43 protein-coding genes (1 of these 43 running past the window's edge) are annotated in these 57,671 nt (G+C 50.8%); 7 read left to right on the top strand and 36 right to left on the bottom strand.

Annotated elements, in window-relative coordinates; translation table 11 throughout:
- From AC1DF0_RS20605 to AC1DF0_RS20670, 14 genes are all read right to left on the bottom strand, one after another.
- On the bottom strand, window positions 1-217 hold a 217-nt coding region (locus tag AC1DF0_RS20605; protein ID WP_477575140.1), incomplete at its 3' end, for an SDR family NAD(P)-dependent oxidoreductase.
- Window positions 218-350: 133 nt separating this feature from the next.
- Complete coding sequence (locus AC1DF0_RS20610) at window positions 351-776, bottom strand: MarR family winged helix-turn-helix transcriptional regulator (RefSeq protein ID WP_477575141.1); 426 nt, start codon at window positions 774-776, stop codon at window positions 351-353.
- Between the two features lie 135 nt (window positions 777-911).
- Window positions 912-3,251, bottom strand: a complete 2,340-nt coding sequence (locus AC1DF0_RS20615; protein ID WP_477575142.1) for an nSTAND3 domain-containing NTPase — start codon at window positions 3,249-3,251, stop codon at window positions 912-914.
- Window positions 3,252-4,175: 924 nt separating this feature from the next.
- Window positions 4,176-6,665, bottom strand: coding sequence for a TIR domain-containing protein (locus AC1DF0_RS20620; RefSeq protein ID WP_477575143.1), 2,490 nt, complete (start codon window positions 6,663-6,665; stop codon window positions 4,176-4,178).
- 445 nt (window positions 6,666-7,110) lie between these two features.
- Complete coding sequence (locus tag AC1DF0_RS20625) at window positions 7,111-7,947, bottom strand: sulfurtransferase (protein WP_477575144.1); 837 nt, start codon at window positions 7,945-7,947, stop codon at window positions 7,111-7,113.
- Between the two features lie 165 nt (window positions 7,948-8,112).
- Window positions 8,113-9,864, bottom strand: a complete 1,752-nt coding sequence (gene atzF / locus AC1DF0_RS20630; RefSeq protein ID WP_477575145.1) for an allophanate hydrolase — start codon at window positions 9,862-9,864, stop codon at window positions 8,113-8,115.
- 17 nt (window positions 9,865-9,881) lie between these two features.
- Window positions 9,882-11,489 (bottom strand): PucR family transcriptional regulator, encoded by a 1,608-nt coding sequence (locus AC1DF0_RS20635; protein WP_477575146.1) that lies wholly within the window; start codon window positions 11,487-11,489, stop codon window positions 9,882-9,884.
- Window positions 11,490-11,506: 17 nt separating this feature from the next.
- Entirely contained in the window at window positions 11,507-11,938 is a 432-nt protein-coding gene (locus tag AC1DF0_RS20640; protein ID WP_477575147.1) for a cupin domain-containing protein, read from the bottom strand.
- A 48-nt stretch (window positions 11,939-11,986) separates the two neighbouring features.
- Window positions 11,987-13,060, bottom strand: coding sequence for a cyanuric acid amidohydrolase (gene atzD / locus AC1DF0_RS20645; protein ID WP_477575148.1), 1,074 nt, complete (start codon window positions 13,058-13,060; stop codon window positions 11,987-11,989).
- The gene (locus tag AC1DF0_RS20650) at window positions 13,057-13,809 is read right to left on the bottom strand and encodes an ABC transporter permease (protein ID WP_477575149.1); all 753 of its coding nucleotides are present in this window, start codon (window positions 13,807-13,809) and stop codon (window positions 13,057-13,059) included. The genes atzD and AC1DF0_RS20650 overlap by 4 nt, the downstream gene beginning before the upstream one ends.
- Window positions 13,806-14,630, bottom strand: coding sequence for an ABC transporter ATP-binding protein (locus tag AC1DF0_RS20655; protein WP_442048183.1), 825 nt, complete (start codon window positions 14,628-14,630; stop codon window positions 13,806-13,808). Before AC1DF0_RS20655 ends, AC1DF0_RS20650 begins: the two co-directional genes overlap by 4 nt.
- Before the next feature lie 12 nt (window positions 14,631-14,642).
- Window positions 14,643-15,653, bottom strand: a complete 1,011-nt coding sequence (locus AC1DF0_RS20660; protein WP_477575150.1) for an ABC transporter substrate-binding protein — start codon at window positions 15,651-15,653, stop codon at window positions 14,643-14,645.
- Between the two features lie 47 nt (window positions 15,654-15,700).
- Entirely contained in the window at window positions 15,701-16,384 is a 684-nt protein-coding gene (gene biuH / locus AC1DF0_RS20665) for a biuret amidohydrolase (protein WP_477575151.1), read from the bottom strand.
- 304 nt (window positions 16,385-16,688) lie between these two features.
- On the bottom strand, window positions 16,689-18,260 hold the full coding sequence (locus tag AC1DF0_RS20670; RefSeq protein ID WP_477575152.1) for an ABC-F family ATP-binding cassette domain-containing protein: 1,572 nt from the start codon (window positions 18,258-18,260) through the stop codon (window positions 16,689-16,691).
- A 169-nt stretch (window positions 18,261-18,429) separates the two neighbouring features.
- Between AC1DF0_RS20670 and AC1DF0_RS20675 the strand changes: the two genes are divergently transcribed.
- The 3 genes from AC1DF0_RS20675 to AC1DF0_RS20685 are packed head-to-tail and all read left to right on the top strand — an operon-like array spanning window position 18,430 to window position 19,816.
- Window positions 18,430-18,876 carry a hypothetical protein gene (locus AC1DF0_RS20675; RefSeq protein ID WP_477575153.1) on the top strand — a complete coding sequence of 149 codons (447 nt, stop codon included), beginning with the start codon at window positions 18,430-18,432 and terminating at the stop codon, window positions 18,874-18,876.
- A 2-nt stretch (window positions 18,877-18,878) separates the two neighbouring features.
- Complete coding sequence (locus AC1DF0_RS20680) at window positions 18,879-19,109, top strand: helix-turn-helix transcriptional regulator (RefSeq protein WP_477575154.1); 231 nt, start codon at window positions 18,879-18,881, stop codon at window positions 19,107-19,109.
- A gap of 11 nt (window positions 19,110-19,120) precedes the next feature.
- On the top strand, window positions 19,121-19,816 hold the full coding sequence (locus AC1DF0_RS20685) for a DUF4386 domain-containing protein (protein WP_477575155.1): 696 nt from the start codon (window positions 19,121-19,123) through the stop codon (window positions 19,814-19,816).
- Between the two features lie 62 nt (window positions 19,817-19,878).
- Here the strand turns inward: AC1DF0_RS20685 and AC1DF0_RS20690 are convergent, their stop codons facing one another.
- Both AC1DF0_RS20690 and AC1DF0_RS20695 read right to left on the bottom strand, forming a co-directional pair.
- Window positions 19,879-20,619, bottom strand: a complete 741-nt coding sequence (locus AC1DF0_RS20690; protein ID WP_477575156.1) for a DUF975 family protein — start codon at window positions 20,617-20,619, stop codon at window positions 19,879-19,881.
- A 172-nt stretch (window positions 20,620-20,791) separates the two neighbouring features.
- Window positions 20,792-21,517 carry a hypothetical protein gene (locus tag AC1DF0_RS20695; protein ID WP_442048175.1) on the bottom strand — a complete coding sequence of 242 codons (726 nt, stop codon included), beginning with the start codon at window positions 21,515-21,517 and terminating at the stop codon, window positions 20,792-20,794.
- Between the two features lie 179 nt (window positions 21,518-21,696).
- Between AC1DF0_RS20695 and AC1DF0_RS20700 the strand changes: the two genes are divergently transcribed.
- Complete coding sequence (locus AC1DF0_RS20700; protein WP_442048174.1) at window positions 21,697-22,809, top strand: metallophosphoesterase; 1,113 nt, start codon at window positions 21,697-21,699, stop codon at window positions 22,807-22,809.
- A 254-nt stretch (window positions 22,810-23,063) separates the two neighbouring features.
- On the opposite strand, the gene AC1DF0_RS20705 is transcribed toward AC1DF0_RS20700, so the two are convergent.
- The 4 genes from AC1DF0_RS20705 to AC1DF0_RS20720 form a co-directional block, all read right to left on the bottom strand.
- A complete protein-coding gene (locus tag AC1DF0_RS20705) occupies window positions 23,064-24,323 on the bottom strand; it encodes a molybdopterin-dependent oxidoreductase (protein WP_477575157.1) in 1,260 nt (419 codons plus the stop codon).
- A gap of 160 nt (window positions 24,324-24,483) precedes the next feature.
- Window positions 24,484-27,525: a beta-galactosidase, LacZ type gene (gene lacZ, locus AC1DF0_RS20710; RefSeq protein WP_477575158.1), complete on the bottom strand. Its 3,042-nt coding sequence runs from the start codon at window positions 27,523-27,525 to the stop codon at window positions 24,484-24,486.
- A gap of 15 nt (window positions 27,526-27,540) precedes the next feature.
- A complete protein-coding gene (locus AC1DF0_RS20715) occupies window positions 27,541-29,427 on the bottom strand; it encodes a DUF2264 domain-containing protein (RefSeq protein ID WP_477575159.1) in 1,887 nt (628 codons plus the stop codon).
- Window positions 29,428-29,460: 33 nt separating this feature from the next.
- A complete protein-coding gene (locus tag AC1DF0_RS20720) occupies window positions 29,461-30,588 on the bottom strand; it encodes a glycoside hydrolase family 88 protein (protein WP_477575160.1) in 1,128 nt (375 codons plus the stop codon).
- A 341-nt stretch (window positions 30,589-30,929) separates the two neighbouring features.
- On the opposite strand from AC1DF0_RS20720, the gene AC1DF0_RS20725 reads away from it, so the two are divergent.
- The gene (locus tag AC1DF0_RS20725; protein WP_477575161.1) at window positions 30,930-33,170 is read left to right on the top strand and encodes a helix-turn-helix transcriptional regulator; all 2,241 of its coding nucleotides are present in this window, start codon (window positions 30,930-30,932) and stop codon (window positions 33,168-33,170) included.
- Window positions 33,171-33,254: 84 nt separating this feature from the next.
- Here AC1DF0_RS20725 and AC1DF0_RS20730 read toward each other — a convergent pair whose 3' ends face one another.
- From AC1DF0_RS20730 to AC1DF0_RS20795, 14 genes are all read right to left on the bottom strand, one after another.
- Window positions 33,255-35,078 (bottom strand): AbfB domain-containing protein, encoded by a 1,824-nt coding sequence (locus AC1DF0_RS20730; RefSeq protein WP_477575314.1) that lies wholly within the window; start codon window positions 35,076-35,078, stop codon window positions 33,255-33,257.
- 333 nt (window positions 35,079-35,411) lie between these two features.
- A complete protein-coding gene (locus AC1DF0_RS20735) occupies window positions 35,412-37,010 on the bottom strand; it encodes an extracellular solute-binding protein (RefSeq protein ID WP_477575162.1) in 1,599 nt (532 codons plus the stop codon).
- Between the two features lie 65 nt (window positions 37,011-37,075).
- Window positions 37,076-37,969 carry an ABC transporter permease subunit gene (locus tag AC1DF0_RS20740; protein WP_475822165.1) on the bottom strand — a complete coding sequence of 298 codons (894 nt, stop codon included), beginning with the start codon at window positions 37,967-37,969 and terminating at the stop codon, window positions 37,076-37,078.
- A gap of 12 nt (window positions 37,970-37,981) precedes the next feature.
- Window positions 37,982-38,905 carry an ABC transporter permease gene (locus AC1DF0_RS20745; protein WP_442048166.1) on the bottom strand — a complete coding sequence of 308 codons (924 nt, stop codon included), beginning with the start codon at window positions 38,903-38,905 and terminating at the stop codon, window positions 37,982-37,984.
- A gap of 371 nt (window positions 38,906-39,276) precedes the next feature.
- Window positions 39,277-41,361, bottom strand: coding sequence for a hypothetical protein (locus AC1DF0_RS20750; protein WP_477575163.1), 2,085 nt, complete (start codon window positions 41,359-41,361; stop codon window positions 39,277-39,279).
- Between the two features lie 680 nt (window positions 41,362-42,041).
- Window positions 42,042-42,794, bottom strand: a complete 753-nt coding sequence (gene map / locus AC1DF0_RS20755; RefSeq protein WP_477575164.1) for a type I methionyl aminopeptidase — start codon at window positions 42,792-42,794, stop codon at window positions 42,042-42,044.
- 312 nt (window positions 42,795-43,106) lie between these two features.
- Window positions 43,107-43,295, bottom strand: a complete 189-nt coding sequence (locus AC1DF0_RS20760; RefSeq protein WP_307206031.1) for a hypothetical protein — start codon at window positions 43,293-43,295, stop codon at window positions 43,107-43,109.
- A 179-nt stretch (window positions 43,296-43,474) separates the two neighbouring features.
- Window positions 43,475-43,693 (bottom strand): hypothetical protein, encoded by a 219-nt coding sequence (locus AC1DF0_RS20765; protein WP_477575165.1) that lies wholly within the window; start codon window positions 43,691-43,693, stop codon window positions 43,475-43,477.
- A 135-nt stretch (window positions 43,694-43,828) separates the two neighbouring features.
- Window positions 43,829-44,257 carry a PaaI family thioesterase gene (locus AC1DF0_RS20770; protein ID WP_442048162.1) on the bottom strand — a complete coding sequence of 143 codons (429 nt, stop codon included), beginning with the start codon at window positions 44,255-44,257 and terminating at the stop codon, window positions 43,829-43,831.
- Window positions 44,258-44,269: 12 nt separating this feature from the next.
- A complete protein-coding gene (locus AC1DF0_RS20775; protein WP_477575166.1) occupies window positions 44,270-46,099 on the bottom strand; it encodes a long-chain-fatty-acid--CoA ligase in 1,830 nt (609 codons plus the stop codon).
- A gap of 15 nt (window positions 46,100-46,114) precedes the next feature.
- Window positions 46,115-47,917 carry an acyl-CoA dehydrogenase family protein gene (locus AC1DF0_RS20780; RefSeq protein WP_477575167.1) on the bottom strand — a complete coding sequence of 601 codons (1,803 nt, stop codon included), beginning with the start codon at window positions 47,915-47,917 and terminating at the stop codon, window positions 46,115-46,117.
- A 31-nt stretch (window positions 47,918-47,948) separates the two neighbouring features.
- A complete protein-coding gene (locus tag AC1DF0_RS20785; RefSeq protein WP_477575168.1) occupies window positions 47,949-49,172 on the bottom strand; it encodes an acetyl-CoA C-acyltransferase in 1,224 nt (407 codons plus the stop codon).
- 30 nt (window positions 49,173-49,202) lie between these two features.
- Window positions 49,203-51,632, bottom strand: coding sequence for a 3-hydroxyacyl-CoA dehydrogenase/enoyl-CoA hydratase family protein (locus tag AC1DF0_RS20790; RefSeq protein WP_477575169.1), 2,430 nt, complete (start codon window positions 51,630-51,632; stop codon window positions 49,203-49,205).
- A gap of 354 nt (window positions 51,633-51,986) precedes the next feature.
- Window positions 51,987-54,239: a heterodisulfide reductase-related iron-sulfur binding cluster gene (locus AC1DF0_RS20795; protein ID WP_477575170.1), complete on the bottom strand. Its 2,253-nt coding sequence runs from the start codon at window positions 54,237-54,239 to the stop codon at window positions 51,987-51,989.
- Window positions 54,240-54,542: 303 nt separating this feature from the next.
- Here AC1DF0_RS20795 and AC1DF0_RS20800 point away from each other — a divergent pair, with 303 nt between their 5' ends.
- The gene (locus AC1DF0_RS20800; protein ID WP_477575171.1) at window positions 54,543-55,364 is read left to right on the top strand and encodes an electron transfer flavoprotein subunit beta/FixA family protein; all 822 of its coding nucleotides are present in this window, start codon (window positions 54,543-54,545) and stop codon (window positions 55,362-55,364) included.
- 27 nt (window positions 55,365-55,391) lie between these two features.
- On the top strand, window positions 55,392-56,390 hold the full coding sequence (locus AC1DF0_RS20805) for an electron transfer flavoprotein subunit alpha/FixB family protein (protein ID WP_477575172.1): 999 nt from the start codon (window positions 55,392-55,394) through the stop codon (window positions 56,388-56,390).
- Window positions 56,391-56,890: 500 nt separating this feature from the next.
- Here the strand turns inward: AC1DF0_RS20805 and AC1DF0_RS20810 are convergent, their stop codons facing one another.
- Together AC1DF0_RS20810 and AC1DF0_RS20815 are read right to left on the bottom strand one after the other, a co-directional pair.
- Window positions 56,891-57,562 carry an SOS response-associated peptidase gene (locus AC1DF0_RS20810; RefSeq protein ID WP_477575173.1) on the bottom strand — a complete coding sequence of 224 codons (672 nt, stop codon included), beginning with the start codon at window positions 57,560-57,562 and terminating at the stop codon, window positions 56,891-56,893.
- A 76-nt stretch (window positions 57,563-57,638) separates the two neighbouring features.
- Window positions 57,639-57,671: the end of an AraC family transcriptional regulator gene (locus AC1DF0_RS20815; protein WP_337104075.1), read on the bottom strand. The gene runs 819 nt beyond the window's last position; the window shows 33 of its 852 coding nt (coding positions 820-852); the start codon falls outside the window, past its right edge; its stop codon occupies window positions 57,639-57,641.

Below are 57,671 nucleotides of genomic sequence, written 5' to 3' on the forward strand. Positions count from 1 at the left end.
ACGCATTAATCGGCCCTTCGAGCTGTTCCGCTAATCGACGTACATCCGACATCTTGGACAGATCTGCATAGAGGTAGCCCRCCCCCAGCTCGGCGGCAATCTTCTCGCCTTGGGTTCGATTACGACCGACGATCGTTACCTCCCAACCGCGTTCCGCGGCAAATCGCGCCGTCCCGTAACCGATTCCGCTTGTTCCTCCTGTAACTACGATTCGCATAATAGAATAGCCCCCTTATTAATTAGGATCCTAGCTATATGGCATTTCCATTTTCATTAATAGATGCACCATTGCATTCACCTCCTCTCCGATTGCTAGGACGCTAGCTATTAGTGAAGGCTGAAAGCCCCTACTAATTATATTCCGTATCCCCTAGATTCTTGGCCACTCGTTGCAGCCACTGTCCCAGCAAATCTCTCTCGGCTTGCGTGAACCCTTTAAGCATCTCGTTCTCGAATTGCAGAATAAGATCGACCAGCTTACCGAACACCTCGTTGCCCTGCTCCGTGAGCGTCACTACGTTAGCCCTTCCGTCCGTATGGCTAGGCCTACGGGAGATGTATCCCCGAGCTTCCAGCTTATCTAATATTCCGGTCAATGTCGCGGAGGTAATCCCGCTATGATACTGGAGCCTTTGCTGCTCCAACCCCCCGGATTGAGCCAAGTAGCCCAGGATCTCGAATTGCGAAGTCGTCAGATTGAATGTGCTTAACCGTACGTCCAGCTCTTTGCGCATAATAATATAGGTTCTTTTCAAGTAAAGGATGGATTGAGACATGCGGTATGGCTCCATTCTAAGATCGTGTTAATATAATTAGCATCCTAATTATATATCAGAAATTCCCAGAATGTCAACTGAGTGCGCTTCAAGACAAGGAACTTCGTTCACTGCCTTCTTCAATATAAATTTAACTTATCGTTCGAATATAGATTCGATTTCGGAAATATATGACGCACCTAATCTTCCGTTATCAAATTCATCATAATCTACTTCCTTAATATATGAATCAATTGCACTTTCAATTTCACGAACGCTAAGATTATATGATTTAGGCAGAGATATGATACTATTTATATCCTCGTTCAGATTTGATACTTTCTCTAGTATCTCTTTATCTATCTCATCACTAATCATTTCCTCTAACGCTGACGTTATAGCATCAATATCAATATCTACTTCTTCACTGCCACTATAATAATAAACTTTAGTGTTCTCTTTAAGTAATTCATGAATATCATTATTATCGTAGTAATCCGAAACATTTATGTTCTCCGAATAATATAGAATCTCATCATTCATCATTTTTTTACACAATAACTTAAACCATACATACTCCTTTCCATTTATCTCATAACATTCTGTTAATCGGTTAATTGTTTCAATTAATTCGTCTAAATTTAAGTTGCTAAATAAATTATATATATGAAATTCATCCTCAATAAATTCATTTATAGAATAGAATTCATACATATCTTTATCAAGTAAGAGTGTAAATACTTCAATATGAGATAACCAATCACTTTTGGAATAAGTATAACAATAAGAATGATCCAAATAATCGAATATAACTTCTCTATATTTATAGTTTTTTATATTGTATTTGCAAATATGTGATGAAATGAAATAATTCCTTTCCGAATCGCTATCAAAATCAATTTCATTTATCTTTTCGCTAATAATATATTCAAAATAAACATTTGAAAGCTCCTCCTTTGAATAGCTGCGTTCAAACTGATTGAACATACATATTGAGTTACGAACTTCATTGAGTTCTAATTTATTTAAAGTTAAAGCATTTTTCAAATAATCATTTACAGAAGGGTTTATCACTCCAATACTCATTTTACTTTTATTATCAATAACATTAATAAGAGACTCATTTAACCGCGATAAAACTAATTCAAAATTATTCAAAGTGAAGTCAATATTACTTATTCTTGTCAAACGACGGTCAAAACAATTTTTAAGCACTGAATATTCAACATTAGTGTCAGTTAAGGAATATAAAGTACTTAAAAATGCTCTATCAACTTCTTGCAATCTTCGCTCAAACTCATTCTTCCATATATCATTCGGATTGTCTAAGCTATCGTGTATATAATCAAAATACTTAGATGGAATTATTTTTAGATAGTTAAATGAAAAAGTAACATGTTCAATAACACGAGGGGTATAATTTTTATGTTGAACAATTTTAAGATAATTTTTATTTTCTTTAATACTATTAATATATTGTGATGGAACACGTTTATAAATTAAATGATTATAAAAAATTTTCGCTTTCTCTAATGAAGTTATACTATCCATATTAATTATGGAATGTCTTATTTTGTTTTCTTTAAAGAATATATTAAATTCCCCCGAACGCTCCTTCGCTTCGTTAAAAATTGTGATCCTTGAATTCAAAATAAGTTTTTTGTTGTTAGATAATTTTACATATTTAATCAATGAGAGCAATTCATTTTCTTGAGTACTCTTCATATGAAAATAATGTTGTCCTAAACAATCGTCTAACAGTACAATTTCTTTGCATTCCTTGTCATTTGATAATGATTTCTTAATATCGGAAATGTCTCCATTAGTTGTATATCTAACTCTATATCCCTGTGAAGCATAATATAAAACTAACATTTTTGATGTAGTTGTTTTTCCAACCCCTGGTCCCCCTGTTATCATTAATAACCCCGTCTTATCCAGATGTTCAATACATTGATTGTATATATTTGTTTGAACAAAGAACTTACAACCTTCGTCTATATCACTAAGAAGTGCCTCACAGTCTATAAATATTTCTTGGTTGTATATCTCATTTAGAATATTCGAAGCGTATAGCCACAATTTATAATGCTTTCTTACTACATCACCATTTTCTGGTTTTTGTAAAAATTCATCAATTTCCTTTAATGTAATAATATTCTCATCACTTTTCATATAATCTGAAAACATTTCATAGACATCGCTAATATTTCMATCAGTAAGTTGCATCCCACAACAGATATAATACTGTGTAGGATTCCATTTATGAACATTATCAATTTCTTTTTTCAAGGTAGTACGCAGATTAGCAAACTTGCTTCCAATATAGTGCTTTACCTGTATAATAATGCTGTGCGTATTTACATTATCCGTTAAATCAATTCCACCATCTCTACCCTTAGCGAATACCCTTAGACTTGTGGATAGTTTTTTTTGCATAACATCCTTACATAACTCTTCAAATTCAACATCATTTAAATTAGCATAATTAAACATTTTATCATCCCTTTTCAATTGAGTTTTAAAATATATCTTCTTAAAGGTTAAATTTCCTATTAGGTAATTTCATATACCACTTTTATTAAAAACCTCAAATATACAACTGGATAATATTACAACTCCTATATTGACTATAACATGTCATTAGACCTATTCAAACAAATAACAAAGTTTCTTTGACATTCATTAGTTGATTTTCTGTTGAATAGGTTGCTAATTGGAAAAGTTGTTAACTTCGTGATTACATGATTACGGTGAATATTGAAGTAAAACATAATAGACATAGATTAATCGAGGTCTGACAGTCACTCGATTAAGGAGGACTATCGGCATTTGTTTAGCCTACACGGAGAGCTATACGTCTTATCGTCAATACAAGCCCACGTCCTTCATGAAGCCTTCTGAGTATTCTCACGAAACGAGCGTTGACTCATTGTTGACTTGGAACATAAAAAATACATCGCCCAGAGCATCCAGCCCACATGACGATGTATTCAACTTTACATACTGTTATATGCCTCTCAGCCCTTACTCTTCACCCGTTGCAACCGGATTCTTGCTATACGATATCCAATCGCTTCAGCTATCGTTTATGCTTTGAAAGTGTTTTCATCACGGGAATTCTGGGCTTGTACTGAGCAATGAGATCTCTTGGTTTCATTGTATGGTTGCCTACGATGATCGAGGGTGCTGTTCCCGCCGCGCAGCCAAGAGTCTCAGCTTTAGCGCACGCCAACGTCATTGGTTCGGAGGGTCAGTTGCACTGCACGCCGCTGGCATTCAGCCCAATGCCAAGATTCCTCTGGTTGGTGGCACTATGGTTGGCACCCTTGCCGACAGGGATCTAGTAGCACTATAGCTATAAAAATAAGCACACGGAGCAGCCCCCACACTTCTCCAACTTCCGCCAACGCCTAATTCTTATTGTTGAAGTAATTTTTCTAGCTTTTGTAGCACTCTATTCTTTGCATTTTCAGGGTAATTTCGTAATTGTGCTACCATTGAGAATGCTTGGACGGCATCTCCAATAGTGGCTAGGTATATAGCTTTATTTTTAAGAAACAGGTTATGAAACTTTGATCGTTTCGTCACCCTTTTTTCTATTTCCTCAATAGTTGATCTCATTTCTTCTCTCAAATCTAATCTCTGAGTAATCCGAAATTTGCTAAACAGTGGATACAAATTATCGTGATATTTATCAATTGCACGATCAAGCACCGGAATAGCACTTTCTGGATCCCCTTCAAAAACAGCCATAAACTCCGCTTGCATTTCCATATACATAACATCTGCTTTTTCTGATTTAATCTTCTTTAGATTTCCAAGAAGTTCTTGTAACTTTTGGACTTTTTCTTCATATGGAAGCAATTCAGTTTCATTAGTATTAGACAGACATTGAAAGAATGCTTGAATGTGATATGGATTGTTAGTATCATTTTCATAATTCTGCTTTGCGAGTTCGTATGCTGTATCAAAATCCTCAATATTCAAATAAACGATAACTAGTTCTCGTTTTGCTCTTGAGAAATTTGGTTTTTGCTCTAACGCAGTTTTCAGCCTATCTAAAGCGCCAATTGTATTACCATTTATTCTATAGTAAAAACCCATAAGGAAATTATGTTCGTGCCCTTTAATTTTTTGAACCTCATCTAAAAATCGAGGATTTCGGGTCCTTGCTAATGATGAGCATAAATAATATTGAATTTCAAACTTAATGCGCTGATCCATAAAACTGGACTTACGTAAGACTATATCAGCTAAATTTATTACCTCGTCATATCGCTCTCCTCTATCGTAGAGTTCCTTCATCGTTTTTAGATAATTAGAGGGGATTAAGAACCGTTCGTCAATTGGCTGTTTTTGCATAAGTGCTTCTTTAATTGAAAATAAGAGATCAGATATATCTTTTTCCTCTGATTCATATGTTTCTAAAAAATTGTTTAAGTGGTTTTGCAATCCTCTCCTAAACTCTTCAGGTAACGTAGGTTTTAAACGTGTTACATAATCTCTTATTGCATCGTTAACTCGAATGTATTCGTTGTTAGCACCTGAAGTTCCACAAATAGCCTTCGAAATAAACTTTTCTAGCAGATGGAAATAATCCTCATTTTCATTGAGAATATCAAATAAAACTTCATAACTCACAAATTCAAAGCGCGATAGTAAATAGAGGAGATCAAGCGCCTTCTCGTCATCTGCATATTCCCCAAGTAAAATTTGCACTTTTTCTGTTGTATAGTCAACAATTAATTCTGTATGGTTCCGAGTGTAAAGAAGTCCTCTTTCTTTAATCAAATCAACTGTAAAAAACACTTGTTCAGGATATCCATTTAAAATATCTGTAAAATTATTTAGATCCGATCTTTCCAGTTCGAGTTCTTCTAAAAGGGAATAACGTTTTAATAGGCCTCCTCTTTCAGAAGGTGATAATTCAGGCATATCAATTACATATACTGTTCCCATTCTGTTTATTGTTGGGTTATGTAGTCTGAAGGATGCCGTTACACAAAAACATATTCGACCCAATGGTTGTAATCTCTGAATCAAAGACAAAAACCATTCATTTATTTCCCTGTCGGGAGTGACAATGCATCCTCTATCTCTAATTAATATTATTTCTTTGGCTTCTTGAATCTCTTCAACCAACTTTGTTGCTAAGTCAATTTTTTCTTCAATGGTCATACTAATCAAATTTTCCATTGAATATTCTGAAGTAAATCCAAGATCATATATCTTCTTAATGAAATCTTCAATACTCTGATGTGAATCAAGTAAAATTACAGGAAGTTTGTGTGAGTGCTTTACTACATTCGTTTTTTTCAAACAGTTCTCTAAAAATGATTTACGTCCAATAGTAGGTATCCCAGAAGCGATCAAACAAGTAGGAACCATAAGATCGATAGAGTCCAAACGTGTTTCAATTACAGACATTAATTCATTACGACCGACAAAAAAACGTTCTCTGCTCTCTATCCTTGGGTTAAAACTCCAGATTAATTCTCTGAGTTTTTGGATAATTCGTCTAGTAGCAACCGACGGTCTTTTTACAGGTTTCAAATTATAATCACTTGATAACCAATCCGGAACTCTAACATCATCATATTTTAAATTCTCTTCAATAACCATCGGAAAAATTCTTTTTATATGTCCGGTTTTTTCCAACTCAAAAGCTCTGTTTAATTCTATCTTTACCCAATCAGACTGTAAGGAGTTATTCGACAGAAATATGACAAAAATATCGGTACTATCTAATCCACTCATAATTTCGTCAATCGACTTTATACCTTCTTCGAAAGTCAAATTATCGTATATTACTCTATGCTCACCTATTTCTTTTACCAATTGGCGAGCAACGATTTCTACATAATGGTTTTTATCTTTACTACTATGTGACAGAAATACTTTCCTCATTTTATGTCGCCTCCCACTTTCTCTATGAATCTGAAAAAACACTATTATTTCAATAGTAAGATATTTCCTTCCAAAAACCAACCAAAAAGTATTGCCTAAATGAAAAATTGAGTGGTGATCAGAGCACTGTCGTGTTGAATGACATAACGCATACGCAGATTGTTGATTTTAATACGGATGGCTTCCCTGCTCTAGACCGGTCAGTTTATCATTAGACTGAACACAACAGCTACAGGAACAATTTTCATAAGCTTCCTGGTTTCATTTTGCCGTACATAAAATAGGGAAGTGCAATCTAGAGCATTTAGTTAGTAATTTGAGCATGCTTGTTGACTCGATGTTGACTACAGACCACACAAAAAAAAAAAAAAAAAACAGAACATTGTGGTTTTATTCCACCATGCTCTGTATTGAATCTCACAAACTACTAAGCGCTTGACAGCCCCTATTCCTCGCCCACCGCAACCAGATTCCCCTCATAACTAATCCAATCACTCCAGCTCCCCGCGTACAGCCGCACCTTATTAAAGCCCGCTTCTTGCAGGGCGATAACATTAGGTGTCGCGGTAACGCCCGAGCCGCAGTAGACGATAAGCTCGCGGTCGGTGTCCAAATCGGCGAAGCGCTCGGCTTGCGCCGCAGAGTCCTTCCAGTTGCCTGACTCAGCAAGGCCGTCCTTCCAGAAGCGGTTAATCGCTCCGGGAATGTGACCGGCGACACGGTCGATCGGCTCGACTTCGCCGCGGTAGCGCGGAGCTTCCCGCGAGTCGATGAGCGTCACTTCTTCGCTGCCGAGCAAATCCTTCACTTCATCCATCTCAACCAGCATACTGTGCTGTACCGTTGCGATATAAGTCGCAGGCTGCGCCTCTGTCCGTTCAGACGATACCGGCAGATCCTGCTTCACCCAAGCCGAGAAGCCCTTGTCCAGCACGTAGACCTGCTCATGACCGAGATACTTCAGAAGCCACCATAAGCGGGAAGCCATTGCTCCGCCTTGATCGTCATAAGCGACCACAACCGAATCGTTGCTTATTCCAGCCTTGCCGAACGTGACCGTCATTGCGAATATATCCGGCAGCGGATGGCGTCCCCCAACCTCTTCAACCTCTCCGGACAGATCCTTCTCCAGATCCATATAGACAGCTCCCGGAATATGCGACTCCTCGTAAGCTTTGCTCCCTGCCGTGGGATCGTCCAATCGGAAGCGGCAATCCGCGATAACAAGATTCGTGTCCCCCATCTTCTCTTGCAGCCATTCCAACGATACGATATTATTCATTTGCTTCTCCTCTTTCGTTCAAAATTTCACCTATATCTATAGTATAGTTTACGGATTCAATCTTCAATGGAACGATTCCTCTTCCTATCATCCCACATCTTGGATTGAACGACAAAAAGCCCAAAGCGTCAACGCGCTTCAGGCTTGATGTTTTCAAGGCCCAGCTTACACAATATGCCGCCAACCGCCGTAAGCCGAGATGTCTTCGGCATCCTGCTCGGCATAGCCTTCGCAAATAAAACCGGGAATTAACGTCCCATCCGCAAGCTCGACTTTCCCGATGCCGAGCGGCGCAGGTATGAGCGCCGCGAATGTCCCGAAGGCTGCGGCCGGCATTTCCCATACTTCTAGTTGGAAAGCATGTCCGCCCTCMTGCCGTTTAATCAAGCCGGGCTTAGGCGGCGCGGTCGCCAATTTCACCATTGCATATTTGGCAGCCGTTGCCGCTTCGCGTACGAACTGGGCGCCATGCTCTTGCATCTGCTTCTCCAACGGAAATCCCCGCATATGCAAGCCGCATACCGCAACGGGAATCATACCCTGCTTCGGACTGCTCACGGGCGCTATCCGTCCATGAATAATCATCTCCGCCGTACCGGAAACAAGAGCTTCCTCCTCGGCCAGCGCGAACAGCGTAATCCCGAACGGCAGCGCCGGAGCAGCTTCTCCCGCAGGGATGGCTACGGCGCATAGATCGAGCAAATTGCAATGGTTCGTATATCGCCCCATATTCGAGTTCGTGCCGATCGGGTCTAACCTCACCTGGTCGCGCAAATACGTACCGCCGCATGTCGGCATAATCATCACGGCGTTGTCCAACAGCTTCCTTGCAGCGAGCTTATACTGCTGCAGCTCATGCATCGCTTTAAATACGGAAGCAGCAGTCTGCTTCTCGGAAGCCCCAGAGCGCAGGATTTGCTCCGTCGTTCCGAACACCGCTTCCGGATTAGCCTCCACAAACTCGCTCAAGCTTGCCCAACGCTCCGCCACCCACGGCCCGTCGTACAGCAACGCCGCCGTCCGGCCGAATAATTCATAATCGATATAGGCAATTGGCAGATCAAGCTTTGTAATGCGATCGACCGCCGCATCCCATGCATCGCTATATTCAGCCGCATAAGGTCCGAAGAACTGCGGCGGGTCGACCGGCAAATAGACCTTTTGCGGCAGTCTGGACGCCGATCGCTCCAGGCTGCGAGACCAATGATCGGATGCATCCAAGCCTCGTGCATAAGCATCAACCTTAAGCGCATCCTCCAACGAATGAGCAAACACATTCACGCAATCGAGGCTGGCGCAGGCCGGGACGACGCCCTTGGTCGGCCAAGCCCCCAGGCTCGGCTTATAGCCGACCAGATTGTTCAGTGCGGCGGGTACGCGTCCGGATCCCGCCGTATCCGTGCCGAAAGAAAAAGCGGCATGGCCGCGTGCGACCGCAACAGCCGAGCCTGAGCTCGAACCTCCGCTAATCAGCTCGGCACGCAAAGCGTTATGCGTTTCTCCGTATGGACTTCGAACGCCTACAAGACCTGTCGCGAATTGGTCCAAATTGGTTTTGCCCAGCGGAATCGCCCCTGCGTCGATCATTCGCCGTACGACTGTCGCGTGCTCGGTCGGCTCATAGGAATAGGCAGGGCAGGCCGCAGTCGTTGCGACTTGAGCCACATCAATGTTATCCTTAATCGCAAACGGTATGCCCCATAAAGGCAGACCTCGTAATTCCGTTTCTTCCAAACGTGCTAGATACGGCTCCAACGCTTCGATAGTAGGAGGCGTGATCCAAATATTCATAGCCGAATCTGCTTGGACACGGCTTATTATCTCTTGGATGACATCCCTAGGCGTAACCGCTTTACTCGCATATAGCTCCTGAAGCACACCGATCGTCAGCTCGAATGGAATAGTCGGCTTGCTCATCATCTCACCCTCCCCCGTCATTTGGGTCTCATCTCGTTAAGCTTGACGGCCAAATACAACTGAAATAGATCATCGCCGTCATCGATGTTAATGCCCAATATTTCGCATACCCGATCGACTCTATAAGAAACGGTATTATAATGCGTAATAAGCTCCGCGGCCGTCTTCTTCAGATTGCGGTTATATTTGAAATACACCTTGATCGTTTCGTAAAATTGCGAATTATGCTTCTGATCGTATTCGAGCAACGGCACGACATACTGATCGCGGAAGCTCATGACCTCCTCCGTGTCCGGGAGATGATATAGCAGCTGATAAACGCCAAGCCCTTTGTAATCAATATAAGGCTCGTCATATTTGCAAATAGCGCTAATATGGTTAATTTTCTTGGCATCATCGTAGCTTTCCCATACCCGGTCCGGACGATTGACCGTCTTGCCGACGCAGAGCGAGAAGCCCTGCGAGCCGAATTGGGAGCGCAGCTCTTCCGCAATTCGGTCAAGCGTCGTTCGCTGCGGGGTTTGCGGAGAACCTGGAATGAGGATGACTAGCTCCCCTTCCAACAGAGTAGCCTGCAAGCCCTCGCACGGCGACTTGGTTCGAAGACGTCTGACGGCCTGCAGCAGCTGCTTAGCGGGAGGCTTCCCGACTATCCAGCGTACAAGCCCCACGTACATATTCTGATAATCGTCCAGCGAACTGCCCGACGCTTCCGCCCTTATTCTTAAATCCTCCATGGTCACGATTCTTCCCGAAATCCAATCTTGGAGAAACTGATCGATATATTTCAATTCAACCTCTCGTCTAGCGTTTGCGTTGATCATCTCCAGCCCGACGAGAATGCCCACGCGGTCGATCGTCAACTGATCGACCACGGAATGCTCCTGATTCCACTCTAATAGAATCAACAAACATTTCTCATGCCGCTTATCGTTGACTTCGGATACATATACGCGAATGCGGCGATCGCCTATCGTAATGAAGCTGACTCCGAGATTGGATTCAAGCCGCAGTCGAGACCACAACGCGGTATCCTTAGCCTGCTCCAATCGCTCTGCTTGAGGAGACAGAAACAGCTGATCCGAATCGTCGAGAAGAACAATCGGATTATTAAGCATGCCGTCCAGCGTCTGCATAAACTCCTCGATTCCTTTACCATAGAGAAGCTGTTGGGACAGCTTCTGGAATCGGCTTTGCAGGAGCGACAGCTCCCTCGCCTCCGTAACGAGCACCCGCTCCATAATGTCCCGAACAACATCCGAGAACACTGTCGAAGCCGGAAGTTCGAACACGGGAAAGTCGAGCTGGTTGGCGAGCTCAAGCGCCCGCGGCGGTATTTGCTCGATGAACCGTTTGGTTTTGATGCCGAGAGCCGCAACGCCTTTCTCGGCCAGCTGCGGAATGATGTCGGCGATTACCTCCGGCTGATCGCGGAAGGGGAATCCGCTCGTAATAAGAAATTCCCCTGGTCGAACCCAATCAATAACATCCGGCACTTCCATGACGTTCACCCGATTAATGCTCCGATGCATGCCTCCGGTTCCGGCCAATACAACCGCTTCCTTGAAACCGGGCATTAACAAAATGTCCCCGCATGTAATACCCGCCTGATTGTTATTCGCCATGGCTGTCCCCCGCAATCTTATTTCTTAATGGAATAGATGTCTTCCACGAGAGTCGTGTTAAAGAAAGAGTTAGCCGGCACATCCTGCTCAACAGGCAGGAACACGCTGATCTGCTCCGTCGGCTGATCATCGTCATTCGCTACGGAATGAACGACTCCCGCAGGGACGTGGAACGTATCTCCGGCTTTGTAGCTTTTCCATTCGCCATTGCATAGGAGCTTAACTTTACCCACTGTAATATATATAATTTCAGCGACATCGTGGTAATGCGGCAGCACTTGCCCGCCGACGCCGATTTTCTCCCATAGAATCGAGCTTGAACGAATGCCAAGCTTATCGGCCTGAGCAGCAGATACGATTTCGCGGTGATAAAGATGGATATGATCCGGCATAAGCCCCCACGCCATCTCTTCTCCTACCATTACCTCTGTCTTGTTTGCATTGATCATATCGTTAGTCTCCTGTTCTCAGTTCTTTATTTGATTTATAAAAAAAGGTTAAGCCTTGCGACGAAAGACGACCGCCACCGGTCCGCCGCCTGCCGGTCCTTGGTGCTCTGCGCCGCCGGATACATAGATCATCGGATCGCCGCACACGGAAGCAAGAACGCCTCCAACGACCGCGCGGGCATGGCGCGTGTGGTTAATATCCGAATCATCGAGCATCGTATGCCTTTGTCCCCGCACATACCCCGTCGGATCGGCTTCGGCCTTCGCAAGCACTTGCACCATCTCCGCATTCGGGTATTTGTCCAATATCCGCTTTAATGCCGCGGCGTCTATCGCATCCTTCATGACATCATGGTCGATAAAATACGGCCCTTCCGCAAAGACGGAATTGCCGAACACAATAACCTCGCAGTACTGCAGCTCGCTCCCCGCAGACGTAGAAGCGACATCGCTGTATAGCTCCCAAGAATGGCAAATGTCCGATTCCTGCAGCTGCTCACGGTCGATTTCCCCCAGTGCCACTGCGGCCCCGAGAGCCGAGGCGCCTCTGGAGAAGCCCATTGATTTGTACGTATCTTCCGTGACGAGGCCCATGCCTCTAAGATGCGCATCCTGAATCTGCTCCGCTGTCAGCAGCGGACACTTAATTTGCACGAAATGAACGTCGGCAGGACTGCCGATGCCTGCCTCGCCGATTGCGCGGCGGACAGCTTCCGCGACTTGATCAACCTGGGCCATACGTCCGAGCTCTTCGGGCTTGAAGTCGGGTGTTCTCGCAACGCCGATCGCAAGCGATTTCTGCTCCTGTTGAACCGAATCCTTATCGACCGTTCCGCTGCGGCTGATGACCGAGAAATGAGGACTCAATATGCCCTCGGTTCCCCCTGACATGACGAATGAGATGGACTTCGCCTTCTCGCCGCTATAGGCAGCGAACAGATTCTTCAAGGCAAGAACGGCAAAACCGCGGGTAAAGTCGTTCACGCAGCCGTTTCCTTCTGTCTTGCCGAGCACGGCGACGACATCATCCGGATTTATCGTTGAATCTTCAAAGCGCTGTTTCAGTGTATGGGTATCGTTAGGTGAACGAGCTGGAACTTTAACAACCGAGCATTTCATCATATTTCATCCGTCCTTTGCCAAAATACGACTTTCTTCTCTAGCCAGCTGATGCCCCAGAAGAGCACCAACCCGCATAACGCCGAAGCAATAATAGCCGAGAACATAATCGGCGTATCCATATGATAGGAAGATACGAGCACGACATAGCCAAGCCCCTTGTTCGCCCCGACGAATTCGCCGACGATAGCGCCGACAATGGCGAGCGACGTCGATATTTTCAAAGCCGAGAACACGTAAGGCAAGCTCGTCGGAAGACGAAGCTTCCAGAATATTTCCAGCTTCGTGCCTTTGTACGTCGAGAACAGCTCCCACGCTTCATGCTCGATGGCCTTTAAGCCTTTAACGCTGTTAACGAGAATCGGGAAGAAGCAAATGAGCATGGACGCGACGATTTTGGAGGAATAGCCGGTACCCATCCATACCACTAGCAACGGCGCCAGAGCAACGAGCGGGGTCGTCTTGAGCGCAATCGCCAGCGGGAATATACCTTTCTCAATCGGTTTGGAGTGTACGAAAATAACGGCTGTTATCATCCCCAAAATGTTGGCAAGCACAAAGCCGATCAAAGCCTCCATTAGCGTAACGAACATATGAGACGCCAAGGAGCCGTCGATTACCGTCAGAACAGCCGATGGCGCAGGAAGCAAATAAACCGGAATATCGAACAGACGCACGGCTAATTCCCATATCAAAACGAAGCCTAATGCAAAAGCGACAGGGTACATGATCTCTTTTGTTTTTTTCATCATAGATGCTTGACCCTCTTTCTTAATTCGCTGACCGTATGATGATACTCAGGAAGCTCTTCCATGCCTACCTCTCTATGCGAAGGCAGCGGAACAGGTATAATCGCATCGACTCCGGCAGGCCTAGGCGACATCATAACCACGCGATTGGACATAATCACGGACTCTTGAATGGAATGGGTAACCATGACGACCGTGCTGAGGCTCGTATCCGGGCTTTCCCACAAGCGGAGCAGCTCGAAATTCAGCTTCTCCCTCGTAAATTCGTCAAGCGCTCCGAACGGCTCATCCATCAGCAGCACCGTCGGGTCGGCGGCAAGCGCCCGCGCGATCGCGATTCGCTGCTGCATCCCGCCGCTTAGCTGATGCGGGAAGTGATTAATAAAGTCTTGCAAGCCGACTAATCGCAGCGCGCCCTCCGCCTTTTCCCTCGCGACGCTCTTGGAGAAACGCTTCTCTCCGATCGTGAGCGGCAAGACGATGTTCTGGATCGCCGTCAACCATGGCATGAGGACCGGCTTCTGGAATACCATCCCGATTGATTGATCGCCCGATGCAAAGCTGACCTCCCCTCCAGCGTTCGGCTGGAGGAGATTCAGCATGAGCCGCAATAGCGTTGATTTTCCGCAGCCGCTCGGACCAAGTATGGAAACAAACTCATTTTTATAAATGTCCAAGGATACATTGTTCAGCACCTGAACATCGCCAAACGAAAGGGAACAATTTTTCAATGTAACCGCGACTTCGTTCCTCGAAGAAGCTGATGTTTTCCCGTCATTCAGGTGCGCTGCACGATTCCCCAATTCACTTAATGTCGCTTGCATTCAAATCACTCCCTATTCGATAAATTCATTCGTGAACGCTTCTTCCAGGTTCTGTTCTTCCTTCAAAAACTTCAAGTCGATCAGGCTCTTCTGCAGCTCGCTCCAAGCTTCCGTATCCATCTTGCCAAGCGGCAGATTGTCCGGCTCAAGCAACTCTACGCTAGCCTTCATCATGCCTATTTCATGTTCGAGATTCAGCTTGCTGCCGTACTTCAACCCGAATTCCGCAGCCTCTTCCGGATTAGCAATCGCGTACTCCCAGCCCTTCATCGAGGCTTGGACAAAGCTCTTCACCATCTCTGGATCTTTCTTAATGATAGACTCGGTCGTAAACAGCGTATCCGCATAAAAATTAATGTCGTAATCGCCAGGTTGGATCACATTTACTTCATGCCCTTGCTCTTGAACGGCAAGCATCTCGTTAATCACATAACCCGGCCATGCTGCCACTTGGCCGCTAAGAAGCGGACTCATATCGTATTTCACCGGCATTTCTTCGATCTTCGAAGCTTCGATGCCGGCACTGTTCACCATAGCGCGGTAAGTCAATTCCTCATTGCCGCCTAATTTCACGCCGACCTTCTTGCCGATAAGATCCTCCATTTTCGTTATGCCGGAATCCTTCAAGGCAAACAAGACGAAAGGCGTCTTGCGATATACGGCCGACAGTGCTTGAACCGGCACGCCTTTTTCCCGCGCCATCAAGATTTGATCGGCACCGGTAACGCCGAAGTGCTCGCTTCCCGAAGCGATCATCTGCACGGAAGGGAAATCCGCTCCGCCTGGTCTGATCTCCACATCCAGGCCCGCTTCCTTATAGAAGCCTTTCTCCACCGCAGCATAATACCCGGCGAATTGCGCTTGATGTATCCACTTCAGCCTCAGCACGACCTTTCTCAGCTCACCCGTCTCTTCGTTCGACGCTCCTGACGAAGCAGGTGCTTGATTAGATCCGCATGCCGTCGCAACGAGCATGATAGCCGCCAATACGATAAACAATGATTTCTTTGAATTTCTCCACATAATAGTTCCCTCCATTTATCTCTTCTCTATGTTTTGGTTTTGTCAGATTAATAGTTTTGCAGTGCCTTCAACACATGTTCGGAGCTGCTTACGCTTCCGAATACGCCGCCCTGCATCGTTACCATGTTCAGCGCAACTTGATGGTTGGCCGGGTCTGTCGCCCCCGTGCAATCCTCCAGAATCAAGCATTCATAACCTCTGTCGTTTGCCTCCCTCATCGTCGTATGAACGCACACATCGGTTGTGATGCCGGTCAATATTAGATGCGTAATGCCTTTGTTTCTCAATACTAGCTCCAGGTCCGTTGCATAAAAGCTTCCCTTCCCCGGCTTATCGATGATCCATTCACCTTCGATCGGGCGGAGGTCCTCGATGATTTCCCAGCCGGGCTCTCCCCTAACCAAGATGCGTCCGGCAGGACCGTGCGAGCCGATCTCCGCGCCGATCTGTTTGCTCCTCCACCTTTTGTTGGGAGGCAGATCGGATAGATCCGGCTTATGGCCCTCTCTCGTGTGAATAACCGTCATGCCTTCTATTTGCCGAACCCTGTTCAACAACTTCTTAATAGGCTCGATAGGCTTTGCCGTCAGCGACAAGTCATACCCCATTTGCTCCACATATCCGCCTTTGCCGCAAAAATCAATTTGCATATCAATAATGACCAGCGCCGTTTTTGAAGGATCAACGCTTCCATCATAGGGCCACGCATAAGGGTTAGCTGTTATCTGCATTGTTGATTCAACTCCTTCCAAACCTCACATGTTTGTCGTATTCCACAAGATGAATGCTTTCTTTTTCATTTATGTGTCACATTATATCACATGTAATTCGGTTTTTGTTTGTTAATTTCACAAATATGTAGGATGCTTGATTGTGATTTTATACAAAAGAACAATTACGTGTCATGTTTTATTACATATTGACGATTTTTCACAACAAAAAAACGCCGCTTTCCCCATAGGGAAATGCGACGCTTTTATCAGACAGCAAGCAGCAGAGTCTTGCTTGCGAGTATCTTGGTTCACAAACACGAATCTACAAATTTTGTTCCGTTACACCCAACTCAGGGTCAAAGCTCAGCATCTTTGTCCCTATCTTATCGATGAAGAACCGATCATGGCTAACCGTAATGACGGCGCCGGGAAAATGGATCAACGCCTGCTCCATCACCTGAATGCTCGTTAGATCCAAGTGGTTGGTCGGCTCATCCAAAACAATGACTGCGGCGCCAGAGAGCAGGCATTTCGCAAGCGCAACCCTTGCCTTTTGACCGCCGGAAAGATTGCCGATGAATTTGCTTAGATCCATCTCCGAGAATTGCAGCATGGATAAGAACTTATTCACCTTTTTGCGAGGCGCGTCCAGTCCCAAGCCGTACGTATTAACCGCGTGGCTAACGGTATCCTTCGGATCAAGCTCGTCCCACATCCGGTTGAAGTAGGCATAACCTACGCCCTTCTCCCAAGTCACTTCGCCGGACTCCGGTTTTTCCTGCCCGGTAAGCACCTTAATGAGCGTCGATTTCCCGCTTCCGTTAGGCCCAACGATCACTAAGCGGTCTTCCTTCTGAATATCGAAGCTGATATTCTCGAAGATCGTCCGACCGTCGTAGGTCTGTCCGATGCTCTTCACTTCGCACAGCTTATCCGGAAAACGCAGCTTTTCGTAAATATCCGTAATCAGCACGTTAACGGGATGAGGCTCGATCCGCTTCTTGTTGTCTGCCAGTTGCCTTGAAAGCCGGTCCTTCGACGCCTTCTTGCTCGCGCGGCTATCGATCGCTTCAGACTCCATGAGCAGAAGCTCCTCCTCCCACTCGAACTGGCGGTCCAGCTCCTTCTTGCGCATCTTCTTTTTGCGGACATAATCCGTATAATTGCCTTCGTATTCCTGAAAATGATAGTTCTCGATCTCGATCGTGCGCGTAACCACTTTATCTATAAATTGACGGTCATGCGACACTAGAATCATTGCTCCATTGAACCGATACAGCCACTGCTCCAGCCACGTTATCCCTTCGATATCCAGGTAGTTCGTCGGCTCGTCGAGCAAGACGACATCCGGCAGCTCGATTAACATCTTGGCTAGCGCCGCGCGGTTCCGCCAGCCTCCCGACAATTCATCAATAGGCTGATTGCGGGATATATCGTTGAACCCCAGCTTCGTAAGCACCGTGTTAATCTCGACGGAAACGTTCCAGCCGTCCAAATGGTCCATTTGTTCAAAAAGCTCCGCTTGTCTCGCCAGCAGCCGCTCCAGCTCGCCATCATCGGTGACGATTCCCAGCTTTTCTCCCACTTCCTGCAGCTCACGCTCGATAAGAGCGACCTGCTCGAAGCACAGCTCCAGCTCTTGTTGAACCGACAAACTGCCGGTCATTTCCGAGAATTGAGAGAAGTAACCGATCTTCACCTTCGGATCTATATCCACTTTGCCAGACGTTGGCTCTTCTTTGCCCATGATCAGCTTGAACACCGTCGACTTGCCCGCACCGTTCCTCCCGATAAGGCCGATACGCTCTCCTTGGCTCACGCGAAAATAAATATCGCGAATGATCAGGGAGTCTTCATACTTCTTAGTCACATTCTCCAAACGAATTACGCTCATCGCTATCACCCTTCTAATTCCGTCGGTCTACCGTGATTATACCACTACCGCCTAATTCGGGAATATTTCCACCCCCTATGTAAAGTTTACTTGACACGATGAATGGTAACATATACATTATGTATATCAAGCTTAACTTGGAAAATAAATCCTATAGGAGGTTTAAGGCATGACTTATCAAGAAAAAAAGAGCATTGTATCGATCATCAGCGCCATCCTCATTTTCGTTTCTTTCAGCGTATTCAAGTATGCGCGGTATCCGGAGGAAGGACTGGCGTCCACGGAAATGCTTCGTTATTGGGGCTCTTTCGTCCTCGTCCTGACTTTGGTTTCAATCCTCGCGCATATCGTGATCAGCATCGTATTCAACATCGTGTTTCGGATTACAACCGGGGAGAAGGAGCCGACGTTCGCGGATGAACTGGATAAACAGATCGAATTGAAGGCACACCGAAACGGCTTCTTCGTATTCATAATCGGCTTCCTTCTCGCCATGGCATCGCTGGCTATCGAGCAGCCTGTACAAATGATGTTCGTCATCATGATCGTCTCGGGTTTCATTTCCGATGTTGCCAGCAACGTGACGAAGCTGTATCACTACCGGAGAGGAGTGTAAGAATGGGCAAAAATCTTGTCGGCAATCACATCCGCAAATTACGCTTCAACCATGACGAAATGACGCAGCAGCAATTGGCTGACAAGGTCGGCGTAACCAGACAAACGATCGTAGCGTTGGAAAAGGGCAACTACTCGCCCTCGCTCGAGCTGGCTTTTCGCATCGCTATTGCCTTCGGCTTGCCTTTGGAAGAGGTATTTTTCTACGGGGAACACGCGAGTAAAGAACAATAGGAGGTTATCTTATGAAATCATCCAATACAGCTGGTAAAATGGTGGGCATACTGTTTATTCTTGCGGCAGCTTCATCGATTATAGGGCTTATCCTGTACGATCCGATCCTCAATGAACCCGATTATTTGGTTAACGGCGCTGCTCATGCCAATCGGATCGTACTCGGGGCACTCATGGAATTAATTCTTGTCGTATCGGCGATCGGCACATCCATTATGATGTTCCCCTATTTGCGCAGGTACAATGAAAGCCTTGCTCTCGGCCATGTATGCTTCCGTTTCATGGAAGCCGTTATCATTACCATCGGCATCGTCAGCATGCTGGCCCTGTTAACCTTGAGCCAGGAGTATGTAGCGGCAGGCGCTCCGGACGCAGGCTCGTACCATGCTTCGGGCACTGTACTGCATGCCGTTCACGACTGGACATTCATGCTGGGACCTAACTTCATGCTAGGGATTAGCACGATGATGTACAGTTATATCTTCTATCGAACCAAGCTCGTACCGCGTTTTATCTCCATCTTAGGCATGACAGGGGCGACTCTCGTATTCATTGCGGCGTTGTTCGAAATGTTCGGCGTATTTGCTCAGCTTTCCGTTTGGGGCGCGCTCTTATCGCTTCCTGTAGCAGCGAACGAGATGATTTTAGCGATATGGCTTATCGTGAAAGGGTTTAATGGGTCTATACGTTCTCGACAGGTGCATTAAAACCATAACAAACAGAGCAGCGGACGTCATATTTCCGCTACTCTGTTTAACACCATTCCTATTTAGATAACTGGCGTCTGATTCAGCCGCAGCTCTTCTTCCGATGTTAGTCCGTTCTTCAGCGCCTGTTGACGCAAGGCCAGATAAAGTTCCGCCTTTGTGGCGTATATATATGGCATTACGAATAGAACACCAACGAATAATACGACTATACCGAGAAGAATCCATCCAAGAAAGCTTAGATCAAGCACGAAGATACGGAATTTATGTCCCCGTGTCATTTCCTTGCTTAATTCCACTGCGCGCCGATACCCAATGTTCGGGTTGTCCGCCAAAATGTAAGGCACCATGCTGTATGCGTACGATTTCACGATTCCCGGGATAATAAGGAGCAGAAACCATAGGAAGTTCAGGAACGTTCTCCACAGCATCGCTTTCACGACATCCCAATACCTGTGTTTGTTGAACGCGTAGCCGATATGGTTGAGATTCACCTCATGCTCCGCCGCTTGCTTGAAGTAGCGCATCGAACCGACCTCAAGAGGAAAACAGAGAAAAATACGAAACGCTAAAGCGAACACGAAGACAATAATAAAGATGATGATCGCGATCGCAATGAAAGGACCGATAACCTCCCAGTCTACATCCATGCCGGAGGAAGGGGATGATCCAAGGTTAAAGGTTGACGGACTGCCGCCGCCTCCAGTGACAAATGCAAGAATAATACTTACGAGAAACGCCTTCCAATACGATGTGCGCAGCACCTCTTTGGCTCTCTGCTTCAGCTCTTTCCGTTCCCACATCGCTGAATCTCTCCCTTCATCCCTTATTTCACACCTTACAATATGTACCATGTTAAATATAGTATGACAAGCCTTGAAATATGCATATAACAGCAGCATGAATCGTAAAAAGGCCGTAAGTCTCCCCGCTAAAGAGGCATCCGGCCTAAATGACGATCATCGCATTTGAAAACTAAATAGTACCATTCGTATTTACAACCGTAGCTGTAACAGCCCGGGCATTTATCGATCCCCCGGCGTCTCCTGCAGCTGTAGCCAGCCCTTTAACAGTAAATGAATAATTGTACGTACCCGGTCCCGGATTGTCGACCCAAGTAAGACTAGGTGTCACGGTAATTTGCTCGAACGGAGGCTGATTCGGCCCCGGCACAACGGCTTCATTATTAACAGCGATAATATCATTCGGATTTCTTGATAGGAAGCTATTGACCAAATAACTTAGACTATTAGTAAATTCCACATTTGCAAAAGCATCTAATTTCACGATTTGATTTGCTCCAAGAACAATTGGCGACAGGGTTAACGTGGTCGTTGCCTCGTTTTCCGTCAAAGGAACAGGCTCACTGCTTCCGGCAAATCGTACATCCAAAATGCCAGGGGGACCCGCTTGGCCCTGTATTCCCTCTATTCCCTGTTGCCCCTGTGGACCAGTAGCTCCAGTTGCCCCTTGTGGCCCAACTGCTCCTTGGGATTCTACCGCTCTAGCTGGTTCAGCAATATTCGCAGCTTGAATGGCTTGCGCGAATGCGGGCGTTGATACAAGACCCGGCAGCACGGAACGGACAACTTTATCGAATGCGGGAGTTGCAATTAAATTTCTAGCTGTTATAGGCAACTCAAGTCTGCTGACTCGTTCAACAACTGTAAGTCTTCTTCTTCTGACCACCAAAACATTCATTCCCTCCTGCCATTGCGTTGGATATATAACTATCCGGTTAACAGTGTATTTTCGGGGGATAGGTCATGGCACGACGTTTGTACCTGATTCATTCGTCTATTTTCGGCTGCAAGTTCTCCTGACCACTGATCGGTCAATCGGATGTATAATAGAAGGCAACATGATTAAGGAGGACCAACATGTTTATTATCATCGGGCTTGTGTTTATCGTTGTGTACGCCCTCATCGTATTCTATATCGGTTGGAGCGGTTGGACGTGGATAAAGCCGGCGGTATCGCGCAGGTTCCGGCTATTTTATATCATTACGCTAGTCTTTCTGGCAAGCTCTCTCTTTCTCTCCAGAATTGTCGCGGGGTCGACCATCCTCAGCGTCATCGGCAGCTATTGGCTGGCCCTATTCAGTTTATTGATCATGCTGCTCCCGCTCGTTCACCTTACGGTCTGGTTAACGAAGCTGACACGGCTGCCGCGCCATGCCATCCAGAAGTGGTCGGGAATCGTCACTTTGCTCCTGTTGGTGGCTCTGCTCGGTTATGGAAGCTTTAATGCCTTTAGTCCGACAGTGCGGTCCTATGACATACATATCGACAAGAAAGGCACAGCGAATGGTGAGCTTCATATCGTTATGGCGTCCGATATGCATTTTGGCTATTTGTCGGGGAAAGGCCATGCACAGCGAATGGTTGAGGAAATTAACGCGTTGAAACCGGACATCGTATTGTTGCCCGGCGACATTGTGGATGACGATATTTTACCTTATAAAGAAAATGGCATTGGCGATATTTTATCGGAGATCGAGGCGCCTCTTGGCGTATTCGCTTCTTTGGGCAATCATGACCGGTTCAAAGGCGAGACGGAGGAGCTAGTCGCGCTTATAGAGGAAAGCGGCATCCAGGTGCTTTATGACGAGACAACCCAGGTTGGAGACTGGCTCACGCTGGTCGGGCGGAAGGATTACAGTGATACGGAGAGAGCGGAGCTTGATCGTTTAATGGAAGACATCGACCGCTCCGGGCCGGTCATTATGCTTGAGCATCAACCGGTCGAACTGGGTATCGCGGAGGAGCAAGGCATCGATTTGATGTTATCCGGCCATACCCATCATGGACAAATCGCACCCGGCAATTTAATAACCGACAGGTTGTTTGAAAACGATTGGGGTTACTTGCAGAAAGGATCGCTGCATTCCATCGTATCTTCCGGTTACGGCTTCTGGGGCCCTCCGATCCGTATCGGCTCGCGGGCGGAAATCGTGTCCATTCATGTCCGTTTCTCCAATTCGGAAAGTTAACGCCTAGTCCTGGGCTTTTGAGTGGATTTTGTGCAGTCAAATGGCTGAAAACGATACGATATCAGAGTTTGATTGGACTTTGTACAAGCAAACGGACGGAGGAACCCTGCTGAGGGCTCAAATGCCGGTTTTGACTGTATGTTTTCCACTCAAAAGTCGCTTAACAGGCGGTTGGGACCGATTAGACTGTATGAAATACAGGCAAAACGCCATATCAGCTGGAGAGGCCCGAAGAAGGGGCATGCTGAACTACACTACACCCAAGCATCGTTGGAATAACCGCGTTGCTCCCAATATCCGACATGCTCGCCGTCAATCAGCTCGATCCGGTTCAGCCATTTGACCGACTTGTAGGCGTACATCTTCGGCACGATCAGCCTTACGGGACCGCCAAGATCGCTTGGGATTGGCTTACCGTCATGCATAACGGTGACGAGCACATCGTCCAAATCCGCTTGTTCAAGCGTCAATGTATCCGTGTATACGCCGTCACCGGAATAGAACTTCACGGTACGGGCGGATGCCTTCACCCCTGCCTGCTTCAGCAGATCCTTCAGCTTAATGCCCTCCCACGTATTCTTATACACCGACCAGCCTGTTACACAGTGGAAATCGCTCACCTGCACCTCGCGCTTCAGCGCGACGAACTGCTTCCAGTCCCACTTGAAACTGTGGTCGACGAGTCCGTCTATCGTGAACGACCAGTTCTCGTTCGTGAACGTCGGGATCGGCGTGACGGTGTACACGCGGAATTGCCCTTGGGCTCCTCCGCCGAGCGGAGGCGACGATGCCGGAAGCGGCTGCGGCACGGGAACGAGGCTGTTGCCATCGTTCTCGATCAGCTTCTCAAGCGACTCGCTGCCGCCAACGCCGAAGTTGCCGAGCGAATCGCCGACCCACTTCAGGAAGGAAGGTCCAATCGTGACCGCAAGTCCTGCACCAATTGCGCCGCGTATGAACGAGCGGCGCGTATACACCGGCTGTGGCGCTGCGGGATGCAGCGCTCCTACAGCCGCCGCAGCCTCCTTCTCATCACCTCGCTTAATCGTCCGGCGGTTCGGCTCCTTGAGCCATTTGACCCGAGTGAGCGAGTGATAAATGATATACGGCAGGCCGACCCACGTAAGCAGATCATGCACGACCAACGCGACATTAGAGACGCGCGGCCCGACTGCCCGGAACTGCCATAGCAGTACTCCCGACAAAAACCAGCCCAGCAGCAGAGCCAGTACAACGATTACATTTGCCCGCTKGGCAGGCTTATCCTTAAGCTGCTTCCAGTGCTTACCCGCAAGCAGCAGATAATAGATTACCGGCAGAATCGAGGCGATACCGACAACGATATGCAGCCACTTGATCCATACGCGTCCTTCGCCGAGAATGCCGCGCCAGAAGCCGCCCACTAGAATAAGCCCCGTAAGCGCCAGAATGACGACGATCCATCCGTTCCACGAATGCAGCGACACGAGCTTTTTGCCAAATCCTTTGCGCAGGCTTGCAAGCATTTTCCCCATACGGCTGCCGCTCCCTCATTTCCGATTTATATCCTTCTTCTATTATAGCGCCTCGATAGAACATATTCGATATGCTATAACATGACGGATTACGAAAACGAAAGGACCTCATCCGCCACGGTTAGGTGGTGAATGAGGTCCTTCATGCCGAGTAAGGCACTTACTTCCCGGCAGCACCCAAAGTAAACTCGAACGCTATTTCCTTATCTGCCGGGATCAAGTACTCGTCATGCACAGGCGCTCCCCAGCTGTCATCGCCGCCGACGCCCATTTGCTTGCCAGCAATGGTCACGACCGTATAATGGATGTTCGGCAGCTCCCATGCATGGGCTGCATTCTCCAGCTCGAAGGCGGTGTATGGTGACAACGTGCATTCCACAGGCGCTTGCGGATCGGCGCTCATCTTCAGGCCCGCTCCGGCAGCATCGGTAATCAATAATCTTCTCACACCCGTCCGATTTCCCGACTCCTGTGGCACTAGGTAGCTGGAGGGCAGTTCGTCAACACGTCGCTCGAATACGCCAAGACGCGCACCGAAAGCGCGGTCGACATAGTTCTCTTCCGGCCCCATCGCATACCACTGCGAACGATCATAATCAGCCGGGATCTTGAACGTTAACGCAAAGATCGGCAAGTTCGGCAAGCCTTCGGCACCGCTATACCGCGAGCGAACACGAAGACGTCCGTCTGCGAATACGGTGTAGGCTACGTTCACGCGCACATCCGGGCTAACACTGAACGAGTACTCATAAGCAACTGTTGCCGATCCGGCGTCCTCGGTTAGCTCGACGCTCTCGCAACGGCGTGCCAGGCTTGCCGCATACCAAGCCCCTGCTTGGAAGCCTTGGTTGTAGCCCTTGTCGTTATCCGTCGTCGCCCGCCAGAACAACGGCATTGGCGGAGCGGCAATCATCTCGCCTCCGTCGCCATACCGCAACGATACGATCGAGCCCGCTTGCTTCGAGAACAGCATGGCGAAGCCTTCCCCGGTTACGCCGATATTAACGTCTCCCTCGATAACCGTCAGTTCCACGGACGTCTGCCCTACATCGACAGCTTGTGGCTCTACAATATAAATGTGTTGCCCGAACGCGACTTCATGTCCCGCTTCTGCCCAAAGCTCGTCCTCTTTCAATACTAACGAAACGTGCAAGCAGTATTCGCCTGCCTCACTATCGCTTCCTTCCGGCAATATGAAAGGAATAACATCGGTTTGCTGCGCCGCTACAAGGACGTCGCTTTGACCGACAAACACTTCCGTACCGTCCCTATACAAGCGGTATTGGAGGCTCAATCCCTCCGTGCTCTCAAAGAGGTTCTCGTTCTTAACGGCAACCGAGTCGAGCGACACTTCCAGCTTTATATTCTGATACAGGAACTTAACCTCCTGCATCTTCGGCGTCTCCTTCCGATCGGCGAACACGATGCCGTTGCCACAGAAGCTATTGTCGGTTGGACGGTCGTCGAAGTCTCCGCCGTACGCCAAGTACTCCTGACCGTACCGATTGCTCTTCACGAGCGACTGATCGATATAATCCCAGATGAAGCCGCCTTGATACATCGGGTATTTGCTCTCCAGCTCCGTATATTTGTGCAGTCCGCCAACGGAGTTGCCCATTGCGTGCATATACTCGCAGCTGATGTAAGGCTTTGCCGGATCGCTCTGCAAATAAGCTTCGATATCCGCAGGCTTCGCGTACATGCGGCTTTCCATATCGCTCGTGTCGTCGAACGCCCTATTGTGGAACACGCCCTCGTAATGCACCAATCGGCTCGGATCCGCCTCGCGGAAATAGTTCGATACATTCAGGATAACTTCGCCCGCATATGATTCGTTGCCGCATGACCAGATAAGAATGGACGGATGGTTTTTGTCCCTCTCCAGCATCGATATCGCGCGGTCCATGACGATGGGCTGCCATTCGGGCTTATCGCCCGGCACATTCCACGAAGGCTCTACGGCCCCCATCTTCTGCCAGGAACCATGCGATTCCAGGTTCATCTCATCGATGACGTACACGCCGTATTCGTCGCACAGCTCGTACCATAACGACTGGTTCGGATAGTGGGATGTACGCACCGAGTTAATGTTGTTGCGCTTGAGCGTCGCAATGTCCCATAGCATATCCTCCTTCGTCACAACCCTGCCGCTGCGGCAATTGAACTCATGGCGGTTAACGCCCTTAAATACGATCCGCTCACCGTTTAAGCACATTAACCGATTAATCATCTCGAACCTGCGGAAGCCGGCCTTCTGCACAATCGCCTCTACCAATTCCCCTTCGGCATTCCATACCGAAATACAGACCCGATATAAATAGGGCTTCTCCGCGCTCCAGAGCTGCACCTCTCCTGCAGCAGCGGTCAATGTCAGCGGACCGTCCCCGAATTGTCCTGTCACAGCAGCCACCGTAAGGCCCTCCGCATCCTTCAGCTCCACTCGTGCCTGAGCAGCCGGATGAATATTGTCCATCAACTGCAAATCCACTGTTAAAGTACCCTGCGAATAGGAATCGTCCAGCTCCGCCCGAACGCGCACATCCTGCACATGCAGCTCAGGAATCGTATACAGGTACACATCGCGGAAAATACCCGAGAACCGCCAGAAATCCTGATCTTCCAGCCAGCTTCCCGTGCTCCGCTGATACACCTCTACGGCGAGCTTGTTCTCTCCCTCACGCACGTATGGCGTCAGTTCGAACTCCGACGGCGTGAAGCTGTCCTCCGCATAACCGACGAACTCGCCGTTTAACCAAACGTAGAAGGCTGACTCGACACCCTGGAACGAAATATATACAGGCTGGCCCGCCATATTAGCAGGCAGCTCGAACGTCTTCACATAGCTGCCGACAGGGTTCTCCTTCGGAAGCTCGGGAGGACGCACGCCATCCAGCCCGTCCCACGGGTACATCGTATTGACGTATTGCGGCGAGGCGAAGCCTTGCAGCTGAATATGACCCGGAACCTGAATGTCCGACCATCCCGAGTGATCATAATTTACGTCATAAAATAAAGCTTCTCTCGCTTCCGCTCTGCCCGAATAGCTGAACTTCCAGCTTCCGTTCAGCTCATGTCTAAGCGCCATCGGCGCTCCCGCCTCCGCTTCCTCCATCGTGCGATAGTAACGATGATCCGAGTGGGCATCGAGACGGTTCACCCGAAATACGCTCACGTCGCTAAGCCAACCGCTTGTTGGTTTCATTTCTGCTCCCATTGCTTATGCTTCAATCCTCTCTATGCCAACATTCGTTAGTTTATAAATGCTCTCCCCGCCTATATACACGTTGAAGCTATCGTTCTCGCAGACCACTCGAGGCCCAATCTCCCACTGCTCTGCGCAATCACCTAGCTCGCTTCCCGGATTGCCATATACGCCAGTCGCTACCCAATGGACGCCCGGCTGCAAGCTGGCCGTCACCGTCGGAATGACCGTCCGCGCGTACAGCACATTCGTATTCGCGTTCGGATGAACAAGCTCAGCTTGCCCGCTGCCAAAGAGCAGTCGGATGCCGCTTGCACCTAGAGCGGATACGGCCAGCGCTCCTCCCTGCTCCTTGCCCTGTTGCAGCGTTCTCTTCCCTTGACGATCTTCAACGCCGAGCGCGAACCCGCCGTCGGCGGCATCGAGATATCTGCTGGACGCGATGCGGTGAATGCGCACATGCCATGGCGCGCCGACGATGAGCCATGTCTGCACCTCGACATCAAGCCACGGCTTCCATACGGTATGGATAACGCCATCCTCGATCGTCGACCGCTCCGCCTTTCGCTTGACCCGATAGATCCGGTCGCCTTCGCTAAGCGCGAGCATCGAATCGTATGCGCCTTGCGCAAGTCCCCATTCCGCTCGCGGCACGCTGAAGCCGAATCGATTGGAATAAGCGAACTTCTCATATTTGGCAGCGGTATGCGTATGCTCGTTCGTCGAGGGATGTCCTGCATTGAAAGCGACAATATGGTTGCTTGCTTCCTGCCTCTGAATGATTAGATGAGGCGACGGCTGCAAGAAGCGCTCGTCCAGTTCGGGCAGCGGCAGTTCCTCTGCCTGCCAGAACGGATGCTGCTCCGGCAGCGCCAACGGCAGGAACGTCTTGAACGCCCAATACGGTGATCCCGGTGCATTGTAGTTCTCCGCCATGACGAGATTCGGATACGCGTATCCGATCGACAGTCTTCCGTCCGCTTCGAAGATCGGCTGCGCGAACCACCAACGCAAATGCCGCAACACAATTCCCTTCATGACGCCATAGGGAACCACCTCCACGCCCGCATAAGCAAGCGCGCTCCAGAAGGCTGCCTGCGAGAACCGATACGTCAAGCTTCGACCGTAAGGCAGCGCGGAGCCGTCGCCTGCGAACCAGTAAATGAAGTCCTTCGCGAACAGCGACGCCCTTTCCTTATAAAGCGCTGCCCGCTTCGGATCCTCCTCCCCCATCCACTCCGCATAGATCAAGCCGTAATAATGAATCGCGAACGGCCCGTAGTAGTCGCAATGTCCGCCGATGCCGTCCGAATACCAGCCGTCCGATAGATAGAACTCGTCGATCCGATCCAAATTCGCGTTCATTTGCTCTCGGTCGTGCGGAAGGCCAAGCTTCTTGAAGCCGAGATTGACCATTACCAGAAAGAAAAGCCAGTTGCAGTCGTAGACCGGACGTTCGTTGATTTGGTTGAACCAGTCGAAGAAGCGCCCCTTCTCCACATCGCACAGAGGATGAAACACCTGCTCGGGCGCCAGCGCCATCGCAAGGCCGAAGGACGCCATCTCTACCAGCTTCTGATCGTAATCGTTCACGACTCCCCAATATTCTTCGTGCTCCGGATTCGTTCCGTTTCGGATTCCTTCCCTATAGATGTCCCATAGCGCTGAATCGCCGCCTCCGGCTGCCAACGGCGCAAGTCCCCATAACACGCGCGAGAAACCTTCCATCTCCGCGGTTTCACTCGTACAGCCCGATCCTGTCTCACCCAGCTTTAGATGCGCCTTCCCATCACTATAATAAGGAACCAGCGGCTCGCATAACTGGCGAAGCGCATCCTGCATATCCTCTTTTGTCGCGAGCGGGTTCGACTTGATCGGCAATGGCTTCCCATTATTCGTCATGATCCTGTCTCTCCTCTCTCTAACCACTCGTTCTTACCAGAACAGCTCTTCATGCCCGTTCAATTGCGCAATGCCTTCGGCGAAGAAATAGTCGCCGTAAATAAGCGGCACATCAATATTTCTGCCTTCCGGATAATGACTCGTGCCATGCAGGATCAGCCCTTCCTCATCGTTGCGGTCCCATGCACCGTAATTCGTATACAGCGAATGCAGCATACGCTCTCCGGCATCATAGTAGAGCGAGCTCTCTTCTTGGCGCACCAGCCTTGCGAGCAGCAGAAGCCCCGAAGCGGCGCAAGCTCCCGCAGAAGAGTCGCGATACTTGACGACTTCCGGCGGCAGTCTGAAATCCCAATGCGGCACATGGTCCTCCGGCAGATTGGCGATGAAGAAATGAGCCACGCGCTTAGCAGCATCCAAGAAGCGCTCTTCACCCGTATAACGGAAAGCCAGACTCATGCCGTATAGCGCCCATGCTGCCCCTCGCGACCAAGCAGAGTCGGGCGAGTAGCCCTGTCCTCCATGAATACGCTGACGCTCTCCGCTCTCCGGATCGAACTCAACGATATGATTGACCGAGCCGTCCTGCCGGATGAAATGCTGCAGCACCGTATCCGCATGCGCCAGCGCCATATGCTTATACCGGGGATCTCCCGTAATGTCCGTCGCCCATAGAAGCAGCGGCAGATTCATCATGCAGTCGATAATCGCCCAACCTTCGTTGCGGTCGCCGGGCTTCCATGGATTCCAGGCACGTATGAACTTCCCTTGCATGTTAAAGCGTCCGCTTAGCAGATTAGCAGCCAGCAAACCTCTCCGCCGGCCCTGTTCATCCCCGAGCAGCTTATACCTCGCCACGCTTGTCAGCGTCCACATGAATCCGATATCGTGATCCAGCCGCTCATAGTCGAGAATGACTTGATCCAGCTGATTCTCGCAGGATTCGGCCAGCTGCCGCAGACGCTCCTCTTTTGTATCTCGATACACGAGCCAAAGCAGACCTGGCCAGAAGCCTGCCGTCCACCATGAAGCCGGCTCGAGCTTGTACTTCCCCTCGACGCTTGCATGAGGAAATCCGTCACCTATACGCAAGCTGGTGCTTGCAACCTTTTTCGCAATCTGCGACCACGCATCCGCATGCCAATTCGAAAGAGTTTCCATTGCTTTTCCCCACTCCAATCTTTTTCTATTGCATCCTCTCTCCAACCAGTTTATAATCGAAAACTTCACTGGACTATAGCAACATGCTGTACTTAGTGAACAAAGGTGCGGTTTTCATGTGAACGGTTGTGTGCATCGTTCATTATTCGACAAACACCCGCACAGCGCGGCTCTTTTCACAGAAATGTTCACATAAAGCAACTTTGTTCACTGCCGAAAGTGGAATTTATGCATAAAGTAGGGAACGCTCTACTACCGTATACACTGTGCACAAGCTATAATTGAGCAGAAATGTACACACGCAGCAATGAAACATTATAGAGATTAAGGGGGAGTATTCATTGCGTTTGAACAGGATCAGAAGAAACGGCAAACTATACGTCAGACTACTGCTCGGTATTACCCTCAGCATCGTAATGGTGCTGCTGATCAGCTCGTCCGTGTATTACTTTTCATTCACCCGCATCCTTCAGGATAAAGCGTATGAGTCGGATCTCAGTAATCTAAGGGAGACTGGACAAGCCGTAGCCAAAACGACAGAAAGCGCACAATCGGTTGCTTTCCAAATTTATCGGAACAGCGCGATTGCCAAAGTGCTCTATTATCAAAATCCGAGCGCTTTTGACGAGCAGGCCGTCATGATCGATATCAGCAACTACTTAGCCACCATGCCTTATATCCAGTCTATATATGTATATAATCCGACTGAGGATCTCTTCTATATATCAGCGCAAACCGGTCAGAGCGGTATTCTTGAACAAAGCGAAGTCAATGATGCAGGCATTATGGACATTCTCGACCACTATCAGGAGTATAAGCCGTTCACGCCGATTCCAAGGATTATCAAGGCAGTCAAATCGAATGAGGAGGATATAGGTGTATACACGTATCTCTGCTACGATGCCATCAGCTCCAACAAACAAATGAATTCCGCCGTAGTCGTCAACATCTCGGCTTCTTGGATCACTGGCGAGCTGGCGAGAAAAACGACTGACGGCTCTGCACGCACGCTGCTATTGGATGACCGGAATATCGTGCGTTCCGTGGGCGATCTTAAGCCTTTGCAGCTAAGCGAGCAAGACTTCGAGCTTATACAAGCAGCGCAAGAGGAGCCGAATAACGGGTACACGATCGCCTCGTTCGAAGGCGTCAAATCGTTAATCTCACGCACCTCTTCTCCGCAATACGACTGGCACTACGTCCGCATTTCTCCATACGGAGAGATCGTCAAGGAAATGAAGTCGGTGAGGGTTACAACGCTGCTTATCGCCTCCTCCGTACTGCTCGCGGGCCTGTTCCTTTCCTGGCTGCTCTCCCGCTATTTGTACGTGCCGATTAACAAGATCGAGAGCCGCATGGCGGATCTCGAGTCCGAACGAAGAAACAGCAGCTATACGATACGCCAGAACATTCTGCACAAGCTTGTTCAGATTCAAGAGTTCGATCCGCAGGTGCAGCTGGACAAGCTGCGACGGGCAGATATCTCATTCGATTTCACAAAGCCTTATCTGCTCATTTATCTGCGCATCGATCAGTTCGAGAAATTGAAGAAATATAATTCCAAAGATATGCTCACTTACAAATTTGCGATCATGAATATCGCGACTGAAGTCTGCTCCAAGAACTTCCGCGTCGATTCTATCGAGCTAGAGGATGACAGTATCCTTATGCTGCTCAATGTAGTAGATCCAGCGTTAGCGGAATCAGAGCCGCTTCGTGCAATGCTCAGTGAAGTGCAGGCAGCGTGCCTCGAGTACATTCATATCGGCATCTCTGTTGCAGTAACGCCTATTACAGACGACCCGCACCAACTTCATGCCATGTATAAGCAAGCCAAAGAAGCCTCCTTCCACCGCTTCTTCCAAGGCAGAAGCGCGGTGATCGAGACAGAGTCGCTTCAATTCTCTGAGGGCGTCGATTACTCCTTCCCGGTAGGCAAGGAGAAACGTATGATCGATGCGCTGATCGCAGGCAAGACCGACGAGGCCAAATCGATGTTCACGGAAATCATCGGCGAGACCGCGCCGTATCCGATCCGCGTCGTCCATTCGGCGGCTACGCATATGACCGTCGCGCTAGGCAACATGCTTAAGGAAATCGAGCGAAACGGCTCGCTGCAGCTAGGCTTTAACGCGGAGCTCGCCGTGCCGAAGATCGATGACTTCGAAACACTGGAAGAAATGACGGAAGCGTACTTCACGTTTTTCGACTTAATGAAATCCAAGCTCGTCGAGAAACGCAGCGGCAAGCAAGAGGATCTCATACGGAAGATTACGCATCTTATTGAAACCCATTTCACTGATCCGAACCTTAGCTTGAACTACGTCGCGGACGAGCTGAACATGTCTTCCTATCACATCAGCCGCGTCTATCGTCAGCAGACGCTCACCACCATCGTCGACATGATTAATCATGTCCGTATGGAGAAAGCCAAGGAACTGCTAACAACGACGGAATGCTCCGTATCCGACATCGCCGAGAAGACCGGCTATACGAGCAGCTCGTACTTCCATCGCATGTTCAAGAAAATATACGGCGTCACGCCGTCCGAATTCCGTAATGCTCACCCTAAGAAGAAATAGGAATCGACTGTGCCCGTAAAAAATGCGGCAGCCAAGTCGGAATACATCCGCGAGGCTGCCGCATTTCATTTGTACATCTAACGATTATTGCTGGCTAAACGTAGCGTCGCTCTTCTCGGTAGCCGTCGAGATTGGGTCAATTCTTAGGTTATAGCTGGAATGCCTAATATACCGGGTAGGATAGTTGTAGGATTGGAACGAAAACTTACTGCTGTCCGCAAGCCCAGCCACTTTATAGAACGTAGCGTCGGCAGCGAATGCACCTCCCGTGTTCGTCTGTGCAACGAGCACGTAGTTGTAGTGTCTCAAGAAAATGCCAGGATTGCTTTTCAATTGGAACGAAACGCCCGACGGGTCTGCCAAGCCGGGAACCATGATCCACTCGGAATTCGCAAGCGTCGGATTTTCTACAATCTTAGCGTTACCAGCGTCATTGGAAATATATCTCGTCGGGAAGTTATGCGACGTCCATCTCGTCGTCACCGCTGTAGTCGCTGGCGTTCCATAGATCTTGGCTTCCCAAAGTCTTGGCGTATACCAGTTGCCAGGGTTATTCCACAGATCGGCATTCACCATATTAACCCGTACATACCGCGCCGTTGCATAGAGCGAGTCCGAAGTAAACCCGTAAGTCGTATTGCTCGTACGATCCAGCGCTACCGTCCAATTCATATTGTCGAGACTCGTCTCGATCTTGTATTGGTAGAAGCCTTCGGAGCCGTTCATCATCCACCAGGAGAGATCAACCGTTTTGATCGTATAGTTCGCTCCAAGGTCTACCTGCCACCAATTCGGCCATGTTACGCTTGTCGCGACCCATTCCGTCTGGTAATTGCCGTCATTCGCGTAGCTTGCCGGATTGGTCCCTAATGCGGACTGAGCCGTTGCCGTCTTGCCTTGGGAGATGAGCGTGCCGTTCGATACGCCGGATACGGCTCCCGTAGCGGCATCTATGCTGACTTTCTCGTAGTAATCCATCGACGCTGTCGTACCGCTTAACGTCAAAGGAAGCCATACATATCTGGAATCGCCCAAAGCGCCAGAGTTCCAGCGGTCACCTACATAGATATAGTTCGTCGCGCTGCTGCCCTGCACCGTCAAGATGAAGGAAGCCTGCGTATAGAAAGTGGACGAGTTGCCGATCGGCTGCAGCGCCGACCAAGGTCCGTTCAAACTAGTGGCTGTCGAATATTTCGCTTGGTTCGGATACCAACCCGAAGCGCCTGAAGTAATCAAATAATAGATGGAGCCTTTCTTCACGATTGCCGGAGCTTCCCGGTGGTCGCCTTCGTAAATCATGTTCATCTCGGAATCAATGGCTAAGTAATCGGACGTCAGCTTGTATATTCTGAGATTGTAGTTGTTGTCGGAGGAGGAGATGAGGTACGCCGTACCGTCCGTATCCTTGAAGAGTGTCATGTCTCGGGACTGCATGCCGTTCGGCTGGAAGCTGCCATGGTAAGTGAACGGTCCAGTCGGTGAGGAGGACGACGCAACGGCTACCCGCGCAAGGGAATAGTCCGTTCCGTTCTCGTAATGTCCCCACAGGACGTATTTGCCCGTCGTAGCGTTATAGATGACTTTAGGACGCTCGATCTTGGAGCTGGCAAGCTCCGGGGCGGACGTCGTCGTGAGAGCATTGCTTTGGAACGTCCAATTCTTCAGGTCGGTCGAGGAATAGATCGACACTGCCTTAAGATTGGCACTGTTATGGATCTTGTCCTCGCCATACCAATAATACGTAGATCCGACCTGAAGAATCGAACCGGCATGCGCCTGCAGCGAAGCGCCGCTCGTGTCCTTCCACGGCGTTCCGTTCGTGATCGTTTGGGCGGCAGCCTCAGTGGAGGATGCGCCAAAGTTAAAGATACTAGCAGCAAAAGCGAGAGTCAGCAATAATTTGAACATCTTACTCACAACAAATCATCTCCTCTTGGTTTGTAACTGACTAAGCATCACTAGCCGAAGACTTATGTAAGCGTCTTCAATTGTAACAGAACTCCTTCCTCCCTTATTCTTGCAAGCGATTCGTTACATCTATATTGCTACCATAACCATATAAACAATGACAGTGAACAATCCGAGTAAGCATGAACTAATCTCATTTTGCCCAGATGAACAAATCTCGTACATTGTAAAAAGCGCAACGGCGCGTTATTTCGCTGTTGTTCACATATAGAATAAGAGCTGCCCCTAGGTTCATAACCTTATGGGACAGCCCTTATTCTTAGTTAAATGCTATTATTGAATACCTGCTTCAGTGAGATACGCCAGCCATTGTTTCTTGTAGCCCTCTTGAATTTTCTCAAGTCCAGCTTGCTTCGCTTTCTCCATGAATGTGTTCAATCCTGCTTCCACGTCTGCCACTTGTCCAGCCATCAATGGGAACAGATATTGTTTCTCTACTTGCTCAAGCGCCGATCTCTCTGCTTGATATTCCGTGTAGTCTTCTGCAAAGCCCGTGTAGATGTCTGGTACTTGAATAGCGTCCAACTCGTCAAAAATCTTTTTCACGCCGTCATAGCTTGGCTCGAACAGCATGAATTCCGGATTACGCCATGCCCAGCCTTGCATGCCTTCACGAGGGAAGCCGTTCGTGTTCGCGTCGCCAACCATTTTGTAGTGACCGTCTTCTACCGTGTAGTTCACGCCTTCGAAGCCGTATTGCGCAAGCAGGTTATAACGTTTGTCCGTTACAAGCTTCTCGTAGAATGCAAGCGCGCGCTCTGCGTTGTCGCTGCTCTTCGGAATAGCGAAACCGTTGTGGATCGGGTGAACCGGCGTTGCATAGCCATTCGTACGGCCGTAAGGCGTGTAGCCCAGCTCCCAATCCGGGTGAAGCGACTTCATTTGTTCTTGCGTGCTGTTGTAACGAGTCGGGTTATCGCCTAGCATAGCGGCAGCCGTTCCGTTTTTCAGCTTATCTTGGGACGTTTCTTTTTCGTTCAGCTCGTTTTTGGAGAAGTAACCTTTGTCTGCCCAGCTTTTGAAACGTTTCAGGTCTTCCAGGTGCTCAGGCGAGCCCCAGTACGAAGTGACTTCGCTCGGTTTTTGGTAAGTAGCGAATACGCCGTAAGGCAATGCTCCAACAATTTTGCGTTGGAAATCCAGATAGGCATCGGACAAAGCTTGATCAATTGCTCCGCCAATCGTTACCGGTTGAATCGAAGGCTCATTTTGCTTAATGCCATCCAAGTATGCTTCGAATGTAGCCATATCTATAGGAGTCGGCAGATCGTATTTCTTACGCAGATCCTCACGCCATACGAAGCCGTTCGTTACATACTCTTTGTACGTTGCAGGAACGGTGAAGATTTTGCCATCGATACGAACGGCATCCCACATATCCTTCGGCACGAAGGAGTTAAGCGTTGGAGCTGCTGTTGGAAGCAACGGTTCAATATCCAGGAATGCGCCTTTTTTCGCGTACTGCTGATATTGCGTCCAGTCCGCTGTGAAGATCAAGTCAACGTCTTGACCCGTGGAGAGGAGCAGCTTGTACTTTTGATCCCAGTCCGTCCAAGTCGTGAAGTTGAATTTAACCGTCGCGTTCAAATCTTCAAGTGCCATTTTATTAATCTCTGCTTCGACCTTAGGCAAGTCCTTAGGCGCGTTGCCGAGCATGTAGAACTGCAGTTCTACCTTCTTGGAAGTGTCGATGCCCGCTTTTTCGCCGCCGTCTGCCGGTGCGTCTGTTGCCGCCGTATTGTTCGTTCCTGTATTGCCAGTGTCGTTACTCTTGTTGTTGCCGTCGCCATTGCTGCTGCAAGCGGCCATTGTAGATAGGAGCAATACAGATGAAAGCATAATACCTGCCGCTTTTTTTGTTTTTCCTAACATGTGAATCCTCCCTTTGAATGTGTAATATCTATGTTAGCCGAAATCTGGTTGCMCAAACAACGGTTCTAACCTTTGACCGCGCCAATCGTTAAGCCTTTGACAAAATAACGCTGAATGAATGGATACAGCAGTAGGATCGGTCCTGTAACGACGATGGCCATGCCCATCTTCATCGATTCGGTTGGAACGCCCTCCGACAACACGATGCCTGCGCCCGCTCCAATGTTGCTCAGGAATGCGGAAGTATTAATGATGTTATATAAGTAGAATTGGAGCTGGTATTTCGTTGCGTCGTTAATGTACATCGCCGACGAGAACCAGTCGTTCCAATAGTGAAGCGCTAGAAACAAGCCTACAGTTGCCAGTCCGGGAATTGCGAGCGGCAATACGATCCGGTAATAGATCAAGAAGTCATTCGCCCCATCGATCTTGGCTGATTCCACAACCTCATCCGGTACGGCGGAGCTGATGAAGCTCCTCATTAGGATGATAAGGAACGGCGTCATTAACGACGGCCAAATGAGCGCGTACATCGTATTCGCGAAATCCAAGTAGTTGGTGATCAACATATAATAAGGAACAAGTCCGCCGCCGAACAATGTCGTGAAGTAGATCAGGAACGAGAACAGGTTGCGGTATTTGAAATCTTTGCGCTGTAGGACATAACCCGCCATTGTCATAAGCAGCAAGCCAAGCACCGTACCTACGATCGTTACGAAGGTCGTTACGCCGTAAGCTCGGAACAGCTCGTCCGGCACCTGGAAGATGACTTTATAGCCCTCGAGCGAGAATTCCGACGGGAAGATCGTGTAACCATTTTGCAGAATAGATGCATTGCTTGAAAGAGATGCCGACAGAATTAGGATGAACGGCAGTATGCATAAGATGCTGCCCACTAGAACGACTGTATAGGCGATTAACCGAAACCACTTTGTGGCGCTATCTTCTCTAATTTTCATATAAGCTCCCTCCTAGAACAGTGCGTAATCTTTGTTGATTTTACGGATGATGGTGTTAACGACCATAATGAGCGTGAATCCGAAGATCGATTGGTACACGCCGGCAGCTGTCGCCATCCCCATATCGAACGTTACACGCAAGGAGCGGTATACATAGGTATCCAGAATATCCGTCGTGCTGAACAGCAGGCCGTTGTTGCCGACCATTTGGTAGAAGAGGTCGAATTGACCTTTCATGATGCTTCCTAGCGAGAACAGCAGCAGAATCGCGAACGTGTTCTTCAGCATTGGAACGGTAATATGCCAAGCGCGTTGGAAGATGTTCGCTCCGTCGATCTTCGCGGCTTCATAATATTCTTCGCTAATTCCCGTAATGGAAGCCAAGTAGATAACCATGCTATAACCGAAGTTCTTCCATAAGAAGAACATGATAATCAAGAAAATCCACAGCTTCGGTTTGCTGTATACGTCTACCGGCTCTGCTCCAAACTGCTGGAGCACCGTGTTAATAACCCCTTGCTCGTAGTTGAACAAGTTGAATACGATAACGCTTAGAATAACGAAAGATACGAAGTAAGGAAGGAACAGTGCGGATTGCGTAATCTTCTTGAACCATTTCCCTTTGACCTCGCTAAGCAGTACCGCAACCGTTATCGATAAAAAGTTTACTAATAAGATGAAAGCGACGTTGTATCCGACCGTATTGAGCGTAAGCTCGGTTAGCTTGCCTGATTTCCATAGAAACTCGAAGTTTTTCAGCCCGACGAATTCCATTTGGAAAAGGCTCGTATTGAAGTCGAATTGTACGAACGCGTAGTAGATCCCGATCATTGGTAGATAGTTATTGATGAGAAAGTACAATAACACCGGCAATAACATAAGAAACAATATCCGGTTCGTGTATAGCTCCCGCAAAACTCCTTTTTTCTTTAACATGCTTGTTAACTCCCTCCTACTGGTTCTGAAGCTTGTGACTGTACTTGCGTGTTCAACTGCGTGTTCACCTTACGTGCTTATGTGGCGCTGACTGTGCATCTTGTCGACGCCTTGGCCCTGAGACCTACTATAGTTGACCGACAATGTTCTACATAGTGAAAATCCGCTTCACTGCTGAACATTTCACAGTTTTGGACAGTGAACGAATCTGACATTTCTGCACAATAGCAGCTTTGTGCAATACAAAACGGCTGTTCACTCACTTTTGTGCAGCATGAAGAAAGCCCTGTGAACGTAATGTTCACAGGGCTTTCTTCATCTTTCAATTGCTTAGTTCTAACCTCAATGATGAAAATTCCTGTTCTCTCCTCTCAAGGAGAGCTTAACCCCTTAAGGTGAACATTTTCCAATCCGGCATGCGTCGTCCTCATGATGTTGACCATTTCCGTATACGGCTGATCCTGCTGATTGACTAGGCCCACGTTGTAGCTTTCTCCGTCCGTACGCCCGGTAACCGGCTGGTCATAGTAGGAATACCAGCCCGAGCCGACAAACAATGGATGCGCAGCCTGGCTTTCCGTAAAAGCTTGGTATGCCAATCCTCTTTCCCTTATGCTTGTTGTCATCGTAGCCAAGCTGAAATAGGAAAGTCCGCGTTCGGACGAGCCGAAAGTATGCTCCAGATTCAATAGGGGCTTACCGTAACCTTCATATCTGGTAATCCAGCTTCCGTCTCTTGAATAACTGTCAACGGAAAAGGCGTCTACATAATCCATGGCCGCATGATCCCATTCCAGGCTGGTACGCCAAGTAGGAACGATGGACGTGCCTAGGAACAGATGGTTCGGATCGTATTTTTTAATAATGTCTTTGATCATGGAATGGTACGTTCTGGACGCCAGCCTGATATATTCCGATACGTCGGCCGCGGGAACTTTGGCGATATCGACCGGGATATCCTTTAAAGCGTCGAATGATGCAGCGTTCGTGCCCAGCTTCTGATTTACCAAGGTTAAGCTGCCATTGTATCTTTGCGCAAGTAAATCAACGAATGCGCTTTTCGCCGGAGAGGACGATGAGTAGGACAGAACCTCTTTTACGATATCGGTAGTCCAGCCCGCTTCGTTATCGTAGGTATAGCCGATCAACCATTTGCTGTTTCTCGCATTTTGAAGCTGCGCCTTCAGCGCGTTCTCGATGATGGGTCCGCTCTGCGGATCAAATACGTCGTACGTCCATAGGATCCTTCTCAAATTCGAGGGGTCCTGCAGCGATTGAATGAACGGGAACGTCACGTTTTTCGGTTTGGTCCACTTGCTGAACGTGTTAAACCCCCACTGGATCAAACGCTTCTTCGTGATATCCTCCCATTTCGACTCAAAGTCGCTTCCGTATTTTTTCATGACATTGGCGACGACGAAACTGACGTATTCGCCGCCCGCATCTTTGGTGTAGGCAGGTGCGTAGGCGGTACGATCGGGCAATTGCTCGAAAATCTGCTTGAGGGTGCCGTCCGGTTTCAGGATCGGCGTCTTATACCCGGCCTCCCACAAACTTGTTGCATCCACTCCTTTAACAATAAAGGGATATCCGTCCGGCGTAATAAACCACCATTTTCCGTTGATGGCCTGAAGCCTGAAGTATCCGGTGCTTGCTTGCTTTCCTAAGCTTTTAAGGCCACCATATTGATCATATTTCGTGGTATCCAGAGAAATATTCGCCAAGTCAGCGGCCTCATTGGCATATTCCGTCCGCAACTGCGTTTCGGTTGCGACCTTTCCCGGCCAGGCTTCATTCATCCATTGACCGAACCTGTCCGCCAGCAGGGCCTCTTTCTTCAGTTCGGCTTGCAATCCCTCCTGAATAAGAGCAGGAGCCGGATTTTGCCCCTCAACGCCCGAACCTCTATAAATCTCGACTTCCGTCAGCGGAATATGTTGATAAGCTTGGGTACGCCTAATGTTCAGCACGATGAACCTGGCCGTCACGTTCGACATCGGGACGGTGACCGAATAGTTCAAGTCGGTTCCCGTTCTAACGTGTCTGGTTGCAATGTAATACCCGGTCGCCGACTCGGGACGGTACTTTACGGTAATGTCCTTAAATCCCCAATATTTGTTGGGTGAATTCAACACGATACGAATCTGGCTCAAAGGGTAGTCCTTCAACAAATCAATAACTACATTTACGGTTGAATGCGAGGTTGCGCTACCCATCCAGCCAGCGTAAGCCGGGGTTCCGTCGAACAAGACGCCGTCCGCCGCGGATATAACCCCGGACCCATTCCAGTCGGGAGAGTTCCCTCCGTTCGGAGCAGGGCTATGAAAATAGTTACCTGTCTTAAGCATATTTCCTTCCCCCTCAATTTTACCGATTGGGGCAAAGATGACTGTGGCGACAAATGCCAGCAAGAACGTAAATATACCGCTGCGATTATGCTTAGATCTTCTTTTCATATTATGTTGAGCCTCCGGTTGGTGTCATACTCAAGTTATCGTAATCACCAACGGATATTATTATAGTTATGATTTCTCATTTTTTCGGCTCGCTTGGCACAGGTGTTTCATGTCGTAGCAGCTATAACGATAATCTCCGATAACTTCAATGTAAAAAAGAAAGCCACATGGAGTTGTTACACTCGCATGTGGCTATCTATCCGGGTTGTACCCGCCTTTTCTCGGTAGCAAATCCTCAAAATCGCCAGAAGCTACCGCTTTATATCCAACAGCCGCCTCCTACCTCTAACCTCTAGCTACTATTCCTCCAGCTCCTTCCTATCTTCCCTCGCCAGCTAGCGCGTTTGACGCACGATTGATGTAAACGACGAGAATGCCGTGTAAGTAACGGACATTTTCGACCGTTAGCGGCTCCATTTTGAGGTTTGCGAAACGTAACGGACATTTAAAGCAGTCAGCGGGGTAATTGGAGCTGTATTGTTCCGATTTCGCCAGCTAGTAGCCGAAAATGTCCGTTAAATCGCGAACCCCCGAAAAAAACTGCTCTAATCGTCGAAAATGTCCATTAGACGAGGGAGAAGAGTTACCTCTTAGACGAGATAAGGTGTGACGGAGGGGGATCTGGCGTAAGGCGGGTCTGCGTCAAGGCTCGTGAGGCGCAACTGGGTTTGATTAGTCATTTATTCCCAACGCGTCAGTACGACTGGTCCTTCTTTCGTTATGGCCACCGTATGCTCGAATTGTGCTGACCACGCTCCGTCCCTTGTGCGTGCCGTCCAACCGTCTTGCGCAATGTACACATCGTCGCGCCCCGCCGTTAAGATCGGTTCGATCGTAATGACCATCCCCTCCTCCAGCATCACACCTGTACCCGGTACGCCGCGATGCTCGACGGTCGGGTACTCATGGATATGTCTGCCGATACCGTGTCCGACGAATGATGTAACAACCTGAAAGCCCTCGCGCTGTGCCCTGGACTGAACGGCGTAACCGACGTCTCCGAGACGTTTGCCAGGTAGAGCCTGCTGAATACCGTCCATCAGAGACAGCTTCGCCGCCTTAAGCAGCTTGTCGGCAGCAACTGTTGTTCGCCCAAGGGCGTAAGTCCACGCTGAATCGGCCTTCCAGCCGTCTACATCGGCAACCATATCGATGGTCACAATATCTCCTGCCTCAAGCGGAACGCTATCGGGAAAACCATGGCACACCACATCATTAACGGAGGCGCAAGTGGCAAACGGATATCCTTTATAACCTTTCTGCGCAGGCGTCGCCCCACGATCCAGCATGAACCGTTCAACGAACCGATCAATCTCCTGCGTCGTCACGCCTGGCGCAATACGCCCTGCAATCGCCTTGTGGCATGCGGCGACGATGCGCCCCGCTTTCCGAATGCCTCGAATATGCTCCTTGGACTTCAACTCCAGTGACATGACTGTGCCTCCTTAAAGTTTATAAAAACGAAACGAAGCATGTAAGCGCGTGTATATGTAAACGATATTCGTTGAATCGCTCCCCCATGACGTCTATTCGTGAACATTTCCCGCATCCTCCAAAGGTTATGAGGATGCGACAAATAGCGGGGCAAGTTGAGGAGTAGTAAGCTCATATATGATCTTACAGAGTGGGGTTAGACGGTTGAGTGACCGGGGAAGGTGGAGTGGTGGAAAATTACGACAAACAACAAAAAAGCCTTGCCCGTTCCCAGCAGGAACGGACAAAGCTATATATTCGGGTACGTGTGCTCAACTGACCGAGGAGTTCATTCTGCCTAACTCGTCTTCAACCAATGTCGTCAATTCATCCTCGTAGCCACCTGTGATCCGGTACTTTCGAATGTAATCCTTCACAAATTTCCGCGGGTCCTTGGGTTGAAAAATTCTCGTGAGTTCTTTCAGGCTTTCCTTGACTTCATTCTGGCTATGTTTCGCCATGAAATCTCCTCCCTTATACGATGGATGGTCGTCCTAAACAGCAATGTACGAGAACGCATGCGGCTTATTCACCGCAAGACCCCCCTCGGTGCAGGTAACTCCATGGCCAATGAGTCACAATGTTTTAACTTTTCTTACTATTATAACATTTTGGGAACAATTATGAAAGTGAACAATTATTAATCTATGCGATCGGCTTGTTCGGATATCGGCTCGGCAGCGAGCTCCGTATCCGCCGTACGGGCCGAAATCTTGACAGGAGGTGGGATTTCAGCCGATGATTGGGCAGCCGAAGCGAACTTTTCTTTACGAAACATTCTTAAATAGGCGACAACGCCAATGATAGCAACTGCCAGCCCGAACGCCAGCACCAGCATCGTTACCCAACCTTCAACCATGATCCCGCCTCCCTCCTATATATTATTTATCGGATAAAACGGTCCAAATTATTATTGAATACCCAAATGTTTACGCTTCCATATATTAGGTATTATAACGAATGCCACAATGGTAAGCAAATGATCGTCATTCCCCTATACGAGTCGATAAGCACCGCTTGCCCAAGCGAGCAGCTTGCCGTCTTCATCCTTAACCTGCCCTTGCAGCGTCAGTGTCCGCTTCGTACGATGTAGCATTTCCGCTTCGCATATCAATAGCCCGCCCTTGCTGCTCGATAGGAAATGCGTGTTCATCGTCGCCGTCACCGTTCGTTCATTCGCATGAGCCAGCATAACGACAAGTCCCATCGCATTGTCCATTAACGACATCAGCACGCCGCCATGAACGATGCCGATCAAGTTCAAATGCTGATCTCCCGCATCCAAACAGATCGTCGCTTTTTTGCCGTCCGCTTGCACAACCTCGCAGCCAAGCAAGCCCCAGAAGGTAGCCTGCGCACGCGCGGCCAGCCGCGTCAAGAGACCGGCATCGCCTGCCTGCTGCACGAACCAATCCTCATCCATGACGCTCCCCCTTCATTCCTTCTTGGTTGCCTCTCCCTCTGCCTCTGCCTTCGCTTTCGCTTCCGCTTCCTCCTCCAACAGTCTGCGACGCAATATTTTGCCAACCATCGTCTTCGGCAAACTATCCCGGAACATATACTGATGCGGCACTTTGTAGGCGGCCAACCGTTCGCGGCACCAGCGATCCAGCTGCATCGGCGAAATGTTCCAGCCTTCCTTCAGAACCAAATACGCTCGAACCGTTTCCCCCCTGTACGCATCCTTCACGCCGACGACCGATGCTTCCTTCACTGCAGGATGCTCGAACAGCACCTCCTCCACCTCGCGCGGATAGATGTTGAACCCGCCGGCGATAATGACGTCCTTAATGCGATCCATAATCGTAAAATAGCCCTCTTCGTCCATCGTCGCCAAATCGCCCGTATACAGCCAGCCATCCCGCAGCGTCTGCGCCGTCTCTTCCGGGCGATTCCAATAGCCCTTCATAACCTGCGGTCCGCGTATGACCAGCTCGCCAAGCGAACCGACCGGCAGGTGCGCGCCGGTCGCCGGATTGATGACCGATGCTTCCGTATCGGGAAAAGGCAGTCCGATTGTTCCGATCTTGCGCAGCCCCCAGATCGGATTGGCATGGGTGACGGGCGACGCTTCCGTCAAACCGTAGCCTTCGATGAGGCGCCCGCCGGTCAGCGCCTCGAACTGCTCTTGCACCTCAAGCGGCAAGGCGGCCGAGCCGCTGATGCACACATTGATGGAAGAGAGGTCAGTCCGCGGAGCATCCTTGTGGTGAATGAGGGCGACGTACATCGTCGGCGCGCCGGGAAAGATCGTCGGACGCTGCTCCTTGATCGTCCGAAGCACCGTATCCGGCTCGAAGCGCGGCAGCAGCACGAGCGTGCCAGCTCGCAAGACCGACATATTCATAAGGACGGTCAGGCCGAATACGTGGAAGAGCGGAAGCGCCGCGAGAAAACGCTCCTTGCCGTCCTGTGCCTTATAGCACCAGGCCGACGTCTGCATCGTATTGGCGACCAGATTGCGGTGCGTCAACATAACGCCCTTCGGCGTTCCCGTCGTGCCGCCTGTATATTGAAGCGCGGCAAGCTCATCCCCCTTCGGCAGCTCGGGGAGCAGCACAGTAGAGGACACCGAGCTAAGCAGCTTGCGATAGGCAATGACGCCATCCTTGCCGTACTCGATATGGATGCGAATGCCGTCCTTGCGCTGCTTGAGCGGGTAGAGCAGATTTTTCGGAAAAGGCAGGCCATCCTTAATCGAAGTAATGATGACATGCCGCAGCTGCGGCAGCGGTCCGTTCTCCGGTTGCTCGCCGCGAACGCGGGCAATACGCCCCGCCAGCAGATCGAGCGCAATTAGCGCAACAGCGCCGCTGTCGGCAAGCTGGCTTTCGAGCTCCCGCTCCACGTACAACGGATTCGTCTGTACGACGACGCAGCCTGCGAGCAGGACTCCATAATAAGAGACGACCGCCTGCGGGCAATTGGCCAGCATAATCGCCACGCGTTCGCCCGGCGAGATGCCGAGTCCTACAAGACCTTGCGCAAGCTTAACGGCATCGGCATGCAGCTCACGGTACGTCATCGTTTTGCCCATGAAATGAACGGCTGTATGATTCGGATAATGATTAACGGCGTTTAAGAGAAATTGGACGATGTTTTGGTCCGGATAATCGAGCGAAGCAGGTATTTCCTCGGGATAGTGACGCAGCCATGGACGCGGAAGCGGTTCGGATACGGCGGAGTGGACGGATTCAGCATCTGCCTGATCGACAGTCGGCTGCTCACTTGGTAGTAGCGGGTCCTGCGGTCCGAGCGGTTCCATTGACGCTCTCCCCCTTTATACGACATAGTGCTCACTTCGGATGACGCGTCCCGCTATTCCCCGCTTCAGCGCGATCGTATCGGCAAGCGGCGCACGCATCAGTTTTTTCAAGACCGATAGTTGCATCTGCAGTCCGTCTCCCTGCTCCATTGCTGCAAGGGCAAGCTTCGCAATCGACTCGAGCCTCTCCATTGATTCCTGCACGAACACTTCCGTCATTGCGGCTGCATGCTCGAATTTGTCCGATACGCCAGCGCCTCCCGCCGTGTTCAATTTCTTCGTCCTAAGCATCGCACTCTCCATCGCGAACAGCTCGATCATCATATCGGCCAGCGAGCACAAGATCTCCTGCTCCTCCTCAAGCCGAATGCCAAGCTTCTGTAAAGCCAGCCCTCCAACGGCGAGAAAAGCTTTTTTACCTTGAGCGATGCGGTACGTTTCCTTGCTGAGCGGCTCGTCGAATGTCGGCAGCGGCATTGGCTGTGTCAGCTCGGCTTGCAAGGCGCGCGCTTTGCGCAGGAGCGGAAGCTCGCCTTTGAGCGCTTTTTTCATCAGGGTGCTTGGTATGAGCATGCGGTTAATTTCATTAGTCCCTTCGAAAATACGATTAATTCGCGAGTCGCGGTATATCCGCTCGACCTTGTACTCCTTGATGTAGCCGTAGCCGCCATGAATTTGGACGCCCTCATCCGCCACGAAGTCCAGCGCTTCCGACGCGAACACCTTCACGATCGAGCATTCCAACGCATATTCGCTGATCGCTGCCGCAATCCGGCTGCCCGCGTCAGCAGCGCCTTCTCCAGCAACTTCCTCGGCCGACGCCCCGCTCAGCATACCGTCAATCCAACCCGCCGTCCGGTACACCATGCTCTCCAGCACGTACGTCCGAATGTTCATGTCCGCCAGCTTCGCGCCTATAAGCGGATACGAAGAAATCGGTTTGCCGAACTGCTTGCGCTCATTCGCGTATTTGGACGCCAGCTCAATCGTTTCTTTCGAAGCGCCTAGACAGCCCGCGCCAAGCTTGAAGCGGCCGATGTTCAAAATATTGAACGCGATGCGGTGGCCTTTGCCGATCTCGCCTAGCACGTTTTCAACCGGCACTGGCACATCCTCGAAAAACAGCGGGCAAGTGGAGGAACCTTTGATGCCCATCTTATGTTCCTCCGGCCCGATGCTGAAGCCTTTCATCCCTCGCTCGACGATAAACGCCGTAAAATATTCACCATCTACCTTCGCGTATACGATGAACAAATCAGCGAAGCCGGCGTTCGTAATGTAGAGCTTCGAGCCATTCAGGATGAAATGCTTGCCGTCCTGCGACAACCGAGCCGTCGTCCTAGCGCCTAATGCGTCCGAGCCGGAAGACGGCTCGGTCAAGCAATACGCCGCGATCCGTTCGCCCGTAGCGAGACTAGGAAGATACTTCTGCTTCTGCGCCTCCGTGCCGAAGAACACGATCGGCAGCGTGCCGATGCCCGTATGCGCGCCGACCGACAATGCAAAGGACGAAGCGCGAGACAAAGTCTCGGCGAGCAGCGTCGTGCTTACTTTGTCGAGGCCGAGACCGCCATACGCTTCCGGTATGTCCGCTCCGAGCAAGCCAAGCTCGCCAGCTTTCCGCATGAGCTCTACCGTCAGTTCGTAGTTCAGCGCTTCGATATCCGCATCGCGTGTCAACAGCTCCGCCTCCATGAACTGCCGGGCAGCGTCTCCCATCATGACCTGTTCTTCATTAAAATCCTCGGGCGTCACGACCGATTCCGGCGTGCTATCTTCGACGACGAATCTGCCGCCGAAACGTATCGTTTCCGTCATGCCGATGGCCTCCCCTCAATCGTTTTCTTCCTTATTCCACTTCGCCATACACTTCAATCACGCCAGCGGCACCCATGCCGCCGCCAACACACATCGTTACAACGCCGATTCCTCCGCCGCGCCTTCGCAGCTCATGAATAAGCGAGACGGTCAGCTTCGTTCMCGTACAGCCGAGCGGATGACCGAGCGCAATGGCGCCGCCGTTGACGTTGACCCGTTCTGGGTCGATGCCGAGCTGTTCGATGATCGGCACGCATTGCGCGGCGAAAGCCTCGTTCAGCTCGAACAGATCGACTTGTTCGAGCGTAATGCCCGCTTTCGCCAGCGCCTTCGGCACGGCCTCGATCGGGCCGATGCCCATGACCTCCGGCGCAACGCCGGCAACGCTGTAGCCGCGGAAAGCTGCGAGCGGCGCAAGGCCAAGCTCGGCGGCGCGCGCGCGGCTCATGACGATGACAGCAGCAGCGCCGTCGCTCATCTGCGACGAATTGCCCGCGGTGACCGTTCCTTCGCGGGCAAAGGACGGCTTGAGCGGGGCGAGCGTCGCGACCGTCGTCTCTGCTCTGACGCCTTCGTCCGTATCGAAGGTGAAGCTCTTCTCCCACGGCCGGCCCGCGTCATTGACGCCCGATCTCGTCGCGAAGATCGGGACGATCTCGTCCTTGAACTTGCCGGCCGCGATCGCTGCCGCGGCCTTCGCATGGCTGTTCGCGGCGAATGCGTCCTGCGCTTCGCGCGTCACGCCATAGCGGCGGGCCACCTCCTCGGCGGTGTGGCCCATGCCCATGTATACCTCGGGCATCGAATCCACAATGCCCGGATGCGGCGAGAGCTTGAAGCCGGTCATCGGCACATGGCTCATGGTTTCGACGCCGCCGGCGGCGATGGCATCCGCCTCGCCAAGCCGAATGCGCTCGGCCGCGTAGGCGATAGCCTGCAAGCCGGACGCGCAGAAGCGGTTGACGGTGACAGCAGGCGTCGTCACCGGCAGCCCCGCATACAGCGATAGAACGCGGGCAACGTTAAGTCCCTGCTCTCCTTCCGGCATTGCGCAGCCAATAATGACATCTTCAATCTGCTCCGGCGTTACGCCAGGCGCACGGGCCAGCGCCGCTTGCAGCACCGCACGGCCCATATCCTCGGCCCGCGTCTCGGCAAGGCTGCCTTTCTTCGCCTTGCCGACCGCCGTGCGCACAGCGGACACAATGACCGCATCGCGGTCATGATCGACAAACAACGGTGAATCAGCCGACATCGTTCCCTCCCCCTTCAATTCGTAATTGCTTTAATTGCGAAGCGGCTTGCCTGTTCGCAGCATATGGCTCATCCGCTCCTGCGTCTTCCTCTCGCCGCACAGGCTGAGGAAGGCCTCGCATTCCAAATCGAGCAAATATTGCTCGCTCACCGCAGCGTCTGCCCGAACGTCTCCTCCGGCCAGCACATGGCCAAGCTTACTGGCAATCAGCTCGTCGTGCTCACTAATATGACCGCTTAATCTCATTGCCTGCACACCTACCTTGAGCACCGCCTTGCCCTCCCGCCCGGCAACCCGTATGCTCTGCTCGGCTGGCGCGACGTACCCGGCGCGGTCAAGCTCCAACACCGCCCGCTTCGCTTCGGCGATACGCGCATCCTGCCGCATGATGACCGTATCTTGCGGCCGCATGAAGCCGAGCTTGCCGACCTCGAAGCCGCTCGATGAAGCTTTGGCCAGCGCAATCGTCTCGAACAACGCGTTCAATTGCGGCTGCAAATCTGCTCCGGTTGCCGTTCGCGAAGCTGCAAGCGCCGCCGCTTCCTTGCTGCCTCCGCCAGCGGGAATGAGGCCGACCCCCGTCTCGACGAGTCCGAAGTAGGTCTCCGGAGAGTAAATAATCCGGTCGGCAGGCAAGCACGCCTCCACCCCGCCGCCTAACGTCATCCGATGCGGAGCCGCGACGACAGGACGATCAAGCCGCTTAATCTGCAGCATGCTGCTTTGGAAATAGCGGATGATATCCTCGACCTCATCCCACTCCCCGTTCTGCGCCTCCATGAGCAGCAGCATGAGGTTGGCGCCGACACAGAAGTTGCGGCCTTCATTGGCTATGACCAAGCCGCGCCAATTGCTGGCGACCTCGGCCGCGCTCAGGCGGATCGCCGACAAAATATCGCCGCCGATCGCATTGTTCGGCGAATGGAACTCTAGACAAGCGATATCGTCGCCAAGGTCGATCAAGCTCGCGCCGGACGTAGCGAGAATCGTTCGACCGGACGCTTTTAACGCGGTTAAGGAAATCGAATCCGATTCCCGTTCTTCCAGTTTATAGGATGTACCCGCTGCGTATGACCGAATATTGTCCTCTTCCTTGTAGAAGCTTTCATGTCCGGCTTCCAGCAGCTCCGTCACCCAAGCAGGAACGTCATCCCCCTCCGCCTTCATGCGCGCTACCGACTCGCGCAGTCCGATCGCATCCCATAACTCGAACGGCCCAAGCTCCCAGTTGAAGCCCCAGCGCATCGCCCGATCCACGTCTGCAATGGAGTCGGCGATCGCATGAAGCTGCGCCGCCGAGTATAGCAACGTCCGCTTAACCGTTGACCACGCGAACTTCGCGTAACGGTCGGACGGATTGGTGCGCAGCAGCGCGCGTACCTTCGCCGCAGCCCCCTTGGCCGACTTCGACGCATCAATGATCGGAGAGCTCACCGATCGCTGTGCTCCATACTCCATCGTGCTAAGATTCAGCGATTCAATAACGCTGCCTCCCGCCCCCTTCACTTTGCGGTAGAAGCCCGCTCCCGACTTCTCGCCAAGCCGACCTGCGGCAACCAGCTTCTCCAGCAACGGCGGCCGTGCAAAGACCGCTTGCTCCGCCGCATCCTCGCTCCGCTCCCTCACATTGTCGACGACATGGAGGAGCGTATCGAGTCCGACGAGGTCGAGCATGCGGAACGTCGCCGTCTTCGGCCTCCCCATAGCCGGTCCGGTGAGTGCATCAGCTTCCTCTACCGTCAGCTCAAAGGCGAGTGTATCCTCAAGCGTGACGAGCATGCCATAGGAGCCGATCCGATTGGCAATAAAATTAGGCGTATCCTTCGCAATGACGACGCCTTTGCCCAGCCGTTTCTCGCATATGTCCTTAAGCAGCGCTACTACGCCGGCATCCGTGCTTGCCGTTGGCACAATTTCAACGAGCTTCATATACCGCGGCGGATTGAAGAAGTGCGTCGCCGCGAAGTGACGGCGAAACTCCTCGCTAAGTCCCGCAACCATTGCCCCAGCCGACAACCCGGACGTATTCGTGCTCACCAGAGTGCCAGGCCTCCGTACCGAAGCAATGGCTGCAAGCACTTCACGCTTCACGTCAAGCCGTTCGACAACGGCCTCAATGATCCAATCCGCATCTCCGAGCGCCGCCAGATCATCCTCCAGATTTCCCGGCTTGATCCGTGTCACCCAAGCGGCATCGTAGAGCTGTGCCGGCTGCGCCTTCGCCATGCGGGCAACGGCAGCAGCTGCCAATCGGCTGCGCACCTTAGCATCGGCAAGCGTAAACCCCTGCCGCTCCTCCTCCGCTGTCAGCTGCCGCGGTACGACATCAAGCAGCATGACGCGCATGCCCGCATTCGCCAGATGGGCAGCAATACCTGCCCCCATTACACCTGAACCGATAACGGCCGCGGATCGGATGGATGCGGCGGTTTTTGGCAGCCCTTGCCCTTTTGTAGACATAGATGAATCCTCCCCTCATGCTTCAGAAAGTTGTAACTAGCAGCAGGTCACATTCGCTCCGTGTTCCGTTGCAGATTATGCAACAGAATGGCTTACCATCGCCTCCAGTGATTAACTCCGTTGTACAAAGTGCAACTGATTCTCCGATATCAGCTCGAATGCAGCACTTAACGCATAGGTCAGTTGCAAAAACTGCAACGACGCCGACTAAATCACGCTCCTCCAACCCGTTCTGATGCAGTTTCTGCAACGTGGAACGACAATCAAGCGATCAACAAGTGTCCATCGAGCATCTAACCATAGACGAACTAGCCCACTTTTTTCCGCGGAAGCGCACTTTTCAACAAATGTCCTTTATTCGCCGAACACACTTTCCGCAAGCAGCTCCGCCACGTCCCTTGCTCGCACAATTTCACCGTCATCGTCGTCCGTCAGCGACTTGAGCCCATCCTCCATCATCGTCAAGCAATACGGGCAAGCCGAACTGATGACGGTAGGCTTCACCGCCAGCGCCTGCGCGGTGCGGGCATAGTTGACGCGAGTGCCTGAGCGTTCCTCCATCCACATCATCCCGCCGCCGGCACCGCAGCACATTCCGTTAGCGCGCGAACGCTCCATCTCCTTTAACGCGACGCCCGGTATGGCTCGCAGCACATTTCTCGGCGCTTCATACGTATTGTTATAACGACCGAGGTAGCAGGAGTCATGATAAGTAATCGTCTCATCAAGCTCGTATACGGGCTTAATCGTTCCCTCCTCTACTAGCTGCGCCAGCAGCTCCGTATGATGCTCGACCTTCACATTTGGACTTAAGCCAAAGTCGGGATATTCGTTTTTGAACGTGTTATACGTATGCGGGCACGCCGTTACGATTCGATTAATGCCGTATTTGGCCAGCGTCTCAATATTGCCTTGACACAGCTCTTGGAACAGCAGTTCATTGCCAATCCTTCTTGGCGTATCGCCCGAGTTACGTTCCTCCGCGCCAAGCGTCGCGAAATCTACTTTTGCAGCGTGCAGCAGCCTTACGAGATCGAACAGCACGCGCCTGCTGCGAGAATCGTATGCCCCCATCGAGCCCGCCCATAAAAGCATTTCCGGCATATGACCTTGCCGCTTCAGCTCCTGCATCGTCGGCACGCGAATGCCGGTTTTTCGCTCGCATTCGTCAATCCAAGCAGCGCGCTCGGCGCGAGGCAGTCCCCATGGATTGCTCTGCCGCTCGATATTTTGCAGCGCTCGCTGACCGTCAGACGGCAAGCTTCCTTCCATTAATACAAGATAGCGGCGCATATCGATAATTTTGTCGACATGCTCGTTGCCAACCGGGCATTGCTCCTCGCAATTGCGGCAGGTTGTGCAAGCCCACAACTCCTCCTCGGTCATTACATCCCCGATCAACGCCGCGTCCTCCGGCTTCACTCCGTCGCGCTTCACCCATGCCTGCTCCTGTGCCGCCATCGTCGGCTCAATCGTCGTCGCGCCAACCGACAGAGCAGCATCGTCCCAGGAAGGGAGAACCGCCCCCATCGTATGAGCCGCAGCGGCCGTTTCCCTAGACTGCCACAGCCCAGCAGGCATCCAAGGCGATTTGGACGTAATGGCCGCTCCCTTCTCGGTCAAATGATCTCTTAGCTTTACGATCAAATGCATCGGCGAAAGCAGCTTGCCGGTGCTGGCAGCGGGGCATACGTTCGTACATCTTCCGCATTCGACGCAGGCATACAGATCGAGCAGCTGCTTTTGCGTAAAATGTTCGATTTTGCCCGAGCCGAACGATTCCGCCTCCTCGTCCTCCAGATTGAGCGGCGTCAGCCGTCCATGCGCATCTCCTCTCCGATAAAGCAAATTAACAGGTGCCGTCAACAGGTGAAAATGCTTCGACTGCGGCACATAAACAAGGAAGCCCAGCAGCACTAGAAGATGCGTCCACCAAAACAGCTCAAACCCCACATCCGCCATCGCGCTGTGCGGCTGAATCCCCATCCATTGCAACGCAATGGATAACGGCTCACTTACAGGCGCATAAACATCGGACACGACGTGTCCCTCGCTCGCCAGCCTCTCGAACGATAAGGAGAGCAGGATCGACAGCATAAGCGACCCGATGAACCACATGACCAGCGACGGCTTCCAGCCCCGCTTCAACCGCGGAAGCTTCTCTCCATACCGCCTGAACGCTCCGTACAAAACAGCGAGCAGAACAAGCGACACCGTCAGCTCCTGCATCCATGAGAATGGACCGTACACCTGCCCTGGGATCGGCAGCGGTTCGCCGCCTCTCAGCCCTTTGGCAATGAGGTCGACAGCTCCGAATTGGAGCAAAATGAAGCCGTAAAAATAAACAAGATGCATCAAGCCGCTCCGCAAGTCCCTCAGCAGCCTGCGATGTCCAAATACGTGAGCAAAGAAGCTGTTGTTGTTGTCGTTGTCTCGTCTCGGACGGTAACGAATGAAATGGTACGGGACGCCCAGCCTCATATAGCCTACGCGCCTTAATACGACGACAGCGAACATCGCAACCGCCAATACGACAAGCGCTGCAAAAAAAATCCATCTCGAGGCGGTCGCAATCTGCTCCCAGCTCCAAGCGCCGTTTAGCGTCATAAGTCGCCCCCTTTCTGTTCCGATACAGCTTAGCGCAATGAAATGGGACAAGTAATAAAGCGCTTACATAAATAGCCGCGGTGCTCCATGTATATGAGCCTCACGGCGCGAACATGCAGGGGAAACGTCAATTGCCTGCGGTCTATTCATCTTCGCGATTACATATGGTAGCAATGATGGGACAATGCCGAGGGCCGATATGGGATAAGCAATGTTCGGCTTTGCCGCTTGCATATGAACGGCTGCTGCCGTCCTCATGCGGCAGCGGCGTGTCTAATACAGGAATAAGCGAGGGGAGCTTCAATGTTAAAGATCGTGGTGCTGCTCAAGCAAACATTCGATACCGAGGAAAAAATCATCGTATCAGGCGGAGGCATCGATGACAGCGCGGCCAAGTTCATTATTAATCCTTACGACGAGTATGCGCTCGAAGAGGCCATTCGGCTGCGGGATCAACATGGAGGACAGGTCATCGCCGTCGCCTGCGGACCAGAACGGACGCAGGATGCGCTGCGTACGGCGCTTGCCGTTGGTGCAGACGAAGCGATCCGCTTAAGCGATGACGGAAGCTTGGGCGATGACGGCTATGCGGCCGCATCCGCGCTAGCTGCGCTTGTACAGCCGCTTGAGCCCGATCTCGTGCTGGCGGGCTTGTTCGCGGTTGACAGCGGTGCCGGCAGCGTAGCGCTGCAGGTCGCAGAGCTTCTTGGCCTGCCGCATGCTTCCGCGGCGGTCAAGGTAAGCATTATCGCCGCGGCGGAGCGTGCGGGCTTACGCGCCGCGCTCAATGAAGTTGACTGCGAGGCCGAGCATTACGCGTTAGTCGAGCGTGACGTCGAGGGCGACACCGAGACGATAACGATTCCGCTGCCGGCACTTATTACAGCCCAGCAAGGACTGAACGAGCCGCGCTATCCATCATTGCCGGGCATTATGAAGGCGAAGCGCAAGCCGCTCCGAACGGTGGCTCTGTCCGAGCTGGCTATAAGCATTGAGGCAAGGACGGTACGCTCCGGGCTATCCGCCCCTCCTCCCCGCGCTGCGGGCAAGACGCTCGCGGGCACTCCCGCCGAGCAAGCCGCAGCGCTGACCGAGCTGCTGCGGACAGAGGCGAAGCTGCTTTAAATTATCGTGCAAAGGAGTTGCCTACCTATGTCTAGAACGATACTCGTTTTTGCCGAGAGCCGCAGCGGCAGCCTGCGCCGCGTCGCGCTTGAGGCGCTCGGCGCCGCAAGGCGCCTGGCAGGCAAGGACGGCGAGGTCCACGCCGTTCTCGCCTGCTTCGGCGGCGCGGCGGAAGAAACCGCCGCGCTCGCTGCGCGGGGGGCGGACGTCGTGCACATTGCCGACGATCCTTCCCTCCGCGCTTACGCGCCCGAGGCGTACATCGCCGCCATCGGCGCCGCCGTTGCCAAGGTAGCGCCGGATGCGGTGCTGCTCGGCCACACCGCCATGGGGCGCGAGCTCGCGCCCCGCGTGGCCGCGGCCCTTGGCGCCGGCCACATCGCCGACGTCACCGCCATCGAGGACTCCGGCGATGATGGCGGCGACGTCGGCTTCATCCGCCCGCTCTACGCCGGCAAGGCGTTCGAGCGGCGCAGCTTCGTGCCGGGCAGACCGTGGGTCATCACGGTCCGCCCGAACAACCTGCCTGCGGCCGAGCCGCTGGATGCGGCCGCTGGCCATACGGCTGCCGTGAAGGAACTCCCCTTCACGGTGCCGCCGCTTTATACCGCCGTGCGCGGACTCGTCCGCCGCACGAGCGGCCAGCTCGATCTCGCCGAAGCCGACGTCGTCGTTTCCGGCGGGCGAGGCGTGCGCAGCGCAGCGGGCTTCGAGCCGCTGCATGCGCTCGCGTCCGTGCTCGGCGGCGCGGTCGGTGCCTCCCGCGGCGCCTGCGACGCAGGTTATTGCGACTATGCCCAGCAAATTGGGCAGACCGGCAAAGTCGTTACGCCGCAGCTCTATATCGCCTGCGGCATCAGCGGCGCCATCCAGCACCTGGCCGGCATGAGCCAGTCGCGCGTCATCGTCGCCATCAACAAAGACCCCGACGCCCCTATCTTCGGCGTCGCCGACTACGGCATCGTAGGCGACCTCTTCGAGGTCGTTCCGCTGCTAACCGCCGAGCTCCAACGCGCTCGCGCATAAACATCAACACCTTTTAACCCCTTTAGCACACTCTCCCCTCTACTCAGGAAATAACAATCTTCCCGAGCTAGAAGGGAGAGCTCTCCCTCTTTCTATCGTACTTCCCTCTTACCATCACCGTTCACACTGCTCCTCCTACTCCCTATGCTTGGTCAACTATACGTTTTTATCCCTTTATCACACTCTCCCCTTTACTCAGAAATCATCCACCAGCCTGCTTCATTCCATCTTCATCGCCCCAGCTAACGCTCGTCCTGATCTAAAGGGAGAGTGAGATAATGCCGATTTCAGCCTTGCCTCCTCTTCTTCCTGACCTAACGGGAGAGTCCGATAAAGCAGATTTTAGAGCTTCCTTCGAATTCACAGCCCTAGACTCTACAAAACAAAAAAACAGCAAAGCTAGGTATTCCCTTGAGATGCCGGCTCGGATTGAGCTCTGGCTTTCATGCAAGGAACAGCTAGATTTGCCGTTTCATATTTCGTATCGTTCGTTCGTTTGTTTATGCGTAATCGATTCGAATTTCCCGGATGCAGTCGGGTGACTCGAAATATTCGTCGTGGACCGCGTTAGTGACGGGGTAAGCGCGCATCAGATAGGTATCCATTGCTTCCAAGTGCTTGCGTAAGCCGGCGAATTCCGTCAGCTTCGGATCGAGCCAATCTTCAATTCCTTCTTCATCTAAAATAACGGGAACGCGGGGCTGCCATACGGACATCGCTCCCGAAGAGGCCGCTGTAATGATGGTGAAGGCGCGAACCTCTTGTCCTCTCGTATCCTTCCACGAATCATATATAGCAGCGACGCCGAATATCGGTTGATTCGGGAGGACAACATGCATCGCCCTTGGGTCGCGCTCCTGCCCGATTTGCTTGCGGCCGAAGAAGCCGCTGCAAGGCAGGACGCAGCGCTGCTTGCGAAGCATCCGATCCAAAAACGGCTTTTGAGACAACGTCGTATGATCGGCATTCACCGAATCCTTCGCCCAAAACGGAAATAGCCCCCATCTTGACTCCTGCATCGTGCGTTGTCCAAAGCGATCGTTCATAACAATCGACACGTTCTGCGTCGGCGACACGTTGAACCGATTCGTATACCCCCGAACTACTTTACTTACTTGAAACATCTCCACCATATCGCCAATTTCTCCCGTTAACGAAAACCGTTCAATCATCGCGCACTCTCCTTCAGCGTTGTTGAAACCAGTTTTTGTTAGCTGAAGGAAAATTATTCATGAACATCGTTAACTACTACATCGTGAATCGCTTGCGGAATTTGAGCGG

The sequence above is a fragment of the Paenibacillus sp. 05T425 genome, from assembly GCF_056396205.1.

What these genes read in the sequence shown, in the direction of transcription:
- AC1DF0_RS20610 (WP_477575141.1), bottom strand. Translation starts at nt 776, where the DNA reads ATGTCTCAATCCATCCTTTACTTGAAAAGAACCTATATTATTATGCGC.
- AC1DF0_RS20620 (WP_477575143.1), bottom strand. Translation starts at nt 6,665, where the DNA reads ATGAGGAAAGTATTTCTGTCACATAGTAGTAAAGATAAAAACCATTAT.
- AC1DF0_RS20625 (WP_477575144.1), bottom strand. Translation starts at nt 7,947, where the DNA reads ATGAATAATATCGTATCGTTGGAATGGCTGCAAGAGAAGATGGGGGAC.
- AC1DF0_RS20635 (WP_477575146.1), bottom strand. Translation starts at nt 11,489, where the DNA reads ATGGCGAATAACAATCAGGCGGGTATTACATGCGGGGACATTTTGTTA.
- AC1DF0_RS20640 (WP_477575147.1), bottom strand. Translation starts at nt 11,938, where the DNA reads ATGATCAATGCAAACAAGACAGAGGTAATGGTAGGAGAAGAGATGGCG.
- atzD (WP_477575148.1), bottom strand. Translation starts at nt 13,060, where the DNA reads ATGATGAAATGCTCGGTTGTTAAAGTTCCAGCTCGTTCACCTAACGAT.
- AC1DF0_RS20650 (WP_477575149.1), bottom strand. Translation starts at nt 13,809, where the DNA reads ATGATGAAAAAAACAAAAGAGATCATGTACCCTGTCGCTTTTGCATTA.
- AC1DF0_RS20655 (WP_442048183.1), bottom strand. Translation starts at nt 14,630, where the DNA reads ATGCAAGCGACATTAAGTGAATTGGGGAATCGTGCAGCGCACCTGAAT.
- AC1DF0_RS20660 (WP_477575150.1), bottom strand. Translation starts at nt 15,653, where the DNA reads ATGTGGAGAAATTCAAAGAAATCATTGTTTATCGTATTGGCGGCTATC.
- biuH (WP_477575151.1), bottom strand. Translation starts at nt 16,384, where the DNA reads ATGCAGATAACAGCTAACCCTTATGCGTGGCCCTATGATGGAAGCGTT.
- AC1DF0_RS20670 (WP_477575152.1), bottom strand. Translation starts at nt 18,260, where the DNA reads ATGAGCGTAATTCGTTTGGAGAATGTGACTAAGAAGTATGAAGACTCC.
- AC1DF0_RS20675 (WP_477575153.1), top strand. Translation starts at nt 18,430, where the DNA reads ATGACTTATCAAGAAAAAAAGAGCATTGTATCGATCATCAGCGCCATC.
- AC1DF0_RS20680 (WP_477575154.1), top strand. Translation starts at nt 18,879, where the DNA reads ATGGGCAAAAATCTTGTCGGCAATCACATCCGCAAATTACGCTTCAAC.
- AC1DF0_RS20685 (WP_477575155.1), top strand. Translation starts at nt 19,121, where the DNA reads ATGAAATCATCCAATACAGCTGGTAAAATGGTGGGCATACTGTTTATT.
- AC1DF0_RS20690 (WP_477575156.1), bottom strand. Translation starts at nt 20,619, where the DNA reads ATGTGGGAACGGAAAGAGCTGAAGCAGAGAGCCAAAGAGGTGCTGCGC.
- AC1DF0_RS20695 (WP_442048175.1), bottom strand. Translation starts at nt 21,517, where the DNA reads ATGAATGTTTTGGTGGTCAGAAGAAGAAGACTTACAGTTGTTGAACGA.
- AC1DF0_RS20700 (WP_442048174.1), top strand. Translation starts at nt 21,697, where the DNA reads ATGTTTATTATCATCGGGCTTGTGTTTATCGTTGTGTACGCCCTCATC.
- lacZ (WP_477575158.1), bottom strand. Translation starts at nt 27,525, where the DNA reads ATGAAACCAACAAGCGGTTGGCTTAGCGACGTGAGCGTATTTCGGGTG.
- AC1DF0_RS20715 (WP_477575159.1), bottom strand. Translation starts at nt 29,427, where the DNA reads ATGACGAATAATGGGAAGCCATTGCCGATCAAGTCGAACCCGCTCGCG.
- AC1DF0_RS20720 (WP_477575160.1), bottom strand. Translation starts at nt 30,588, where the DNA reads ATGGAAACTCTTTCGAATTGGCATGCGGATGCGTGGTCGCAGATTGCG.
- AC1DF0_RS20730 (WP_477575314.1), bottom strand. Translation starts at nt 35,078, where the DNA reads ATGTTCAAATTATTGCTGACTCTCGCTTTTGCTGCTAGTATCTTTAAC.
- AC1DF0_RS20735 (WP_477575162.1), bottom strand. Translation starts at nt 37,010, where the DNA reads ATGTTAGGAAAAACAAAAAAAGCGGCAGGTATTATGCTTTCATCTGTA.
- AC1DF0_RS20740 (WP_475822165.1), bottom strand. Translation starts at nt 37,969, where the DNA reads ATGAAAATTAGAGAAGATAGCGCCACAAAGTGGTTTCGGTTAATCGCC.
- AC1DF0_RS20745 (WP_442048166.1), bottom strand. Translation starts at nt 38,905, where the DNA reads ATGTTAAAGAAAAAAGGAGTTTTGCGGGAGCTATACACGAACCGGATA.
- AC1DF0_RS20750 (WP_477575163.1), bottom strand. Translation starts at nt 41,361, where the DNA reads ATGAAAAGAAGATCTAAGCATAATCGCAGCGGTATATTTACGTTCTTG.
- map (WP_477575164.1), bottom strand. Translation starts at nt 42,794, where the DNA reads ATGTCACTGGAGTTGAAGTCCAAGGAGCATATTCGAGGCATTCGGAAA.
- AC1DF0_RS20760 (WP_307206031.1), bottom strand. Translation starts at nt 43,295, where the DNA reads ATGGCGAAACATAGCCAGAATGAAGTCAAGGAAAGCCTGAAAGAACTC.
- AC1DF0_RS20765 (WP_477575165.1), bottom strand. Translation starts at nt 43,693, where the DNA reads ATGGTTGAAGGTTGGGTAACGATGCTGGTGCTGGCGTTCGGGCTGGCA.
- AC1DF0_RS20770 (WP_442048162.1), bottom strand. Translation starts at nt 44,257, where the DNA reads ATGGATGAGGATTGGTTCGTGCAGCAGGCAGGCGATGCCGGTCTCTTG.
- AC1DF0_RS20775 (WP_477575166.1), bottom strand. Translation starts at nt 46,099, where the DNA reads ATGGAACCGCTCGGACCGCAGGACCCGCTACTACCAAGTGAGCAGCCG.
- AC1DF0_RS20780 (WP_477575167.1), bottom strand. Translation starts at nt 47,917, where the DNA reads ATGACGGAAACGATACGTTTCGGCGGCAGATTCGTCGTCGAAGATAGC.
- AC1DF0_RS20790 (WP_477575169.1), bottom strand. Translation starts at nt 51,632, where the DNA reads ATGTCTACAAAAGGGCAAGGGCTGCCAAAAACCGCCGCATCCATCCGA.
- AC1DF0_RS20795 (WP_477575170.1), bottom strand. Translation starts at nt 54,239, where the DNA reads ATGACGCTAAACGGCGCTTGGAGCTGGGAGCAGATTGCGACCGCCTCG.
- AC1DF0_RS20800 (WP_477575171.1), top strand. Translation starts at nt 54,543, where the DNA reads ATGTTAAAGATCGTGGTGCTGCTCAAGCAAACATTCGATACCGAGGAA.
- AC1DF0_RS20805 (WP_477575172.1), top strand. Translation starts at nt 55,392, where the DNA reads ATGTCTAGAACGATACTCGTTTTTGCCGAGAGCCGCAGCGGCAGCCTG.
- AC1DF0_RS20810 (WP_477575173.1), bottom strand. Translation starts at nt 57,562, where the DNA reads ATGATTGAACGGTTTTCGTTAACGGGAGAAATTGGCGATATGGTGGAG.